This window comes from Paenibacillus sp. MER 180, from assembly GCF_023713665.1.
Classification (GTDB): domain Bacteria; phylum Bacillota; class Bacilli; order Paenibacillales; family Paenibacillaceae; genus Paenibacillus_B; species Paenibacillus_B suaedae.
Genome location: NZ_JAMAVT010000006.1, coordinates 230,687 through 288,357, shown reverse-complemented (window position 1 = coordinate 288,357; position 57,671 = coordinate 230,687). Strand labels below are relative to the sequence as shown.

Here is a 57,671-nt window from a genome sequence, read left to right as displayed (position 1 = left end):
TGTGCGAATAAACTGGTTCATTGGCTTTATGTCATCCTTAAAAGTAAAAAAACATTCCGTTCTGCTTAATCATTTCATGTTGGTATAACCTTCCAAAACAAAGGGATTGGAAGGTTATTTGTCATACTTATTTTTCACTATACCACATGACTAAGGTTCACTTTACTGGTAATCTTGACAAGCTATTAGCTGGTATAGTGCGTGCTGCCACGCCTTCGCTTGGGCTACATATTCCTCACTACGTTATAGATTACTTCCACCATTGGTCGAATGGTGTCACTGGCAGCTCCCGTTTGTGTTGTGTCACCGCGTAGCGGGTTTCAATATTCACCTTCGCGTCTGGAGCAACTTCGCTGCCGATTAGATATTCATCCAGTACGGTATATTCCAACCCAAGCTCAGCTTCATCAGCTTGTTGCGGCTTGTTGTCGAGAAGATCTGCAGTTGGCGTCTTCAGATATAATCGTTCTTGTGCATGCATCGCGATCAAGAGTTCACGTCCTTGACCTTTCGTAAGTCCAGCTAGCGGGAGAATATCAGCTCCTCCATCACCAAATTTGGTATAGAAGCCAGTGATTGCTTCTGCGGCATGATCGGTTCCCACAACAAGGCATTGATGCTCGCCTGCCACAGCATATTGTGCAATCATACGCATTCTTGCCTTCACGTTCCCTTTATGGTAATCCGAAAGGGCCCTTCCGTCAGCACCCTCATAAGCTTCTGCCATAGCATTTACAGGAGTCTCAATATTGAATGTCAGCGTATCATCAGGCTTAATAAACTGCAAAGCAAGCTGAGCATCGTCCTCATCTTGTTGTGTCCCATAAGGCAGACGGATCGCAATAAACTTGGCTTCATAACCTTCTGCACGAAGCTCTTCTGCCGCCAATTGGGTTAATCGTCCAGCAAGTGTCGAATCCTGCCCCCCGCTGATTCCTAACACAAATCCTTTCGCTCCCGTTGTACGGCAATACTCCTTAAGGAAATCCACCCGCATCCGAATTTCTTCCGCTGGCATAATCGTGCGTTTTACATGCAATACGTTGATGATTTCGATTTGCTTATTCATATCCCGCTTCCCCTTTCATTATTTGTATAGGTGATTGATTTGAATGTAATCGTAAACCTGATCAGGAACCAAGTAGCGCGGCTCTCCGCCCATTTTGAATTCGTCTCTGATATAACTAGAGCTAATCTCCATTGCCAGCCCTTTGTCGATCAAATGAAACGTGTGGCCATCATCTGCATTTCGAAGAATTGGAGATTTGCTAATGGCCGACAGCATATTGATGCCGTCTCTTGCCATGACAATGAACTTATTTTCACGAATTAGTTCCTCTGCCCGCTTCCATTTCCCTTCACCGATATCGACGAGCAGATCAGCACCCATGATGAAATACACATCGTCATTCGGATATTTCGCTCGAAAATGCTTCATTGTTTTGTACGTGGCAATTTCCCAAACAGGTTGATTCATCTCAAAATCGTCAACTTCAAATTTGTCGTTGCCCTCAATCGCAATCCGAACCATGTTCATTCGATGTTCATCCGACACATTCATTTGTTTATCTTGCCGCTTACTGGAACAAGGCAGGAAAATCACCTTGTCCAGCTTGCAACGATGCGCTACGGTGCTTGCTGTCCAAAGATGAACATTCGTGATCGGGTCAAAGGATGATCCATAAATCCCGATTTTCGCCATCTCATCCAGCCTCCTTCTAAGCTTCTAGAGCCGCTTGAACTCTATTTCGAACTTCTTCAATCAACCGCATCTTATTATTCCAGCATTCTTGACTGAGGTTAACAGGGTATTCTGCTGGATTGAGCGTCCGTTTATATTCATCCCATAATACATCGAGATTTTCTGTTACAAACTCCCTAATTTCGTTAAGCGTAGGAACATCGTACACCAAGTTCCCGCTTTCAAAGATGGTATGATGAAGTTCTCTCGCTTCAAATCCCGTTACGAATTTTGCAATATACGTGTGAACGGGGTGAAACATATGCAAGCGCTGTTCCGACTGCGGTTCTTCATGTTCCAGTGCAATGTAGTCGCCCTCTGATTTCCCATTCGCCTTGTTGACGATACGGAATACACGCTTGCGTCCAGGGGTCGTAATCTTCTCAGGATTCGAGCTGATTTTGATCGTATCAACCATAGTTCCGTTTTCGTCTTCAATCGAGATCAGCTTGTATACGGCACCCAAAGCGGGTTGATCATACGCTGTAATCAGCTTGGTGCCAATACCCCACACATCTATTCTAGCCCCCTGTGTTTTCAGGTTCATGATGGTTTGTTCGTCGAGATCGTTTGAGGCAAAGATTTTGGCATTCGGGAAGCCTGCTTCATCAAGCATTTTACGGGCTTCTTTCGATAAATACGCTAAGTCTCCACTATCAAGTCGGATACCCTTAAAGTTGATACGCTCACCGAACTCTTTCGCCACTTTGATTGCCGTAGGGACACCAGATCTCAGTGTGTCATAGGTATCAACAAGGAATACGCAGTCTTTATGCGTTTCTGCATACGCTTTAAATGCCTTATATTCATCTCGATAGGCTTGAACCATTGCATGAGCGTGTGTGCCCGAGACAGGGATGCCAAATAACTTCCCTGCCCTTACATTCGACGTTGCTTCGAATCCCGCAAGATACGCAGCTCTCGTACCCCAAATCGCGGCATCCAGTTCTTGTGCTCGCCGAGTTCCGAACTCCATGCAATGATCCTCACCTGCTACTTGCTTAATTCGAGATGCTTTTGTTGCAATAAGGGTTTGATAATTAACGATATTAAGTATCACAGTTTCAATTAGCTGTGCTTCCGCCAGTGGTGCTTCAATTCGCATAATCGGTTCATTCGCAAAAACCAGTTCCCCTTCTTTCATCGAACGAACGGTTCCTGTGAAACGAATGGCCTGAAGGTAATCTAGATATTCTTCGCTATACCCTTCTTCCTGAAGATAACTCAAATCGCTATCGGTAAAGCGGAAATCATACAAATAACGAACGACCCGCTCCAAGCCTGCAAAGATCGCATATCCGTTCTGGAAAGGAAGCTTGCGGAAATATACTTCGAACACCGCTTTACGGTTATGCATGCCATTTTGCCAGTAGACCTGCGCCATATTAATTTGATATTTATCGGTATGCAGCGCGAGACTGTCATCACCATGATTGAATATCGGAAGCTCAACCTTATTCATTATCGTTTTCCTCCTTTTTGACTACTGCAGCTCCGAGCGAACCCTTGAAATGTCTGAGTGCCCATACATGACCTTCGGCATCAAAGCTTGCAACGGCATCCTCATGAACGACAATATCGAGACCTTTATTGTAAGCATCTACTGCGGTGTGGAGTACGCAAATGTCCGTACAAACGCCTACTAGATGAAGTTCATTTATCCCTCTTGCTCGAAGTAAAAGCTCTAAGTCTGTACCAGCAAATGCACTGTATCTTGTTTTGTCCATCCAATAGACATTATTAGCGTCTTTATTTGCTTGATACAGATCCTCCAATTGACCGAAAAGCATCCGACCTTCGGTTCCCTCAATATTGTGCGGCGGGAACAGCTTCGTTTCCGGATGGAATGCGTCATTCTCCTTATGAATATCGATAGCGAAAACAACGAAATCACCGCTTTGAATAAACTCTTTCGTAATTTCAGTCATTCGCCCTTCAATTGCTTGCCCTGGTGCTCCGCAACTCAATGCCCCATCCGTAGCAACAAAGTCCTTTGTATAGTCGATATTAATGAGTGCTTTCTTTTTCATTGTGTACTCCTCCTCTAATTTAACTATTTCATAATTGTTAATTGTTATTGCAAAAAAGAGTAGTGACAATAAAGTTAGAATAGCACTTCACACCTCGACTTCGAAATGCTATTTCCTTTAGTCACCATCTTATTGTAATCAGCTAACATCCATCACATTCTGGCATGGTAAATGGATTTGTTTAGATCCATTTCGACAAATCGGTACAACTGTGTCGGTCGTTTCGATGTTCGGGTAGTCTTCTTCCCTACAACCTCTTGGATAAAGGGCAACGATTTGATCTTTCTTGCAAATGCCGGTTCCGACGCAATTGCGGAATCATCTGTGACCGTAAGGAGAACGGCTTGCAGCTCCGAGTACGTGAATTCTGCGGGTAGAAACTCCTTGGCGACAGTCGTTTCGAGAAGCTTCTGGCGAATCACATGAATCGCATCTGCGATGATTTGTGCGTGATCGAAAGCAAGATCGAGATTCATAACCTCTTTTACCGAGAACAATTGAACATCTGAAGCGTCATCGTTTGCCTGTCTTTGCGACAACTTGTGTTCGGGAACAATTGCAAAGTGTGCATTTGTAATCATCCAGCCCCGCGGATCACGTCCTGGTTTATCATAAACACCATAATGTTCAAGATGAATATCCTCTACACCTGTTTCTTCTTGCAGCTCGCGTTGTGCACTTTCATAGGCAGTCTCATTTGGATTGACGAAGCCACCCGGCAATGCCCACTTCCCTGCTTCGATATTCGGCTTTCCTTCGCTGTTTAGCATACTCCGCTGAATGAGCATAATTTTGAGCTCCATCTCGGGCGGTTTGAATTCTTTGATTGTAACAGGCAATATCGTAAATACTGCAATGTCTGATGTATATCCATCTGGCGTTCGATATTGTTTGACATCATATTGATCTAAGGCCTCTTTGTTTGACACGATAAGCACAACCTTTTCTCTCTTTTAACAATTACCAATGTGTTAATTGTATAATACGAGTAATTCAACCTTTTGTCAACCTATATATTCCATGTTTTTAAAGACTCTTATACTAACTAATTTTGCGCAAATAAAGAGCCTCCTTTTTGGGGAGGCATCTTTCAAAGTTTCATGTCTCAACACGGTTATATGTATGGTTAAACCATTGTTACAAACTAAAAAAGACACCATTTAATAAACCATAAACAATAACTTTGTCTCCATTGACGTTATAAAATGAGAACTTAGAGAAGAAAATATAATTATCTCTTTCCATCCCCAGTAGCTTAAAAGCAACAGATGCTACAAAGTGATTTGCGTCTGCTTTCTTACTCACATAATCAGTAAAGTCATCTTTATTCGGATTCGTAACGGCTAAAATGATCAGTAATACACCGATAATAACGTATTTTAGCGATGACTTCTTTTTTGTTTTTTCTTCCGTCATGATTGTACAATCCCCTATTTTCTATATATTTTCTCATCCAATACAAAAGACCAATAATATGTAATGAATCAGTATGATATTTTTATAGAATATGTATCCTGCAAATATCCATGATTGTTGCAGATTATTTCCGTTTTAATTCTTCCAGCCTCTTTGCTCGTTCACACGCTTTATGTAAAAACTCTTTAGCTGATAAATCCGCATAATCCCAATTCATGGCCTCTATTGCAATCGCGCCTGAATAATCCGTCTCCGCGATTTTTTTCATGGTTGTAGACCAATCAATCGTACCATCAAAAGGTAATCCATGTTGGGCATAACTTCCGTTATTATCATGTAAATGTAGTGCCATCAGCCGAGAACCGTACTCGGATAATAAATCATAGTCTGGATAATGGCGGTAGTGATGTCCGGAGTCATAACAGAATCCGATACGCTGCGAATCTACTTGCTCCAGCACATATGCCAAATTGGAAAGGTTCCATAAATTCTCCAGTGCAACATTGACACCAAGCTGTTCAGCTTTTTCAGTGATTCTCTTGATTCTATCCAATCCCAATGTGTTATATGGATTGTCTTCGTTAGGCAAATGCACAACCATTGTCGGAATCTCAAAATCAGCGCAATCTGCAACACATTGCAAATAGCAATCCGTTGCGGTTACACCGTCCAGATTGTCAAGCCAGAGGTTGTTTTCGTTTTGGATTGGTGTGTGGATATTTTCGATAAATAGACCCGCTTCTCGCGCTATTTGCGGCCCTTTGCGGTAATCGTTCCGACCAAAGCAGTCACGACCAAAGCCATCACTCCACCATATTAAAACGCCATCAAATCCAGCTTCTTTGATTAACTGAAAACGTTCCGTATTCGGCAATTTATAACCAAACCAATCATAAATGGTAAGCATAAGCCTCTTCCTTTCTTGCTTTCTTTATCATAGCTTTTACATAATTCATAGACTTTATCTCATTATAGTATACTTAATATTGGAAGTAGACAATAAATGATATCATTGCAAGAACGTGAGATGATATCACCCGCGAGCTCCTCTCCCTCTCCGTAATTTCGTTGTTCCAGCTGAATCCACCTTGATTGCTTCCGACACCCGTATTGGCTTGTAGTTATAACAAAGACTGCCCATAGCTAGGCAGTCTTGTGATCGGTCTATACTACTAAAGCGGTGCAAACTTTGCAATCTCATCAGAAGTATAGATGGTAACTTTCTGTTCTTTGCTTCGTAAAGCGATAACTTTCATTGCATATGCGACCTGTTCTCCTGAAATAGAACGATATTTTCTTGCAGACCCCACAAGCAGAGGGTTTACCATTTTCAAAAGTATTTCCCCAACCTTTTCCCCTCACCGAAATTCATCGCGGTTCCCTCCCTATGAAACCCGTTGCTCCTACCACTAATGCTAACCGTTTCGCTTCCATGTTCATCGATCCCATCCTTTCTACAATCCTAATGATACCTATATCGGTAAGAAGTAAAATTCTAACGTAAGAACTTTTTGACCAATCTCAGTTTCTTCTCATTGTAAGGAGGCAAAATAAAACTGGTATCGATTATTGTGGTCTTCTTAACAATGCTCTTATGATGTGAAAAAAGGTCGAAACTATATTTCCCATGATAGGCGCCTATTCCTGAATTCCCCACGCCACCGAAAGGCAAATGACTATTCGCAATGTGAAGAATCGTATCGTTTACACAACCGCCACCAAAGGAAACTCTACGCAACACCTCTTCCTCACAATTCTTATCCTCTGTGAACAAGTATAAGGCCAATGGCTTCGGATGCTCTTGAATGGTGTGAATGGCATGGTCTAACTGATCGTATTCCAAAATCGGTAGAAGCGGCCCAAAAATCTCGTCTAACATAACCGCATCAGACCATGATGCTGCCTCCAGTAATGTTGGTTCGATATACAACTTCTCTCTTACTGATTTACCGCCATAGATTACGTTATTTCGATCTTTTTCCAGAATTGAATTCAATCTATCGAATTGGCGCTCATTCACAATGCGGCCATAGTCCTTACTGTCCATCGGATCTTCTCCATAGTAATTCACGATGACCTCTTTCATTTTTGAAATGAGAGCGTCTTTGACTTCCGAATGTACCAACATGTAATCTGGCGCAATACAGGTTTGGCCTGTATTCATAAACTTGCCCCATACAATTCTTTTCGCTGCTGCATCTAAGTTCGCAGTCTTGTCTACAATGACAGGGCTTTTCCCTCCAAGTTCTAAGGTTACGGGGACTAGATTTTTGGCAGCAGCCTCCATCACGATCTTTCCAACCTGTACACTTCCCGTGAAAAAGATATAGTCAAAAGGGGCATGTATGAGTGCTGACGTTGCTTCCTTCTCCCCTTCTACGACTCGGACGTAACTCTTATCAAAGATCTCGTTAATCATTTCATGAACGACTCGCGTTGTATGAGGTGTATGTTCTGAAGGCTTAAGTACCGCACAATTTCCCGCAGCAATTGCTCCAATAAGAGGTTCAATCAGCAATTGGAACGGATAATTATAAGGCCCTATAATGAGTACTGTCCCATATGGCTCTTTAATAATTTGGCTTCTAGAAGGCCACAAAGCTAGAGGTGTTTTTACCTTCTGGGGCTTCATCCATTTCTTCACATGCTTCATTGTGTTCTTCATACTATCCAATACAAAGCCAATCTCCGTTGAATACGCCTCATATTCACTTTTCCCTAAATCCTGATTCAATGCTTGTGTAATTCGATCCTCATTACGCTTAATGCTCTCTGTTAATTTGCGCAGCTGTTCGAGGCGAAATTGTACAGTACTCGTTGAACCTTGTTGGAAAAATTCCTTATGTTCCGTAAGAATGCACTCAACGTCCAGCTTATCTATTTGATTCATTCCTTTACACCCCTTTTCTATTCTCACTGTATAAATTCCTTATGCTATTATCCATCCAACAATTCCCCGAACATCAAAATATCTAAGCGTTCAAACCCTTCGACGTATGCGAGATTACAAAGGCCTTTAGATTTGCTCTAAAGGCACTCATTTTCAAGTAACAATAGTAGTTTTTTTAACGAATCAACAGCAGTATCCAAGGTTACGGAATAATAACGCTCTGTACCGATCTTCTCCATCGTAACTAAGCCTTGATCCCGCAGCAATATTAAATGATGAGAAATCGCTGGACGCGATAATGTAGATTGGGCTGTTATTTCACCCACTGACATAGGCCCCTGTTCACTAAGCCACAGGATGATATCTTGGCGATGCGGATCTACTAACAGTTGAAAAAAAGGAATACATGTGCGAAATTGATCTAATGCCTGCTTTCCCATATTCTATCCTTTCTTCATGACGTTGTAACGAAAGGTTTACATACTTAAACGTTTTGTTGGAGTCATTCTAATCAATTCTCCAATGATAATCAAATTTATTGAAATGGAAATATGATGTCATGAAAACGGACTTGAGACCTGATGTTGAGATGCATCGCTAGTTCATTGGAGACGGGACTGACGGTGAAGTCTACAAGTTGTTCTGTACCAAGGATTAAACAAGATTACGCCCTTCTTGACTTTTTACGTTTACATGCGTAAACTGAGCATTAAAGTTTACAGTTGTAAACAATATCGTTAGAAAGAGAGTGAAGATATTGAACAACCTCCCTCACATTACCGAGGCCGAAAGTGAAGTGATGAAGCTGCTATGGCAGAAGGAGCCTTTAACATCGATCGAGATCATTTCCAACTTAAAGGATCAGATGGATTGGTCAGATCAAACCATCAAAACATTCCTGAATAGGCTCCACAAAAAAAAGGCGATCCGATTTGAAAAGTCCGGCAGGAACTACTTATATTACCCACTGGTTACCTACGACGAATATCTCAAAGCAGCGAACCGCTCCTTCCTGGATCGGGTTTATAACGGGGCTATTGGCATGCTGTTCACCAAATTTCTGGAAGAGGAAAAACTCTCGGATAGCCAAATTGATGAGCTCCAACAGCTATTAGAGAAAAAGAAAGGAGACGGCAGTTAAATCTCGCGATTAGCTTCTGCCATGAGGTTAAAAGAAGGAGAACGAATGTATGAAACTGATTGAAACCTTGTTTTATCTTGTGTTGACCGCATCCCTAGCGTCCACTGTCATCATCTTGCCGCTGCTCTTGACTCGGAAGCTATTATTTAACCGTCTAGGCCCGCGTATTTTTCATGTGCTGTGGATTCTTGTGTTAATCAAGCTGCTTATTCCTATAGCTCCACAAAGTCCTGTCAGCCTATTTAATTTCGTACCGCACGACATCAATTGGCCTACATGGACTGCAGAGCAGCCTGTTTCTTCAGAAGACACAATGGACCCGTCACTGACGGCAAAGAATAGCGATACAACAACAAACGTAAATCCTGCACCTATATCAAAGCAGACGGAAGAATCAAGTTCAATAGTGAATCCGCCCCTTCAACCCTATACCTATGAAGAAGAACGGGATCACCCCAATAAGATGCTCACGATCGGTTCAATTGTATGGGTTGCAGGAATATTAGCCTTGAGTACCTATTATCTGTTTGTTGTTCTAAGATTCAACAAAAGAGTTGGAGTTTCATGCAAATTAGAGAATCACGAGGTGCTCTCTATTCTGGAGGCGTGCAAGGCGAAACTGGGCATCACGAGACCGATTCCTATCTATGAGACCACTCGCCTCCACAGCCCATGCATCTATGGATTGACGAGGCCGAGAATTTATTTGCCGGCAGATATTGTAACGATTGCCGATTCCCGTCAGCTAATGCACATCATTCTGCACGAACTGACCCATTATAAACGAGCTGACTTATGGTTCAATTTCTTATGGACACTGGCTGCAGTGCTCCACTGGTTCAATCCATTTGTATGGCTGTCCATGAAAAAAATAAAAGCCGACCGGGAAGTCGCATGCGACGCGGGTGTGCTTGAGATGCTGGATGAGCATGAATCCTCAGCATACGGAATGACGCTCCTTATGCTGTCGCGATTATTTACCCGAACCTCTTCCCCTCAGGTTAATCTTTCGAATTTCGTTGAAAACAATAGGGAAATGAAACGGAGAATTACGATGATATCTAAATTTAGAAAAGGTACGTATAAACTGTCCGCTGCGACGATTATCCTGCTTCTCGGCTTAGGCGCCGTTATGCTTACGAACTCTTCGGAGCACGCGAATGGCGCCGAATCAGGTTCGAAACAGGAGAGCTCCCCTTCCACATTTAAAATTGAAGGTGTGTTTGATAGGCATAAATGGTTCAATAATTTGGAAAGAGCAAATGATTTTGCCGGTTTTCCATTTAAAGTCCCTGATTATCTACCTAAGGGGTATCAATTGATTAATGTTTATGTTTCCGAAAAATTTGTAAATCAGAAGGATAATGAGGTTACCATAAAATTTAGTTCAAATTACGGAAAAGCGGATGAGAAACAATTCGAAGTGATCGCCTCTACAGGAAATATAATGAATGGGACACTCTCTCAATTATTGGAGGGAGGGAAAATGACAAAAACCCCGGGACCATCATGGGGAAAAGCCCTACCCCAAACCTATATACAAGATGAGGTTACATATGCCGATATCCGAGGTATTTTAGTTACGACCGTACAGAAATACGAGCATCATGAGCCGGAAATCGCAAAAACCTTCTTTTGGCGTGATGAAGGAATATACTACGCCATTGATTTCTATAGCGAGGATCATACCTTGGAAGAAGGGATTCCTCGGAATCGGAGAACGATTTCGCAAGACGAACTGGAGAAAATCTTGAAATCTTTTACACACCCGCAGCATATCCAACATGTCAGTTACGACGGAGAGGGAAATTCGTTTCCGATCTATGATGAGAAGGATTTGCAGATGGCGGAAAAACTTCTGGGCTTTAAAGTGAAACTCCCGCTCACTCTCTCGAATAATAAACTGAAGCTTACAAGCTCGTTCATGCTCCAGGCAGGAGATCAAAACACCGGCTACTCCTTCAGACCTACCGTGGATACAGTATGGAGTATTTACCGTGAAGCAGTCGATTCCCAAGCAAGTTATCTTGCGGTTTATCAAAACAAGTTACCATTAATGAATGGTTCACAGTTGACTTTGATTAGGGAACTGGACATGGACGGCATTGGCATTTCCGCCTACAAGGACGACAATCATGTCTTTGGCGGCCCCTACTACAACAACGAGAAGCTCATCTCTGAAACCTATTACATATGGAAGCAGCATGATATTTATTACACTGCCTACTTAGACGATAATAAATTATCGAAAGAAAGACAGGAAGAACTGCTCAAAGCTTTCATACTCGCGCCTCAATGAGGCTGGGAGATCGTACGCCCCCCAAATCAATGGGGGGGTGTTTTATTCATCCATTACAATATTTCGATATACCCTTCTGTTCCATGCACGCGAATTCGTTGTCCATCTTTGATCAGCTTGGTAGCATCCTCCACTCCTACAACTGCAGGCAAGCCATATTCACGCGCGATAACGGCTCCATGAGTCATAAGTCCGCCAACTTCGGTGACGAGGCCTTTGATAGATAGAAACAAGGGTGTCCAGCTAGGATCCGTAAAGGCGGTGACTAAGATATCTCCATCTTCGAGATCAGCATCTTCCATATTCAAGATCACACGCGCACGCCCCTCTATAACGCCTGAAGAAACAGGCAGACCTACAATAGCATTCGAGGGAAGATTATCTCGTTTGTACTTCCCTACAATGATTTCGCCATCAGACGTGATAACACGTGGTGGGGTTAGTTTTGCATAATAGCTGTACTCGTCTTTTCGTTTGTTGATGATGTGGTAATCCAGTTTATTTGTGCGTACAACCCCATGAAGTTCCTCCAAAGTGAGATAGAAGATATCTTCCTTTTCATGAATGATGCCCGCTTGTACGAGTTGTTCCGCTTCTTTCAGTAAAGCCTGCTTATACACGAAGTAGCGATTAATCAAGCTGTACTTTGGATATTCGCGAAACCCGCTGAAATTCCGAATGAGATTGATCATTCGTTTAGTTTCTTTGGCTTTTTGTTCGCCATCCGGCAATTGCTTTAATCGCTCTAATAACTCTTGTTCTTTTTTCATAGCTTCTTGTTGCCCTTGCTCAAACTTCTGCTTGCTCGCATTAGGCTCAAAGTTTTTGATGTTGCCGAGAATCAGGGGGACAAGCGTAGTTGGTTTCTCACTCCAACGCGTTCTAGTTATATCGATTTCTCCGGCACAGCGCATTCCATATTTGACGAGATAAGCATCGATAGCGTCTCGGGTTTCCTGCCCACCTTCTAACTTAAGCAGTTCATCCAAGAAATGATCCTCTTTTACATGTTCTAAATACTCGATGACTTCTGGATAAGGACGGATCACATCTGCGACATCCAATAGCGCCAGACCCATTTCCGAAGTAATATTGCCCGGTACAGATTGAGAAAGGGTATCTGCAGCGTGTTTTTCACCTAACCACTCGTTCATGTTTTCATTGATCCATGCTGCAGCATCCATTGCAACCAGAATCACATCTATAATTTGCGCATCAAATACAATCTTCTTTAATTGCTCGAGATCTTCGTAAATAAAATCCAACAAATCTGATCCTGATTTCGTTTGGATATTTTGTTTCAACGCTTCGAGCGATTCTTGATTACGCTTAATTGACTCAGGAACGATTGACGGATTGTTTTCAATTTCACGCATTTTATCTGCGGTGCTTTTATACGGATTTGGTGCTGTGGTATCAACTGGCAGCATCTTTATAAAATCCCGTTCTAGAACGGTCATCAGTGCATCTTTAATAAGCGGATCGGATTTTCCCAGGTAATTTAATACATGGTCTCTGCTAGCGAGCATAGGTGTCACATCAACAAACAACCTGCCACCAGCTTTACTCATAGGTGCTGTAGTGGTTAACTGGAAAAAAGACAATCCCAGCGGTTTCATAGGATCGGTCATCATTTGTTGGTGGCCGACAGATACATAAACGCGATTTTCCTGATCATTCGCTTCTGGAATCGGGTATAACGTCGTGATTGGCCGACTCTGGACAATGTAAAAGGTATCATCAACCAGACACCATTCGATATCTTGTGGGCAACCAAAATAGGCTTCGATCTGCCTTCCGATGCGTGCTAGTCGTAAAATTTGTTGCTCAGTCAGGGTTTGAGTCTTTTGCAGGTCAGGATCGATCTGTTGTGTCTCTGTTCCACCTTCCTTTCGTCCATAGACCGCCAATTTTTTGGCCGCGATCCTCTTATCGATGATTTCCCCTTCCTGTACTTTATAACAATCGGCAGAGACCAAGCCAGAGACCAGTGCTTCTCCAAGTCCAAAACTAGCATCGATCGATATTACCTTTCGGTTGGAAGTAATCGGATCAGCGGTAAATAAAATTCCCGAAGCTTGTGGGAACACCATCCTTTGAATGATAACGGCTAAATAAACGTGACTATGGTCGAATCCATTTTGCATTCGGTAAATGACTGCGCGATCCGTAAAAAGGGAGGCCCAACATTTGCTGATATGCTGCAGGATGGCTTCTTTGCCGATAATATTTAAATAAGTGTCTTGTTGGCCAGCAAAAGAGGCATGTGGCAAATCTTCAGCAGTCGCACTGGAACGCACAGCATAAGCATGTTCCTCGCCAAACTGGGAGAGATATTGAGTTACTGCTTCCACAACATCAGAAGGAATTTCTACTTCCAAAATGATTTCTCGAATCTTCCTGCTGATTTCACCAATTTGATCTCGTTCCTCAATGTTTAGCATCGTCAGTCGATTGAGCAAAGCATGATACGTTTCGTTTTGCTCGATTGCTTTTTGATATCCCCGTGTTGTCACACAAAAGCCTTCTGGTACTTGGATTCCCTCAATTTTTGATAACTCCCCTACATTCAATCCTTTTCCGCCAACGAGCAGTAGCTGGTTATTTTTCATTTCCTGAAAACCGAGAACGAAAGAACTCATACCTATCTCTCCTATCCATTCATTTGAGAATCAGCTCGGTACAACTGACCACATGCCGCCTTAATTTCCGATCCGAATTGAGTTCGAACCGTAACGTTCACACCGTACATTTTCAACGTCCGCACGAACGTTTCGATCCTCTCTGGATCAGATGGCAAGTAGCTCTGAGGCGTCACTTCTGTTGAATTGTAGGGAATGAGGTTCACGTGGTAGAGGTGTTCCCAAGCTCCCCTTCCCCTCAACAGCGCAGCAACCGCTTTCGCATGCTCCGCCGAGTCGTTGAACCCTCGAAGTAAAATATATGCGATATACACCTTTCTTCCCGTATGTCGGATGTGGCGATCCAATGAATTGAGCACATCGCGGAGCGGAAACCGCTTATTGATCGGCATCAGTTCACTCCGTTGCTCGTCGAAAGGCGAATGCATCGAGAAGGTTAGATTGACCTGTGGAAACTCCCGCGTCAACCTATCGATTCCTGGCAACAGGCCAATGGTCGAAATCGTAATTCTTCGATGTCCTAGACCGAAGAGATTTGGATTGGTCAAAATCGCCAGCGCATCGAAAAGGTGCGGGTTGGCGAGCGCCTCCCCCATGCCCATGAAGGACACACTGTCCAAGGTGTGGCCGTTCAAGTGAAAGTGAAGCAATTGGTCGGTAATTTCGTCGGCGGTCAGATTTCGTTTCAGCCCGATGGTACCCGTGGCGCAAAAGCGACACCCGAACCCACAGCCGCACTGCGTGGAAATACAATACGATTTCCACCCCCGTTTATAGGAAAGTCGTACGGCCTCTATACGTTCATCCCCACCGATGGAAAATAGCACCTTGACGACCTGCTGCGATGTGAGTTCATTTACCGGAATAACACTGGAGACGTTCGGACCAAGCGTCCGGGCCAACTCTTGTCGCAAAAATGTAGGCAGTATGGTGATCCGTTCGTACTCAGCGATTTTTTGTTTGAAAATAGCGTCTATAATTTGCCCATACCGGTACGCAGGCTGCTTGAAGTCGGACAGGATCTGTCCTATCGTTTCATATTTGGAGGTTGGTTTCATTTGTTCTCCTTACCGCCGGAGAAAATGCAAAAAGGCAACCGTCATCCGCCGCTTTCATGCATCATTAACCAACTACACAGGCAAAAATACAATGCATTTGCTGATAGAATCGCTACGTGCATCTATCGATAGATTGGTATACCTCCGGCAACAGATTTATCTTTTTGTGAACCGAGTCAGCCGGTTGGAACCGGTTCACATAATCATCTACAACCTCAACCTCAATGCTCATTGTTTTCATCCTCCTAGGGTGTGTTATATGTTCAGTTCCACCATTTTAGTTGCGATATATTTGCAAAACTCGCTGTCGTGCTCCACAAATAGGATTGTTGGCGCATGCTCCAGCAGGAGTTCTTCAATTTGCATCCTGGAAATGACGTCGATAAAATTAAGCGGTTCGTCCCAAATATGCAAATGAGCCTGTTCGCAGAGGCTTTTCGCAATCAGTACCTTCTTCTTCTGACCCCCGCTATAAGAAGCAATGTCCTTTTCAAATTGCAAGCGCGAAAAATCGAGTTTTCTCAAAATCGCTTTGAACAAGCTTTCGTCAATTTCGCTGGATCTGGCGAATTCCGACAAATTGCCCTGCAACTGCGAGGTGTCTTGTGAAACGTAGGAAATTTTCAACTGGCTCCCTTTTCGAAGCACACCAGAATAAGGAATTTCTTCGCCGCAAATCAATTTGAGCAAACTGGATTTGCCTGAGCCGTTCGGACCGGAGAGCACGATTCTGTCCCCTTGCTCGATAGTAAAGCTGATATCGCTGCAAACGTTCTTTTCTCCAAAATGAATCGAAACGCGATCAAGCTCGACCAATTGGTGTTTATGATAAGTCATCTGCGATATTTTCAGGCTTTCCGAGCTATCGACGTTTCTCAGAAGCTGTGATCGTTCCTCGATCGCAGAGTGCTGTCTTTGCTCGATCGATTTGGATCGCTTCATCATTTTGGCGGCCTTGTGGCCGATGTATCCTTTGTCGACCTTGGAGCCGGAGTTGCGGGTGCCGTTTTTCGTTTTTTCTACTTCGTGTGACCAGTTGCTCGTTCGCTTGGCCGCTTCGGACAGCCTCTTAATGTCCTTCCTCAGCTTTTCGTTCTCAGCCAGTTCGAAATTATCCTGTCTTTGTTTGTTCTCCCACCAGTCTGTGAAATTTCCGTTCTGAATTTCGATATTAGTCTTATTGATCGAAATGATATGATCTACACAATTATCGAGAAACGCCCTATCGTGTGACACCAACATAAAGCCGCTCTTCCCGTTCAAATAATCACTTACCAGCTTCCGAGCATGCAGATCCAGATGGTTGGTCGGCTCGTCGATAAGCAAAAAACTGTTCTCCTTCAAAAACAGAACCGCCAGCATAACCTTCGTCTGTTCTCCGTTGGACAACGAGTCGAACGGTCGATACAACACATCCTCTGATAACTTCAGCAGCGAAAACTCGCGCATGAGCTGCCAGTGCTCGTAGTCGGGATAGATGTCAGCTACCACATCGAATGTATACTTTTCCTTGTGTTCGACATGGAACGGGAAATACTCGAAGCTGACGTTAGAGGAAATCGTTCCGCTGTATTCATACTTACCGAGCAACAGATTGAGAAACGTAGTCTTGCCCCGGCCGTTCCTCCCCGTAAAGCCTAATTTCCAGTTGGTATCGATTTGTAAACTTACATGCTCAAAAATGTTGTCGTAACTGCCGTCATAGGCAAACGTCAGATTCGTTACCTTGATCAATGACATTCCAGAAACCTCCTTGGTTCACAAATAAAAAAGAGCTGCAAGAAAGTTGACCTTTCTTACAGCTCAAAAAAATAAAACAAATCTAACCCTACGCAGAGTCAGATAAGGATCTATTTTGAGTGAAAAGAATAAGGTAACTTTCTTGCCAATAAAGAATAAAACAGCACAAATAGAACTTGTTTTATTCCTTAAACGTTAGCAAGAAATTCTACATTATCCTCTTCAACTCCTATCGTAAGTGTTAGCGCAATAGTAACATACCAGATATTTCATTGCAATAAGCAATGGCAACCATCACTACTTCATGAGTCATTAGCCCACCCACTCCGGTGTTACATATTCATTGGTAATTTTAATATTCACGTAAAAGGCGTCTTCGGATTATTTTAGTCTCTTTTTGGTCTTGAATGAAGCACATACCGATTAATTGGTCGCCCTACGCCTCCATAATTAACCTCTAGATAGACATATCCTGTCTTTGACAAATATTCGAGGTATCTTCTTGCTGTCACTCTCGCAATCCCAACCCCTTCGGCTGTTTCTTCTGCGGATAGCTTCCCACCTTTATCAGCCATTACCGCAAGCACTTGTTTAAGTGTTACTGGATTTAAACCCTTTGGCAGTTCTTCCATAGGTATAAACAATTCAGCAGGTGATGATGATTCGATAATGTTCTTGTCTCGTATTACACTCTGCCCTAGACTCTGCTCTAGTAGAGAAGATCCATCGTTCACAGTGCTATCCGTTCGGATCTCATCTCCCATTTGCAGAATACGATCAAGCTGCTCTTGGGTAACTGTATCATCGTCGGTTAACGTCTCGTATCGATCACGATAACGTTCCAATGTCCGTCTAACCCGCTCTAGTTTAAATGGCTTGATAATATAATCTACTGCACCATTTCGCATCATCGCTCGTAATGTTTCCGTCTCTTTGGCAGCCGTAACTACGATCACATCCACTGGTAGATTACGCGCTCTAATTTCCTGCAGCGTGCTAATTCCATCAAATAAAGGCATAAACACATCCAGAAAGATTAGATCCGGCTTCAGTTCTTCAATCATACGCAAGCCATCCTGACCGTTGCCTGCCGTACCAATGACTTTATAACCATTCACCCGTTCGATGAACATGCGGTTCACTTCCTGAACCATTGGATCATCTTCTATCAGCAATACTTGAACTATACGTTTACATTGCTCCTGCATCTCTTGTCGCCTCCTTCATCGGAAAAACGATTTCCATTGATGTTCCGAGTCCTGGGGAGGATTCACACCGAAGCAGCCCTTTACCTTTTGCAATAATCCCACTTATCAGAAATAGGCCTATCCCTCGATGCTCTCCATTTTTGGTCGAGAAGCTGCGTTCCAGCATTCTTGCTTTCGTGTCTTCTGTCATACCACAGCCATTATCCTCAACTAAGATCGATAAATAATCTTCATCTTGTCCAATGTACAGATACACTGTCTTCTGATCAACCTCGATATTGGAAAGTGCATCAAATGCATTTTCAATCAAATTGCCTACCAGAAGCACGATATCTCGTCGATCAAGCGAATCTGGAAATTGACGCAAGCCGCAATTCGGATCGATGATCACATCTATATCAAGCTCATGTCCTCGACTAATCTTACCGAGCAGTAAGCCTGCAACTCCATCATCCTCAAAATGCTCCTGCATAAATCTTGTTGTCTCTTCATGCTGATCAGATACCTCAAACAAATATCTTAATGCTTCTTCATGTTTTCCAAGCTGGAGAAGCCCCGCAACGGTATGCATTTTATTCATATGCTCATGATTTTGGGCTCGCAAGGCATTCACAAATTCTCGCACGCCTGTCAGTTCTTCTGCCATATGCGTAACCTCCGTGCGATCTTGAAAAATCGCTATGGCTCCCTGTGTAACACCCTGCTCGATTATGGGTATTCGATTGCTCCAAATGAGCGTATCGCCAACTAGCAATTCGTGGTTCAATAGCGGCATCTTTACCTTAAGTACTTCAGGCAAGCGAGAGTCTGGAATCACATCCCAAATGTTCACCCCAATAACATCCTTGGACACACCAAAAATGCGCTTAGCCCGTTCATTGAAAATCGTGATTCGCTCCTTGCTGTCGATGGCGATTACGCCTTCATGCATAGCTTGGAATGCTGCCGTATGTTCACGAAACATCGTGGCAATTTCATGCGGCTCTAGATTATACATCTCTTTCTTGATATGTTTCGCAAGCATCGCTGAACCCATCATTCCAAACGAAAGCGCTAATATAATCATTACCATAACCGATCTGAGTTGCTCGGGAAAAATATCCTTCATGGTAGGCAGCAGTCCTCCTGCCATTACAACGCCAACCTGCTCATGCTTCGCGTTCATGATTGGCACGAATGCCCGCAAGCCAACACCTGCTTCACCTTTTACTTTGGAAACATACATATGCTCAGCAAAAGCTGCATCCGCATCGTCGCCACTAAAATACGTTCCTATTCTGTCCGATAGAGGATGTGATAAGCGCTTACGATTCATATCCAGCACGACAATATAATCAGCCTCATTCAGCATGCGAATTTTGTCAGCAACGGGAGCAATATGCTCTGCTCCATTCTGCTCATTGATATATTCTGCCACTCCCGGTAGATTAGCAACGGTTTGGGCAGTCGTAATAAGCCGTTGACGTAAGCCCTCTTCTTTGACACTAGTCAAGCTTCCTAGCAAGACTTCTACAGCAATAAGGAGGGAGAACAGAACCAAACCGAATGAAAGTAAAATAATTTTCCAATAGATTCCTATTCGGTTCAAGTCTATTGCCCTCCTTTTCGAAATATTTACCTTTATCTGCTATTGTGCAATAATAAGTCTAATTTAGCAACTAGGAGGAGACAAATTTGAAAGCGATTGCAAGCATTGGAGCGTTCATTATTGTTGGATTGTTAGCTGCATATCTAGTCGGATATCAACCAAACTGGAATGAGCATCTCTATCAGGATGATGAACAAACGGGACTTAAGCAAAGGATCGTCATCAAATTCAGTCATGTAGTTGCTGAGAACACACCAAAGGGCCTCGCTGCAGCTGAATTCGCTGATCTAGTAAAGAAGAAATCAAAGGATCGCGTCGAGATACAAGTGTTCCCAAATGGCATGCTGTATGGTGAGAATAATGAAGTTGCTGCACTTCAGCGTGGTGATATTCAAATGATAGCCCCATCCTTCTCAACCATGAGCGAGATTGATCCAGCATGGCTAGTAATGGATCTGCCATTTGCTTTCAGAGATCAGAATGAGGTTGAAAGTAAGCTGAATGGTTCGCTTGGAGACAAGCTATTCCAAACGCTTAGCCCGTATGGCATGAAAGGAGTCGCCTTCTGGTCCAATGGCTTTAAACAAGTGACGAACAATGTACGGCCTATTCTGGAGCCTCAAGATTTCAAAGGTCTAAAGTTTCGCATACAGCCAAGTCCATTAATTGAACGGCACATTAAGAACTGGGGAGGGAGGACAAGTGTTATTCCTTTTAACGACGCCTATCGCAATCTAGCCGACGGCTCAGTAGATGGTCAGGAAAATACGATATCGAATATCGTAAGCAAACGCCTCTACCAAGTACAGAAATATATGACGATTAGCAATCATGGTTATTTGGGCTATGCCGTTATTTTCAACAAATCCTTCTGGGATAGCCTGCCTTCTGATGTACAACAGCTGCTCATGGAAGCAATGGATGATACAACAGAGCAGGCAAATAAGAAAGCAGCTAGAAATGAGTCTCATATGAACGAGATTAATACGAACCAGAATTTGCAGATTTCCATATTAACGAAAGAGCAAACAGCGGAATGGAGGATAGCCTCAAAGGAGCTTTATAAAGATTTCGCATTGAAAATCGGGGCCGATATAATGAGCGAAATCTCTGGGCCTTAAAGACCAAAAAGAACAATATGACCATATGCTTGTCACCTTCTCCCCTCTCTCTTACACTTAAGCACATCTAATAAAAGCGCTTACAATGGTGGAAGCGAGGGGTATGAACATGAAGTTAAAAAAAATCATGAAAAACATGACCGTTCAAGTATTATTCGCGATTCTTCTTGGGGTTCTCTTCGGACAATTTTTCCCTAAATATGCCGTTGAACTGAAGGTGCTCGGAGACATCTTTATCAAGCTTATTAAGATGGTAATTGCACCAATCATCTTCTTCACCGTAGTACATGGAATCGCAAGCATGGGCGATATGAAAAAGGTCGGACGCATCGGTGGTAAGGCATTATTGTACTTTGAGATTGTAACAACCATAGCACTTACAATTGGCCTACTCGTAGTAAATATAGTTAAGCCAGGCTCTGGAATCGATATTTCAAAGGCTACAGGTGACGTTGCACAATATGCGGAGAAAGCGCATGATAATAGTGTAATGGGCTTCATCATGAACATCGTGCCTGATAATGTTATCGGGGCTTTTGCTAGCGGTGAGCTTCTTCCGGTATTGTTATTTGCTGTCCTGTTTGGTTTTGCTCTAACCGCTATTGGTGAAAAGGGGCAAGCCATCATTTCTTTATTTGATAAGCTCTCACACGTATTTTTTGGTATCGTTAATATCATTATGAAGGTTTCACCAATTGCCGCTTTTGGTGCTATGTCATATACGGTTGGCAAATTTGGTCTTGGCTCGTTGTTCACACTTGGCAAGCTGATGGGTTCTGTTTATTTGACCATGTTCCTATTTATAATCGTCGTACTCGGATTCATCGCCAAAGTATTCGGGTTCAACATCTTCAAGTTTATCTCTTATATTAAAGAAGAAATCTTACTAGTGCTTGGTACCTCTTCATCCGAATCTGCTCTGCCGCGAATGATGTCAAAGCTCGAGGCATACGGTGCTTCCAAATCCGTCGTGGGACTCGTTATACCAACAGGATACTCCTTCAACCTAGACGGTACATCGATTTATCTGTCAATGGCTGCGCTGTTTGTCGCTCAGGTATCTGGTGTTGATCTAAGCATCTGGCAGCAAATTACCCTTCTGTTCGTATTGATGCTAACTTCCAAAGGTGCTGCTGGGGTTACAGGATCAGGATTCATTACACTTGCTGCAACTTTAGCTGCTTTCCCATCAATTCCAATCGCAGGCATGGCCCTACTGCTGGGTGTTGATCGTTTCATGTCCGAAGCTCGCGCAATTACGAATTTGATCGGTAATGGTGTAGCAACAGTTGTTATCGCCAAGATGGAGAACGAATTTGATCCGAATCGATTAGAAGCTGATGAGTCTACTGTAACGAGCAGCAACAACATTGCATATAATTAAGGCTTTCAGAAATAGAATTGTAATTATTTGTTATTATAAAAAGGATGAGTTTAGATCCATTAATAAATGTGGATCTTGCTTATCCTTTTTGTTAATGTGCTGCTGTTTTACAATAATTCGATTGCTGTTCCATGTACACGAATTCATTGTCTCCATCTTCTAGATCAGCATCCTCCATCGCTCTCTCCGGCACATCGTATATTGAGAAAAGCATAGATCGCGTCTTGGGTTACCTGTCAACCCTTCAACTGAATCAATCCACCATAAAAGTTAACGTTAATAATATTATGTAAACCATTAATGACTTCCGGATAAGGGCGAATCACATCTACGGCATCCAACAGCGCCACAACCATTTCCGAAGTAATATTGTTAGGTACTGAAACCCTGGTGATGCCTTCCATTCATTGCTTTTAACACTTCCACTTGTTTGATTCAACTTTACTTAGCAATTCTTCCCGAGCCCTGTCATGTCAGAAAGCGATTCGGAGTATTTTGGTAGTAGCTCCCACGATAGATATGATAAGGAGGTTCATTATGCAGAGGAAGAGTATACATTCAAGTAGAAGGTCTGCTGTAATGGTTGGGTTGTTATTCATAGTCGGATTGGTTGCAGGGATATGTAGTATTGTGCCTGTTGTTGATGGAGCAGACTACCTGGTCAACGCTTCTACAAATGAGGGTCAGGTACTGATAGGAGCGTTTTCTCAGTTGTTAATGGTTGCTGCCTATGTTGGGATTCCGATTTTGCTGTATCCGATATTAAGCAAGCATAATAAAGGTCTTGCTCTAGGCTCTGTGGCCTTTGGCATCATTTCAGGTGTGTTCATTCTGATCGGTGTTATCATTCTTCTGCTGTTATTGACAGTAAGTCAAGAATTTGCAAAAGTTGATGCTCTGAATGTATCCTATTTTCACACTCTGGGTGAATTGCTGCGGGATGGTCGGGATTTGGTGAACCATGTAGCAACAACACTGGCATTTGTTTTAGCTATGTTCTTGTTTACCTGCATATTTGTCCAAACCAAAATCGTTCCCCGTTGGTTGTCAGTTTCGGGTCTGATTGGCTCAACACTATCTATATTGGCAAGCCTGTTATTTATGATTCGCTTCATCGGTCTGGACACAACTTACATGTTATTGAACGTGCCGATCGCTGTTCAACAATTGGTATTGGCTATATGGCTGATCATGAAAGGATTCAATCGGGCGGAATAGTTTCTATATCCAATGAAGATAAAACGAGAATGACCCACAACAACAAAACAATTATGTACGTAGGTTGATCCAGCGAACGAAGCGCGGCTACCTCTCTGAATTTTTCTTCTACCTTTCAACTTCAGGAAAAAAGTTAAAAACACAGCCGGCCCCAAAGAGCCGGCTGTTCGCCATTTGCAATCCACACACAAGCTTAAATATTTCGTTCCTCATACTCAAAGGGTTCTTCAAATAAGTAAATATCATGGAAAAAGCCCTTATATGGGATATCGTCTTCCAAACATTTTATGATATACGACATTACCTCGTCACTCCTTGGCTCCTCACCGCTGTTCTGCATCACCTCGAAGTAGTCGACGATATTTTCCATGTCACACACCTGAATAAATAAAGGTAACTGACTGTTCGTATCCAATCCTTCTAAGGTATTAAGCAGTTCAACCAGCTTCTTCTTAATCAGAGAGAAGGAGTCGGGTATCAGTTTATTAATATATTCGGCATTGTATTTGTCAAAAAAACTATACCGACGATGGACAGGAGTATACTCTTTCGATATATGGTGCAGTTTCCCCAGGGTTTTACCGCAGTTATAAAAATATTCGGAAAGAGGAACCCCTTCCCGGTACCGATAATTGTTTTCCACAAGCAATTTACCCTTGGCCTTCTTAAACAGGCAGATATAAAAGGTATGATTTTGATAAGTGATCTCTTCCAGCAGATTCCCCTTTCGGGAGCAGACTACATCCGAGACACTTCCACCATGCTCAAATAAATATCGGATATACTCAACTTCGGCCAGAAAATCTTCCCGGTTCCTGTCAGGTAAGAAAGCAATTCTGAGAATTTTTGCGTCGGTACCCTCTTTCTCACAGGTGTACACGACATTCCGCCCTCCGTCATGTGCCGGAATAAGCTGAATTTCATACCCTTCTAATCCGAACAACTCCGTTACTACTGGGAGTAAATGAGCATCACCGAGTGAAACAACATCGTTATAAGTCATGATATTTTCTTTAGTCTGCAATCTCTCAGCGCACCTTCCCTCAAAAAATTCATCATTAATCTACAACGTGACCTAATTGATAACCACCTTGTTTAGCATTGACATATCGATACTTCAATGTGGATCTTATTTCATAGATTCGTTTAAACAAACGCCCTTTGGAGCTGATGGCTGTCGCTTTCAGAACCAAAGAGTGTTTTTTAAATTTTATAAATAAATATTTATATATAATACTTAACTTATTGTTTGTCCCCATTTACAATAAACATACTAAAATTAACCAAAAGGTGGTCTTTCCATGCTGCTGCGTCACAAAGCCTTCAGACAATTATTCGCCGGAAGAATCCTGAGCGTGTTTGCGGATTCCATACTCTTTTTTTCGTTGCTCAAATGGATTGAAATCAAATCGGGCGGAACAGAATCCTTTACGTTTTTCTATGTCGCACACTATCTCCCTATCGTTCTGCTAGCCCTGCCTGCCGGAGCCTGGATATCCGGAAAAACGCTGCAGCATGTGATGGCATGTTGGCTGGTAATTTTGCCTCTCTTTTTCGTGCAAGGAATTGCTCTGGGGTGCTTTAATATTACATTTGTGACCTACGTGCAGGATATCGTGGAGAAGGAAAACTACACCCCCGTATTCAGTATGTATCATATGATTTCAAGCAGTGCGGCTCTGCCGGGAATTTCGATGACCGGAGTGTTGCTTTCGATATGTGGAGTTCCAACAACGATTCTCGTGATTAGCGGCATTTTGCTTGCACTCGGGATTGCCGGAATTTTGGCTATTCCATCCCTTGGTAAAGGAAACTCCGCAGAGCAAACGAACATTGAAACAGTGGCGGTTTAATTTATGGAAATATCAGAAAGGAAGTATAAGAGATGTCGTTAAAATATGGTATTTTAGGTTTCCTTAGTAAATGGGAAGCGACAGGTTATGATCTCAAAAAGGAATTTGATGATTTTATGAGCATCTTCTGGCATTCTCATTTATCGCAAATCTATCCGGAACTTGGGCGTTTGGAGGAAGAGGAATACATTACAAGCCGCTTACTACCGCAAACGGGCAAACCTGACAAAAAGATCTATGCCATCACAGACAAAGGTAAGCAGGAGCTGATCACCTGGCTGCTTTTGCCTCCAGAAACGCCTAAGCTAAAGGACTCCTTTCTGATGCAAGTCTCCTTTATGGACAATATTCCCGCCTCAGAGGTCATTTTCCAGCTAAAGGCCTATCAAAAGGAACGGGAACAACGGTTAGCCAAGATGAAACACATTTTTCAAGAGCGATGGGAAAGCATTCGGGAGCGCAATGTCATGAAATCACGGATTTTAATGAGCTCAGCCGTTGTAAGAAGAGGATTGGAGCAAGAAAGTCAATATATCCGCTGGTGTAGAGACACGATCGAGCTGGTGGAATCCTGCTCTGCACTTTGGTCGCAGGATATCGACAAATCAGATTTACCTGACGGAGAATATATCCGATTTTCGGACGTCGAACCTTTATTCCGGAAATATTATGGTAATTTGATGGAAGATTAACCTTCAAATTGTGTATACATATTCCAATCAAAATCTAGGGGATTTTCTATATAACACAAATTTCAGTTAGGACTTACTCACTCCAATAGAAAACCAGCGGTAGCAGCGGTAGTCTGATGTGACCCCATAATGTTAGACGGATAAAATCGTAAACTACCGCTGGTTATTGAACTATCATTTCCCGTTAGCGAAGTGGTCTTACATTCCTCGTGACTGCTTTCAACGTGGATTCGCTATAGTTGACTTACCTATTCCTTGGAAGAAATCAGTTTTTGATTTTCAATCGCATATTGGCAATCCGCGACAGCTTCAACAAACTCTCGATCATGGGAGACGAGCAGGATAGTCCCTTCGTAAGCTTTAATGAACTCTTCCAATGCTTCAATGCAGAACACATCCAGAAAAATGGTGGGTTCGTCTAAAATCAGTATGTTGTAGCGTCCAGCGAAAAGATCGCACAAGACCAGCCGAATCGCCTCACCACCGCTTAAATCGAGAACATTTTTTTTAATGTCATTCCCCGTAAAATTCATGGAATGAAGGATTGCACGAATTTTGCTCTCGTCATACTCGCTTCTTTCCTTCATATAATCCAAAACGTTTTGATCTTTATCAAATCGATAATCCATTTGGTTATAATACCCGATGACCGCTTTTGGAGAAATGACAGTCCCCTCTCCCTTGTTAACAATATGACGAAGCAAAGTGGATTTCCCTGCTCCGTTATTCCCTTTGATCGCAATGGTAGCGCCTAATGGGAACTGGAAATATACCTCTTCGAACAGGATTTTATCTCCTGCTTTCAGGGTCAGTTGCTCGGCCATGATGGGAAACTTGTTGTGCAATTGAAGTGCCGTCGATTGACTGAAGCTTGGTTTCTTTTCATCTTTTGGCGCTTCGGTTGCTTCAAGCTGATTCATTCTTTGCTCCATGGCCTTGGCAGCGCGCTGAACTCCCTTTTGGCTTGTGTCTTTGGACTTTGTCATAAACATTTTATTGGCTTTTGACTTCGATTCCTTTTTTGAAATGTGTCCATTCGCTTGAGTGATTTTATCCGCCTTTTTCATTTTTTCTTCCGCGGCTTTTGCAAGACGGGACTTTTCTTTAATATATTTGTCATGCTGTTCTTGCTGCTGCTTTCGCTGAAGCGTTTTTTGCGCGACGTATTCTGAATAGTTTCCGGTATATTCGGTGACGGAACCATTCTCGATTTCCCATATTTTCGTAACAAGCTTGTCAAGAACATACCGATCATGGCTGACAAGTACAAGTGCCCCATAATAGTAAGTCAATTCATCGATAAAAAATTGAGTACCTGCTTCATCAAGGTGAGTTGTCGGCTCGTCGATCAGCAACCCTTCATGGTAATCGGACAATATTTTGGCCAACTTCAATCTTGTTTGTTCTCCACCGCTGAAATTTTCAATTTCGGTTTGCGGAATCGACAGCTTCCCCACCAACTCATATTTGACTTCCCGATCGTCCGGCTTGAGCAACTGGTCAAAATAGGCAAAGTCTACAAAGGACTTTATGTGACCTTGATCCGGCTTGATTTGACCGTGCATAAGCTTCAACAACGTACTTTTGCCCGCCCCGTTCTTTCCGACAATCCCAATACGATCGAACTGATATACCGCAAGCCGCGGAATATTTAACACGGTTTTATCCAAATAGGATAAATCAACATTTTCAAGCACTAGACATACTTTTTCCATGATATAACCTCACTTTTTATTTATTCAATCCGATTAAAATATCGATATCGATCGTAATATCAGCACTTCCCCGACCAACTAACGCTTCCCTACGCACTTGATCTGATGTCCATGCCAAGGGAGACATTTGAACCAAATATCCGAGCTCATCTTTCGTCAAGCTTTTGTTATAACAAAAGCTGATCACATCCGAGTGATGGAAGTGGTTTTTAAAAAGCGATACGGTATCCTCGTTGTTAAAGCTTTTCTTGTGAGCGTCATCGAAGAACGCTTCCCGCAGCTCTATCAAATAATTGGAGCGAGGAACAACTTTGATGACGAGGCCGTTTGGCTTCAAGGTTCTCCTAAACTCCTTGTAATTGGATGGCGAGAACAGATTAAGAATAACGTGAACAGATTGGCCCCCCAGCGGTGATTTAGCCAAATCGCCTACAAGCCAAATCGGATCCTTGTAATTCTTGGCGGCCATGACAATGCCTTCTTTTGAAATATCCAAACCGATCCCCGCCGCATCTCCGTTCATATCCAGAATGCTTTGCAAATGCGAGCCTTCTCCGCAACCTGCATCTAGAATCAGAAGCGGATTACCGGAAATCTCCCTGTGACTCTCAATTACTTTACTGATACTGTCATGCAGAGGCGCATATAAGCAGCTCCCCCTAATGATTTCCTGCCTTGCTTCAAAAAGCTCCTTAGCGTAATTGCTATTTAAAGATCGAGTCATCAAATTTACATAACCTTGTTTTGCTATATCAAACGTATGGTTTTTGGGACATTCCAGGCTTTTTAGATCAACGACCTTCAACGAACCTTCACAATACGGGCACCTAAAAGCCACGGCGTATTCGCTGAACATTCGAGCGCTTTTGATTTTTTGGCTTTTCGTCATGGCTGACACCTCTTTCACCCCTTTCAAAACAAAAAAAATCACAGGCAATTTGCCTGTGATCAGAGTAAACGGGTAGTGACCTATTATGGATCAGGAATGCTCGGAATGTCGTATGCAAATAAATCTCTCCTTATCCAAGGAAAAATTCATCATCAACATAAAAAAGAAAGGCATAGAGAATCCGCCTTTCTTCACGATATTCAAGCAAATGAAGATTATTAAAAATGGGCAGACTGATCCCGTTTACTCTGTTATGACAAACAGAGCCTTTGAACAGTATTTAATTACTGGTTCAAAGTAAGGGAACGTAGTCTGATAAAAAACATTGTTAATAATCCTCCTTCAATTTCAATATATTAACAATAATACCATGACTTTTGGAGGAATTCAAGAATTAATCCTTCTGGGTTCATTTGCATCACCAGTAGCCTCTAATTCCGCGTTGCAGGCGAACCAAAGCCTCAAGATAATAATAATCTCCCCAGATCATGTAATCATCCGGTCCACGATCTCCTCTTACGTGGTAAGAGCCATGCTGCAGTAAACCTTCTGCATCTGGCATATTCATGGTTGAATAGTTCGCAACAAGTGACTTCATCTGTTCATGCAGCGAATTGGTAAAATACTCATGATCAGGATCTTCCACATCAAGCATGCCGATTAGCTCAATCAAGCCGCAGGCAACGATTGCAGAAGCAGAGCTGTCACGAGGCGTTGACGCTTCAACAGGAACGTCAAAGTCCCAATAAGCAACACGATCCTCTGGCAGATGATCGATAAAATATTTCGCCATACGCTTAGAGGCGGCAAGGAAGTCTGGATCTTGCGTATATCGATAAGCAAGCGCAAAGCCGTAGACACCCCAAGCTTGGCCTCGTGTCCAGGTTGAGCCATCCTGATAGCCCTGATGCGTGCCTCCACGCAGAGCATTTCCATTTTCCTGGTCGAAATAAAAGGTATGGTAGGAAGAGGAATCACCTCTAACTAGGAAACGCAAGCTCTTGCGTGTATGTTTATACGCAATATCATAGTATTCCTGTTCACCTGTCTGCTCATATGCAAAGAACAATAACGGAAGATTCAGCATGCAATCGATGATGATTCTGCCGCCGTTCTCAGGATCTCCTTCTGTGCCCCATGCTTGAATAATCCCCATCTTCGGACGCCAGCGATTAGCAAGCACTCGTGCTGCCTGCAAGGCTACCTGCCTTGCTTCTTCACTCCTTGTTATGCGATATTGGGCAACGGCGGACAGAGAATAGAGAAAGCCGATGTCATGATGATCCAAATGCACATGATAATCTAAACGATACGTAAAGTTCTCCAGGAACTTTTCTGCTGCTTCCTTATAATAAGAATCTTGCGTATATTCATAAGCAAGCCATATCATACCGATATAGAAGCCCTCGATCCAATCGTTGTTCTCTCCCCATTCATAGCACTTGTCTCCTGTAATATGAGGAAGCAATCCTGGATGATTCCGTAGATTATTTGTTATTTTAGCCTGTGCATCTTCAATTGCTTTACGCCACATGAACTTTACTCTCCTATCAGAAAAAACTTTGTAGGTATGCTGATAATTGCATGTATGGTCAATCGACCAAATGAGGTGCTGTTTGGTTCTAAACTGTTTCCATCATCCTTTGTGATCTGTCCCAGGAGACAAACTCTCTTGGTGTTGTTCCTACATCACGCTTAAATAGTTTAATAAAATAGCTTTTGTTCGAATAACCGAGCAAATCTGAGATTTCCTCCACCGTTTTGTTCGATTGCAGCAGAAGCTCCTTGGCCTTCTGAAGTTTCACTCGATTTACATACTCAATAAAATTGATATTCAACTCTCGCTTAAACAGTCGACTGAAATAACTCGAATTGAGATTCAAATAGCTGGCCATTTCCTCCAGCGTTATCCGCTCCGACACATGCTGAATGACATATTGCTGCGCCTTAATCACTTCCGGACGCGAGGATATCGTAATCTCGCTCAACTTAGCAGCCATACGTGACAAGTAGTCTAGGAACCACTCCGATAAATGCGACAAGGTTACGATTTGGCTTATCGTGAAATAGAGCTTCTCATCGGAAAACTCGCTTTGAAAATGTAGCGTAACTTTTATTTTCATATGTAAATCCAAAAGTAATTGCAGTACCCATTCTTTCACATAATCAGGATGAAAATGAGAGGCTTTCACCCAATTTGACCAATTTTGTATCGTCACCACGAGTCCAGACTGATTCTTAGCTGCTATATGCTCACTAATCATGGAATAATACTTTGCATACTCTTGATACATATCAATTTTGCTGAATTCCTGCTTGGCCCATGTACTCACGCTGGATTCTGCACTGTAAAATCGATGCTCCAACTCCTGCAGCATAGGAAGCAGCGCATCTTGAATTTCTTTGGGTTTGCTTACCGTTCGACCAATGAAGCCGGATACATGGATTTTTAAGTACTGTTTGATGTTTGTAATGCAGGTCTGCATCATGTGATAAACATATGACTGCTCAACACTCGGATCATCCGTTAAATAGAGAACAACCAAGTCGCGACTATTGTAGTTAAAAATAACGAAATTCCCTTTGTCGCTCAAAATCTCCTGGAGCACATTCTCCACCGCAAAAATAATCGTATGATCATTCAATCTGTGCACACGAGTCATCTCATTCAATCGATCTACAGAGAGGATCATGGTGACGTATTGTTTTGATTGAAGATTAATACCGTTTATTCCTGCCTTTTCAATCCAAGCATGCTTCGACCAGGAATTTTGATACAGGGTATCCTTCAAAAACTTGTTTCTGACAGCAGTCTGATTCATTTTGCCAAGTTGCTTGTAATGTTGAAATTCAGCCAATTGATCCTGTTTGGAGCATAATCGATGGGTTATCTTCTTTAATATCTGCTCTAATTGCTCCACTTCCAAGCTTTCCTTCAAAATATAGTCCTGAACATTCAGCTTAAGTGCTTGTTGAGCGTAATGAAATTCATCATGGCAGGATATAATAATCGCCGCAAAGTCAGGGTTAATTGAGCTATACTCCGCAATCAGTTCAAGTCCATTCATTTTCGGCATGCCAATATCCGTAATCACGATATCTGGCAATCGCTCGCACATCCGAATCGCTTCCAACGCTTCTAATCCATTGGAATACGTACCGAGCAATTCAATGTGAAGCTGGTTCCATTTGACGGCTTGAGACAAATATTGAAGAACAGGGTAATCATCATCTACTACAATCGCTGTAAACATGTAGCTTCACTCCACTTCACGGTTTACTTGGGGTAATTGAAGCGTAATTGTAGTTCCTACATCAACTTCACTGTTAATCCGCATCAGAAACTTTTCGCCATATATTAATTTCAATCGCTGATAAACATTCGTCACGCCAATGCCAGAGAAGCCTGATTTGTTAGGCGCAGCATCTCCCTGCTCATTCTTAAGTTTGGTTATCAATTCTTGTAATCGTTCTGGTGTCATTCCGACACCATTATCATGAATCTTAATCAAGAGGCGGCTTTCTTCCTCCACCTTAACCGTATACGATTCGATTTCAATTTGGCCGCCATACTGATGAAATCCATGAATGATAGCGTTTTCGATAATCGGTTGGAGCATAAATCGAGGAACTAAGACGTGGTCACTACCCACGACAATTTTCACGATTAACTGAACCTGATTCGCATGCCTGAAGTTCATCAGACGTATATAATGCTGAATGGTCTCGACTTCGTCGCGAAGCGATATCCATTCATTATCCCGATTAATCGTCATTCGAAGCAATGATGATAACGAACCGATTAACCTCGCATTCTCTTCATCGCCGCGAATCAGAATGTTTAAGCGAATCGAATTCAACAGATTGAACATGAAATGCGGATTAATTTGTGCTTGAAGCATCTCAAGTTCTGCTTTGCGCTTCTGAGTCTGCTCAAGCGTAATCTGTTCGATCATCATCTCAGTCCGATCCAGCATTTGATCAATTGATTTGCCAAGTTGTCCTACCTCATGCTGTCCTCTAATCCCCGAACGAATATTTAGCTGCCCCATATTGACCTTGGTAACAAATTTACCTAGCTGCGTGATCGGATTGGTGATCGCCGAGATCAGAATCATCAGTAGAATGCAGAACCCTGTAAAGAATAGAAACTGCATAATGAAGCTGGTGACTAATATCTGATTGTTAGGACCCACTGCCGAAGAATAGGGAACTAGGCTGAGCAAGGACCATTTGGTTCCAGCTACAGGCTCTGACACATAGATATACTTTTCATTGTTGTAGACGAGCGTATTCTCGTTAATCGCATAATCATTGTATAAGAATTGTTGTCCGATGTTTATGGAGTCCGACTGAGATAAGATCGTTCCTTGATCATCCATCAGCATAATTTTCTGTTCCGAATAGCTGTTTAACTGACGTTGAATCTTACTTTCGTTCACGCTGACAATCACATAGCCCAGCGAATGACCACTCGAGTTTTTCATCGTACGAGCGATGGTCAGCACCTTCGGTGACTTCTGCTTCGCTTCGAAATTGCCGTAGTAATTATCTTGTAAACCAATCCATGCCGTTGAAAAAGCAGCGAGCTTATCCAGTTCCTTGAATTCAATTTTTCCATGAAAGAAATTTGGGTTAAAATCACTAAAAGAATAATTCGTATACGCAAACCCATTTATACCCAAAACAGTGATATACATATCTGAATTCTGGGCAAACAGATCATCCAGATTAGAAATCAAACGCATGAATTCTAACTGCTGACCTGAGTTATTACCTCTGGCAAACTGCTCTTTGCTCATTTTTACATGTTTATTGATTTCATTATTCATTAAAATGATATTCGACAAAGATAGCATCTGTTCAACAATACCGGATACATTGGAATCAACTAATATTAACGTATCCCGCGTGCTAGAAACCGCTTTTTGCAGCACAATATCTTTGGTTACATACGTAGTTAAGAAGTAATTCACAATAAGTGGAATCATAAAACACATCAAAGCCGCAATCACTAGTTTTGTACGAAGTGAATATCGATCTATTTTCATAAAAAGGGGCCCTCAAACGTCCATCACTTTTAGAATAGGAATAGGGAAACGATTGATCTCATTTCCCCTGTTACCTATTTATAATGATTCGAGCTAATTTCGGTCAAGCACCAACATCACATTTGCTATTTTTTGTTACTATTGATTACATCGGTGATTTTCTTGTCCATATTTTCAATTGTCTTATCGATATCTTGTTTATCTAACAAGTACAATTCAACCTCAGCAATGGCAGCTTTCTCGACCTCACCAACGTAAGGAACCGGAACTGGCGCTTGACCAGGCTTCGTGTTTTTCATTGTATATTTCAAGGATTCCATATCCACTTTGGAAGGATCCTTCGAAGTGCTGACGATTTTTTCTGTCAACTTGTCGGAATCTGATTTAGCCCAACCGGAGAATACGCGACCGCCGATCTCCAAGCCCTCAGTTGTATACCATCTAATGAATTTGTATGCTGCTTCTTTGTTTTTGGACTTCGCAGCAACCCCCATGTAAGTAGGTTGCATTGGGGAATAATGCTCCGCTGTACCTTCCAGCTTAGGAATTGGAGCAAACGCTGCATGGAACGTTGCAGGGATTGCATCCGTACCGCCCGATTCAGCAACCATCCAGTCGCCGATTGGCACCATAGCTGCTGCACCGTTAAAGAACTGTGTACGATAATGCAGCTTTTGAGAAATAATGTCTTCGTATGGATTTGCTGTTTTATCTGTGTACATCATCGTTTTCATCATTTTCAAGTTGGATGCAAAAAGTGGCTCCTTCGCATTGGAGGTTCCGTCTGCTTTCAAAAAACTGTTATCGATTTCTTTACTCTTTAGCTGCAAGTTGTAAAGGTCTGGCCAGTTATGGAGGTATGCACCATACACTTTGGAAGCGCCTTCACCTTTAGTGAGCTTTTTAGCATATGCTTCAAAATCAGCCCAAGTCCAATCTTGTGGGACCGGCAATTGTGCTGCGTCCAGCAAGTCTTTGTTTAATAGAATGAACCAACGCTGCAGGGAGGAAGGAAGCGCGAAAATTTTCCCATCCACTTGAGTATCTACAAGGTATTCGTCATCGTACTTATAGCCTTCCTTTTCAATGTAGCTATCAAGTGGTTCCAACAGACCAATAGAAGCACGCTGCGAGTAGTTTGTATACGGCATTTCGATAATATCCAACTGATCATCTGATGCAGCCATCAAATCAAGCTTTTGCATAGATGCAACCGAATCGCCTTTTTCGTTTAGGAGATCAAGCTCTACTTTGATGTCTGGATTCGCCTTCTCAAATTCTGGTATGATTTTGCTCCATTGCGCCTTCGCATCCGTTTGCCAAGTGCTCAGCTTCAATGTTACTTGCCCCGCAGAAGTGCCATCTTTCGCCGGAGTTGATGAAGAATCAGAGGAATTATTGCTGCCGCAAGCAGTTAGCGATAAAGCTAGTGATGCTGCTAATACAGTTTGAATTATCTTTTTCATGTAGACCCTCCTCATATGATGATGTCGAAAGTAAACTTCCTAATGTCGGTATAATCGTAACATGATTAAAATCCATTCAAAGCAGACAATTTTTACTGAGGTAAGATTATTTTTACTTCTTTCAGCCTATAAAAAAAGTAGAGCATGTTTTCGCTCATGCAGCGTTCTTTTGTCCAACCTTACCATTTGCAAGCAAATTCGTAGAAATCGTTGGTACTTGACCTTCTGTACGGATGTGTCTTCTAATCTCGTAATAATAACCGAAAAAACCTTCACCGACTTGTAGGGTATTTAAGATTGATTAAAAGCACTATTAAAGTATAATTTGCATATTTTTACCTTTGATGATAAGGTATTTACAGGTCTTTCCAATAAGGAGGTGATAATGGTGAAAAAGCTTCTTGCTGTCGCTTTAGCAACTGTTATGGTTTTATCAATATCAAGTACCGCTCTAGCATCTCCTGTTAAAGATTGCCCTTGGGGAACTCATGCACCGTGTTACGACCGAAACTAATGTTATGATTTGGCGGGAGAATTCCTCCCGTCTCTTCCTTTCTACCCTTATCGTTATGTTAATGAAGAGCATGTGACATTGTGACATCTTATCGATCAGACTCTGCACAGCCCCTTTGTATTTACCATGTGTCTCCGGATCGTCCACTTGGATTTAAGCCAGCGTAGCCAGCTTTCGAGATTACATTAATCACTTCCTATAACTCAATTCGTATTCAAACGATGCTAAATAACCAGTCGCCGATTGATTTTCGACGACTGGCTGCTTAAATTTGCAAGGTGTTTTGATCCCTGAGTAACGTCAATTAATTGCCAGTTGCCTCATCATACACAGAGGCCGTAACCGTTTTTTGATTCATCATTGCGCCTTTAGGGACTTCCAAACCCAAAAGATCTTCCTCTACAGTTAGTTCTTTATCTCCAAGCCATTTCGCATATAATACGATATCGCTTGTAACCATATCAGTAGCGAAATTCCACTCATTGGTTAATTCTGCATCTCGGTACCAGCCACCGAATTTACTTTTAGCTTTGGTTGGTGCTGTTGGCTTGGTAATTGTCCCCCCTATATCAGCGAACTTCTTCGTAACTTCACTGCCACCATTGGAATCAAAAGTTACCACATAAGGGTTGTGTACGCCGATCGAAGGCGTCCTGTCGCCAAGTGGATTACCGAAGAAGTCCGTTCTCTCTGTCATATGAGGCAGAGCGTTCGCACGATCAACATACGGGCTTATTACCTTGACACCTGAACCATAGGCTATGTTGTCGCCATCGGCAATTCGGAATCCATTCATCACGCTGTAATCAAGCTTAGCATCAACGGTTCCACTGCTGGCAATCCAATGTTCCGGTGCAATCTTATAATCTTTCAATATGGAATATAGTTCATTTTCCGTTACGTAGCGGTTGGCAGCTGTTGTTACACTTGCACCTAAATATCCGCCCCCGCCTGCGTTCATACTTCCAAAAAGATTAGCTGGATAGACAATGTTGTTCGTAAACCGTCCGGCTTTAAATGGAGCGGATGTTCCGCCGCCTTTTAGACCAACGCTTCTGTTAGCACCAGTATAAGCAAATATGTTATTTTGGAAGTAAATATGCAGGTTGGAGGCCGCTGGGTCAAACACTAACGAACTGTTATTCTTCAATGGAGAGATGATGATATTGTTATAGAATAATCCGCTTAATTCTTCGCTTGTTGAAGAACCTCCCGCAAGTAATACAAGACTGTTATAACTCTTGTTAAAATCCGGGCTACGACCGTCGTTCACGCTAATGTTATAGCGAACGATGTTGCCCTTGGCAGCATTCATCTGCAAGTACCAACCGCCATAGTTGTTCCGGCTGTAGTTATATTCATACACATTGTCCTGACAATAATTGTCGATATCCCAAGCCATACCGTCATTATTTGCATGATAAGGGTTATCTACAGCTTCATTGTAGCGGAAAATCGTGCCTTTACTTGCCATAATCCAAGCTGCGGCATAGTTCTGTGAACCAAGATATGTTGGTGTTGTATTATTTGAACCCCAGTTCGGTACCAGTTTACCGCTCTTATCGCTTAAATAGCTGTATCCACTGTCCGTAACGACATTTCGTTCTACAAGGGAATTGTTCCCGCCGGACAGAACAATGCCATCTCCAACCGAACTAGAAACCCAGTTGTTTCTAAATACAGCGTTTGATGCCCAAGGATAGCTTGAATTGCTCCAAGTGAGGCCCGTGTTGTTAGTCCCCGGGTTGTTTGGCCCATAAGCATTGTTGCGAATACCTTCATTATCGCAACGAAGGGTCTTATTGCCTTCAACCCGTACATCTACATAACCATTAATAATGATGCCGCCGGATATCTTACTCGCTCCATTCGCTTGATGCAGTCCATTTACATCATGAACATAGTTGTCTCGAATGACAATTCCTTGCATACGAGCATCAGCATAATCCTGAATGTTAAATTGACCTTGTCCCAACTTGGATATACGAGACATCACTGCAATACCGGAGCGGCCGTCACCTGCTGTAGTTCCGATGTTCGTGACTTCGATTCCACTGACTACCCAATAATTGACGTCGTACAACTCAATTGTACCGTTTAAGGAAATACCTGATGGGCTTGACGCAGTTCCTCCACCATTAATAATCGGTCGTTGGTTAGGATCGGTCGTATTATATTTAGTAAGTGTAATCGGATTTCTTTCTTCACCGTTGCCGCGCAGTCTGATTTGTTCATTCCATACGCTGTTTGCATCCAAATAGATGGTTGAGCCTGGAAGGAAAACGTTTTCATTTATTTTGGAAATTGATTTCCATGCTGTCTTCGGTGTGCGTCCATCGGCACTATCATCACCGTTATTGGAGAAATAATAATCACGGACTTCACGAGATGCAATGTTCAACTCGAAAGTAATTTCAGCAGGGTTCAGGTCGAGTCTAACGGTATATTTTCCTGGCATAATGTTGTTTCTTACAAATGCTTGTTTGTTAATCGTTAATACATTGCCGCTAACCGTATAATCCACAGCTTGTTCTAAGGTTGCATTCCCGATTTTCACGCCAGCTAGATCCGCTAAATCAGGATTCACGGTAATTTTATAATCTTCCAAACCAAGAACATAAGTGCTGTCTTCGGAGTGAGTATACACTTTAGGTAAGAGTTTTAATGTAACAGATGCTGTTGCTGTTTGGGCTGTTACTGCACTATCCATGACATATACGTCATCGATAAAATGCTTGTTCTGTATATCTCTCATCGTTCCGGCTTTATTGCCCCAGTTCGTAGCAAGTTGCAACGCATCAATCTTAAGAACATTGTTCGCTACATTAGTATTAAATGCGCTCCCATCTGCCATTTGTCTCTTTATTACTTGTCCATCAATTTTATAGGTTGTTCCCGTTGATGTAACGAACCATTGGAATTTATGCCAGCCTTTGCTGCGCTTCACGTCGACTGGATAGAACCTTCCCGTCGATCCGATTCTAACTGCGTAGTTGGTCTGGTTCGCCACCCAGTTGCCATCCGCATTCCCATAATTTATGGTGATATGTTCATTCGCGGACGGAGTAAAGCCAAATACCGCGTGATCACCGGATGATACCCCACCATCGTCGTAGTACCAGGCAGTGACGATTGTTGTCTTGCCGGCTTTAGGGGCGTAATTATAGGTTTCTGGGACAGTAGCAACCTGGCCAGCGCCACTCGTTGTCGCAGCCCTTGCTCCTGTGCGAGACATCACGTCACTTTGGACGTACCCGTTCTCACCAGTCGTAAACTTCTTATCCCCTTCAAATCCATCGTAGAACATCGTGTCCGCCTTATTGAAGTAATCAACGCTGACATTCACCGTTACGACTTCGTTCTCTGTTGGAACATAGCCTTTCTTAACTGTTACGAATCCATCAGCATCGACTTCGATCTTATCCTTGTCTTTCTCTGCTGGGGTGAAGCTAATGTTATCAGCTACGAACATATCGGCAGTATCAACGATTAGCCGCTGACGCTCTCCTGCCTGTAAAATTTCGTTCTGACGGATTAACGCAATCTTAGCTGAATATGCTGCACTCTCCCCTGATTCATCAGAATCTAAGAAACGTGTTGTTGCGCTTCCAATCGCTCTAACTTTAAACGTATCATCAAAGCTCGGGGACAGAGCTACATCAATACTAGTCGCTGCGACGGGACTTCCTTTTGCAATTCCGTTACTGAAGAGCTGAACCGAATACGCAGATGCATGAGCAACGCTTTCCCAAGTAGCATAGGAACCGTTCCATCTACCATTTGCCGGTGTAGATAAGTTCTCTATCGTTAATATTCCGTTAGCTGTAACTTCTTCACTTATGTTCTTTTCTGTATTCATGACAATAGCTGAAACGGTGTAATTACCCGCTCCCAATGCCCTCGCATATGGCAGAACATGATGTCTTTCATGATTGTTAAGCTGGTCGGGCCCCCCATTTTTAGATAAATAATAACCAACGGGTCCACCATCTTTGAACAGTGTTACAAGAGTATCCCCGTAATTGGAACTGCCTGTATAAATCCCTGTGTTCGGGTCAAGCGTCGGGTTAATTGGCGCATTTACCTGTGTATTTGTCTGAATCAACAACGGCGCAGCTTGAGATTTTACAACAGCTCCCTCTGCCGAAGTCACTAGGCAATAATAGAACTTTCCTTGCTGTGAAGCTGAGTCAACATTTGTCAGCATTAATACCGCATCTTTGGCTCCGACGACTTCCTCCCCGTTTAACCCTGTTTCGTCGTTAGATACATACCATTGGTATGATGCAGCAGCGGCTGATGTCGTAACGCTAAATGTTGCTGTCTCGCCTAGGTTAACTTTTGCCGCTACTGGTTGAGTGATAATTTCCAAATCTGACACTCCACCTGGAGGTGTTAACTTCAATGTTAATGTTCTAGTACCCGTTACTGTAGCAACGTCTTTAACAACATAAAAATCGTCAATAAGATGTTTGTTAGTAACGTAAGAAATGTTGCCTGATTGGTTATTCCACCCTCCAGCAATTTTAGGCTGAATGGTTGTACCGCTCTTCATCGCTTTGTAGATATCATACTTTGCTGAATCAGGAATTGGAATTCCGTCAATTTGCAAAGTTGCACCATTCGGTGTAATGAGCCACTCAAATTTATGCCAGCCTGTGGAGCGTTTAACCCCGCTGTCTTTCCAACGTTTCGCTGCTGGGCCGGCTGATGATGGTGCAAATGCCCAAGTATATTTTGTCGGGTTATGAATAACGTCGACCTGTGAACTTTGATAGAATGTCCCGGCGAAGGTCGCGTTTTTACCATCCAAAATCGCAAATTGGGTTCTGGCAGTCGCTGTCTTCTCCTCATCCGGATACGGGTCGTAATACCATGCCGTCATTTTAAAGTTGCTTCCGGCTGGCAGAGCCACGTCTTGGCTTACATTCTCCGTATTCGTTGAACTTGTTGCTGTAATCGCTTTCAAACCAGTTCGCGACTGAGCATCAGACAGTGTGAATGATGAACCAAGTTTGCTCGTTGCTGTCAGCGGACCATTGTTGTTCTCGAAGTCCTCCATGAATAACACATCTGAGTCATGATAATAACTCGTCGTGGCTGTGATCGTCACTGGGATGCCTGGATCACCCGGGGCCGCAAATGTATAACCATTTGCTAATGTAATGTTTCCGTTATCATCAACAGTCAGTAAATTCGAATTGCTTGAATCATAACTGAACGCATCGATAACCGGCCCTTTAATCAGATTGCTTAATGGTGCACCTTTGTAAGTAAGGTTCACTCTGCCTGCATGATCCGTCGCTTGTGTCAGTTCTAATACAACTGAGTCAAAAGATTCAACCACTCTCTCTGCAGCCGAAACGTCAGGTACAGGCACTAAACCAGTCAGACCTGAGAATGTCAATGTTGCTGCCGTAACAATCGATAAAGCTTTTTGCATCCATTTGGATCGTCTCATCTGGCAATCTCCTTTTCTATGAATTCATATTTATATAAATCTGAACCTATGAGAACCAAAATAGATTCAGATTTATATAAACGTAAGAATAGAATTTAACCTATTTCACTTCTAATTCATTGAATTGATTGCCGTTATACACAATCTTCGCCTTATCAGTTCTAGATGCAATCAACGCCCGCAAGTCAAGTTCAGCCCGCCCGTATATCATGGAATCTTTCACTTTTTCCAGTGTAAGGTTGGTTATTTCCGGCTTTGTCATTAATGTGGCGATGACATCCTCACCCATGTATTTACCGATTACCGTCTCACCTACAGAGGCGGCCGCCAATGACTCCCAAAAGTGTAGAGATTCAGTATCATCCTTGGATATATCCAATCGATTTAGTACTTTCTCTTCCATTGCTTGTCCAGTTCCTGCGAGCATGACCGTTAATTCATCAGCAGTGCGAACATATTCTGCGCTCCTTGAAGCATATTCATCTTGTAACTCAGCATCGCCCATTTTCGTTTTTTGGACCTGGGTCTCAACCAACTCCGGCCAACGGGCGCCACTTACATATTGCATGTATTGGTATAAATCTAACTCAGGTAAACCGTAGTAAGTATCCCCTATATCCTCCATCTCAGCCCGCTTCTTGTTTTCGTCCTCCATGTCGGATTTCAGCTCGTCAAAACTTTTGTATGGTGCAATATCCCGCTCGTCAGCAATAATTTGCTCCTGTTTAACTCTTAGCAATGCAGTCATCGCAGATTTTTTGGCATACTCAGATGGTGTTTCCTGATTTTTTCCGTATTGACGTGTCCAGAAACCTTCATCTACTTGCGCACCATAGGTTCTGTAGAAATAATCTACTGTTACCGCTCTCTGGTCGTTGATATAAAATAGAAATTCTTCATCTGTCACAGCGTATCCATCCACTGTAAACAACCAATTCTCAGGCAATGCAGCTTTTTTGTTAGTTAAAATTATCATGTATACAGCAAGTACAATTAGTATTATGGCTGTAAACCATATGATCACTGTTGGTTTTCGTCTTGTAAAACCCATATCAACCCACCTTTCTAATATGCAACTAGCTCAGGACAGGTAATGGTCATAGATGATAAGAATAAAACATTCGTTGAAAACGCTTTTATTAATAAATATATCTATTTTCATATGACCGACCAATTTCATATTTTGACCTTTCTCAGACGATTTTGACCGGATACTCCCCCCATAAGACAAAAGAAATGAACGCAATGGTTCATTTCTTCTAATTAACTATCTATCTAATTGTAGTGCTTCTATCCTTTTAAACATTTCTATCCCTTAACGCCTCCGAGCGCAATCCCCTCAATAACTTGCTTCTGCCCGATGATAAAGATAATGACCAGCGGCAAGATTGCTGACACAGCACCAGCCATCATCAAGGAATACGTATCTCCATATTGGTCACCGAACAATCTGATTCCAAGCTGAATGGTAAACAACTCTTTGCTTTTCAAGAAAATCAGCGGATACTGATAGTCGTTCCAGGTCCAAATAAATCTGAGGATCGCATAGGTTGCGATGGCTGGACGAATAAGCGGCAACGCGATTTGGAAGAAGCTTCGCGCATGTCCGGCCCCGTCTATTTTGGCTGATTCGATATATTCGTTGCTGACACTCATAAAGAATTGTCTAAGCATGAAAGCACCAATAACGCTAAATCCGTTCAGCAAGATAAGACCAAGATGAGAATCAAATAAATGTAAGGAACGGAAGAGCAGGAACTGCGGAACTAATGAAGCTTGAGGTGGAACCATATAAAGCGCGAGGACGAGAAGAAACATCGTATCTCTTCCTCTGAACTGGATTTTGGAAAACCCATAAGCCGCAAGTGCGCACACCGATACATTGAGCACAGTGGTTGCCACTGTTACATAAATCGAGTTTGCATAATATTTGACGAAGCTCCCTGTCCACACTTCCGCATAGTTCTCAAGTGCATTCCAGTTTCTCGGAATCCATTCAATTGGGAATGTAAAGACATCCGCCTCAGGCTTGAATGATGTCGATAACATCCATATGAAAGGAAGCAGGAATAGAAGTCCTATAGCAGCCATAATCATTGTGAAAATGATCTTTGAAACCGAAATTTTTTTCATGGATATTGTTCCTCCGTTCTAGATCTCTTCTAGTAGTTAACCCATTTCTTCTGGGCAATCCATTGTCCGGCTGTTATGAATAAACAAATGAGGAACAATATGAGCGCCATCGAAGAGGCATAGCCTGTTTTCAACTGATTGAATGCAGTGTCATACAAATCGTAAACGATTACATTTGTTGAATTCGCAGGTCCGCCTTGCGTTAATACTTGAATAAGATCGAACACCTTGAAGGAACCGATGATTCCTGTTACTAGCAAGAAGAAGGTCGTTGGTGAAACATTTGGCACTGTGATTTGACGAAATTTCACCCATGTTCCTGCGCCATCGATATCCGCCGCTTCATACAGATCCTTCGGAATGGACTGCAGCGCAGCAATGTAAATAATAATGTTATAGCCAAGCATAATCCAAACTTGAATCATCATGAGGGAAGGCAATGCATAATCGATATCTGCCAACCACTTAGGTGGATTCTCAATGCCAAATGACATTAGCAGCTGATTTACCGGACCTAATGATGGATGGAAAAGAACCTGCCATACCATTGCGACGGCAACGACACTGGAGATATAAGGCAAAAAATAAACAACCTTAAATCCATCTTTGAAATATACATGTTTGTCAATGAGAATCGACAGCAACAGCGATAAGATCAAGGTTATCGGAACCGTTATGATAAAGACCAAGTTGTTCAATAAGCTTTGTATAAACACATCGTCTTGGAACAAACGAATAAAATTATCAAAGCCGACGAATTTAATAGCACCATATCCCGCTACGAAATTCCACTCCGTAAAGCTCAGCAATAGAGAACACACAACAGGAATAAGTGTTAGGACCATTAATCCGATCATTAAGGGGGCTACAAACATATAGCCAGCTAGTGTCTCTCTAGCGCTAATTCCTAGTGATTTCTTACCTTTCATTTCTTATTCCTCCTCTGAGAAAATACGTCTTGTTCTATAGTGTCATTGTAATAAGAACGAAAGTCGCAAATAAGAACTAAAAACGTTCATTTTGAAACGAATTTTACTTTTGTCAGCTCATGCATTTGATAAAAAACAAGCGTTCTCTGAGTCTATCAAGAGAACGCTTCATATAATTATTTTATTTGCGCGTGTTTAAATGCCTTCACATACTGATCAGCCTTGGCACGAACGAGTGTATAATCGCTTGTTTCAATGGCTTCCTTCGTAAGATCCGAACCAACTCCTACCGCAAATGCACCTGCTCTGATCCAGTCGCCCAAGTTCTCTACATTCACTCCGCCGGTCGGCATTACATTCGCGTGAGGCAATGGGCCTTTGATATCCTTGATCATCCCAGGTCGGAATTGACTTCCTGGGAACAGCTTTACAACATCCACTCCTAAATCTAGAGCGCTTTGGATATCGTGAATGGTCATAACGCCCGGGATGATTGGAACGCGATAACGATTGCACAGCATAATCGTATCTGGATTCAACGTAGGGCTCACTACAAATTCAGCGCCGCTTAGCATTGCTTGGCGTGCCGTTTCAGGATCGAGCACCGTACCGACGCCAATTATCGCATTCTGAGATGAATCAGGATGATTCCATGAATAACGGTTGGCAAGCTCTTCGATCGCCTTAAGCGCATGCGGAACCGTCATCGTAATCTCAATCACCTTAATGCCGCCAGCAATGGCTTCCTCGGATAGTCGAACCACCTGCTGCCAATCTTCTCCCCGTAATACCGCTACAACCCCTTCTTCATGAATCCGTTTAATGATGCTCATTTTCTTCAATTTGCTTCCCTGCCTTTCATTTATGTACTAAATTCATTAGACTTAACGTTCAACATGCGCTTTTCTATTAAGCCTCGCTTCTACCTGTTCCCTTGTCGGGAGACCTTGCCAATCGCCTTCCGTCTGGATCACCACAGATCCAAGCAGGTTTCCGATGCGAACAGATTCCTCAAGGGATTTATTTCTTAGTAAACCGCTTAGGAAGCCGGCACAGAAGGCATCGCCAGCACCGACGGTGTCTACTACGTGATCAGCAGCAAAATAAGGAATTCTAGCTTCCTTTCCGCCCTGTAATAAAACGTTTTCATGATCTCCGCCCTTGACGACGCATACGTTGCCAAGCTCATGCAGCTTCGCGAACAAAGCACTTTCGTCGTCAATACCATAGAGAAGCTTCAATTCATCAAGCCCTGGCAGGAAATAGTCTGCTTCCGACGCTAGAGGCAGAATGAATTGCCGAGCCTTCTCCACGCTCCAGAGCTTCAGGCGTAGATTTGGATCAAAGCTGACTTTAACGCCATGCTTGCGTGCAAGACGCACAGCCTCAATAACTGCTTGACATGCCGTATCGCTTATTGCCATCGTAATGCCGGTTACATGCAAAATGCGAGCACCTGCTATGTACGCCTCATCCAGCATATCAGGCGACATTAGACTCGCAGCCGAATTTCGCCGAAAATAATAAACGGAGGATTGTCCGGCTATTAGTTCACGCATCATGAGACCCGTTGAAGCAGCAGCTGTGCTCTTCACGCGTGAGACATCAATGCCTTCGCCCCGCAATGCTTTGATCATCATCGTCGCCAGCGGATCTTCGCCTAGTTGAGAGAACCATCCGACACGAATGCCAAGCCTAGCCAAACCGATGGCTACGTTGGTTTCGGCCCCACCGAAGGTGCATTCCAACGTATGGCTGTATTCGATTCCTTTATTTCCCGTCGGCAGCATGAGTGCCATCGATTCCCCAAAGGTAACTACCTCAGGGCTTGCTTGCATATGGGACATACTTTGATCCTTCATCGACTTCCCTCCCCTTAGCTAATGAAAAGACTGTCATGGGTAATCCATAACAGTCCCCATTTTATGGGTTAATTCTATTGAATCGTTCATTCTAATCCAAAGCTCATAAATATGATTGTCTTAACTATACACAGTCGAAATTTGCGGTACAGGACATATATTCGTGCATTCTCAAACGAATTTGACATGTTTACAAAAAAAACGATCCAAATGCTTGGATCGAAATGTGTAAGCTATTTCTATATTTGCTCCATGAAACGAAAAAAAGCTTTTTATAGTTACCCTTGTGGGAACATAAAAAGCTTTACTCTCCAATCGCTCAATGAGTACATGACCCAATACAATTCTGATCGCCACCAATGGAAATGGAAATTAAAGAAGCTGACTCCACTTGCAATAAGCGTAAGTGTATCCATTCTACATAGGACATGTAGAATGGGGTATTCTGCTCTGGCAGAATGGCAACTAAGGGAGAATGCCTGTCCAGTTGACTACTCCACACTTGGACTATGTTAATGGATTGAATGGATTCGTTGTGCTTAAGCATAGAGCGTATGGTACAGGATGGAATACTGCGAGGTGATGAGACGCTAATTAGCGGTTAATTTCCAGTTTCTTTACCCATTCATTATTGTTCCAAATATCGGGGTTATCAATGGTCTGATTCTCTCCACGCACCATAGAATCATAACTATCCTTTCCACTAGAAAACCAATCCGAAATTACTAACCTTCCATTCAAGTTCTGTACAAGAAATTCAGTCGGTTCTGCAAAGCTGCCTACATCCTTTTTCACGCGCGTGTCTAGTTTGAAGTAGAAATAAGGGTTATCTTCACCAACAAGCTCCACTTTTCTAGCACCAACATCGATATCTGTCACCAAATTATCGGTTAGTTTGTTCTTACGGAATAATTCATGCTGGGAAGTAACTTTCTTTTGCATATATTGTTTCAGGCTTTTATTATCAAAGAAAGCATCCAAGTTGATATCTGTGCCGTTCCAAATCGCCTTGTAATATGCAGACAGAGCACCCTCACACATTTCATAAGCGGTTTTATAATCCCAAACAGACAGACCATTTTTATCTTCAGCTAAAAATTCGAGAGAACTCTTCAAAGTATTCTCTTTCGTGATGGTTGAATTTTCTGTGTTTTTGGCTACCTTCACGTTGACTTCCATAGGAGTATTTTTTTCGTCGGTATTCCCAGCAGCATTATTACACGCGCTTAGAGCGAATATAAGCACTAATAACAGGCAAACACGTTTCATTCTTTTCCCTCCCGTAAAAAATAATGATTATGGAGCAGCCATTAGGATTGATGCACACCACTTCTATAAGAAGAGTTTGAAGTGATGTGCATCCTTCTTCAAATTTTACTTATAATAGCCAGACAATTTGATAACTCTTTTGCTATCACCTGGATAGACTTCTTCTGCCTTCTGGTTATTATTATATGAACCTTTTCCACTACGACCGGTTACCAATGCTCCTAAAACTAAAGCCGTATTAGTCTCGTAGTATTCCGTGATTATAGTTGAATGCCTCCAATTGTTATATGAACCACTCAGATAGAATTGCAGGATATCTCCAATAGCATATGGGTAACCTGAATTAGGATTATATTTGAATGTTGAGTAAGTAGTTGCGGATCCAGCCGGTCCTTTTGTAGTATTGTTCACCAGAAAATCATGTAAGTTAGGGACACCTGACCAGGATGAAGAACGATTGCTCAGACTTCTGTAGTACCAACCCTTAGAGGAAATACCTGATCCATTTGTGTCATAGGGAATTGCGCCGCCAGCAAGCAAAGCATGAGATACAAAGTTAGTACAATCCCAATTTCCGGATATCTGAGAAAAATCGTAATAAGATACATTAGATCCGCCACTTGAAGGTGAATCTTTAGCCTTGTTGTTTTTTGCATAGTTGGCTATGGCTGTCTTATTTAACGAAGCAAGGGTAGCCAATGGTGTTATCACTTGATTGCTTGCCTCCACCCCGTCTGTACTAGTCATTTCTACTGGAAGTTCTCGATTAACCGAGAAATAATCAGTAATTTTTTGCTCAAGTTCCGTTTGTTTTTCGGCAATATTGGAGCTTTCTAAAATAGAGTTCATTGTAAGGTTACTTGAATGATCCAATGATCCTCTGAGAAATTCATCATAATAGTCATCTGGCATATACCAATCGGACATCGTTAATCCCGTATCAGTATAGGTAAATACCACATTCGATACCTCGCCAAACCCAGACTGTACCTCCATTCCGACATAATTAAATGAAGCTTCTGTACTGATTGTTAGGAGAATACCTTCTTTGGTCACTGCTGAAGATAGCAAGTTGAATGTTAAGACATAATTTTCTTTTTGTGCATTTGCAGCTTCTACGACAAAGTGTTTTGTATTCATTTTCTTTTCTACATATTCAGAGAGGTTATGAGCAAGCAATTTGGTATCATCAGTGAATGTTCCTTTAACTGATTGCTCTGTGCCAAGATCAATACGTTCATAATAATTTTTCAAAATATCTTTTGCCATAGAAAAACAAGATTCAACCGCTGACAAATCTAAGACATTCGATGAAGACTTATCGTTCAAATCATTAAGCTTATCAGATAATAGCAAAGTATCTTCAACAGGGCTCAAAGGCGAGTTGCTCTCAGCTAGAACAGTAGAACTACCCAAACTACTGACAAGTGCTGCAATGAGTGCAACAGTTAATAGCTTTTTCAATGATACGTCATTCCTTTCCTTTAATTTGTACCACATTAGTTCGCGGACAATCTGCTCTCAGTCGTAGCTATCAGGTAATGATAAACAAAAACAATGAATAACTTGCCTAGCATCGACTCCTCACTTTTAATATTAGTAAGTAGTCTAATCTAAGAGTATAAAATCGCTTGTATGTAACTCCTTACCTTAAAAAAGACGCTCCTACGCTTATATGTGCAACACAATTATTCAGATTTTATTTCAACAAAACTGTTGGTACCTATGATTGATCGGACGGGAAAAGTTTGTATTTTGTTGCATAAATTAGTAAAATATTTTCTGCGACAATCGAATGTCGCGATAGTGAGTTCAAAGCGAGGGTACCGGGACGAGAAAGGAGGTGAAACTGCGGAACATCTGGATTTTATCAAAAGGACACTACAATGAATTGAACAGCATCAACCAGCCCATCTGCTTCTGGCAGGTTTATGCCGCCGTCCTTTGAGAGTAAGAAGGAATCCGAAGTGGAATGACTGGGTTGTGGTCGCGTAACAAGTAAATTCAGAAATAGAACTCTAACAGCTTTCACTGACACAATGGATAAAAGAATGGAAATTAAACATATAGATAATCCCAGTGCAGCCTTTAATACCGAAACAATATTAAAAAAACTGAAGATTCTACAAAGAAAAATCCCCCGCTTTATTCGTTTCTCAAAATCCCTACTAACTGATTTAGATGGTTGAAAAAACGGATCCTCTTTCAATACTCGATTTTCAGCTTCAAGTTGTTCTCCATCTACGGCAGCAAAATTCGACAAAGCCATTTTGAGCAGTAATTCATCATACTCATCCTTTAGAGCTTGATGACTCCCTGAAATTTTTTTAGTCACTCCCCCTCACCTCTTTTTTCAGGAGATTCAATGCTCTACGCCTGGCTCGAGTTAAATACTGTCTAACGTTATTCACAGGGATACCCAATTTCCGGGAAATTTCACTATCTTTCAAATCCATATTGTACTTGTAATAGAGCAAAGTTATATCGCGATCCGTCAGCTTAGACAGCTTACTAAACATCTCCTGTCTGTCTTCTCTCCTGAATATCAATTCTTCTACGCTCAGTTGGGAGTCGGGAAGACGGTTAATCATATCTTCGGTTTGTGCTGTACTGACCAATAATTTCTGCCGCTCCTTTGCTCTAATATAATCGACACCCATGTTTCTAATGGAATAAATGATGTAAGAAGTCCTTTTGCAATATTCCATGGTTCGTAAAAGGGGAGTTTTGGGTATCAGTTTTAGGAAAACGTCTTGAATTAAATCATCTACTACATTGTAATCATTGGTTACTTCGTAAGCTTTCTTCCTCATAAGAGGGTAATACTGGTAAAATAAATCAATTAAAAAATCCTGATCTTTTTCTTCCTCAATGACTGAAAAAAGAATTAATAGCATCTCTCAAACCGCCATTCTGAAATAGGTTCATTACTTTCTATATTAGTCCATTTGGAACTATATGTAAATAAAGTTCATTAATATGTAGAGTTACTTCATTACAAAATTTTTAAGCTTTAGATCCATAGCTACATTAACGATTCATTAAACGAAAAAAAGCTTTTTATAGTTACCCTTTCGGGTGAACATAAAAAGCTTTACTCTGCAATCACTAATGCAATTCGTTTAAAATTTTTCGGGAAACTGTTTGACAATGCCTTCTGTCAGGATGTCGGCTAAATGAATCATATGGATCTCCTTTGAGACAGCTCAGCACGATTTCCGTAATCAATTGAAGGTGCGTATACAGCATATCCTGAAGCTCTTTAAACTGCCAGTTCGGATTCGCATCGCTCAAAAATTTTGCGATCTCGTCAGCGTTTTTATGCCAGTCTTCCTCTAGCTTCTTCACATCTGCCTGGTTGCCCGCTTTGGCCGCCTCTACGATTTTAGCTGCGATTAAAATATGTTCTCTTAGAATTTCAGCCAGCTTATTGCCTGCGGCTTCCCCGTAATAAGGTTTGATTACATTTCCAATATCCTGTTGGTTCCGTAAAAGCCGATCCAGTACGTCCTTCTGGTCAGGACGATTCGAGATAGCGCTGACAATATAGCTTCTCGTCCATATCGTATGGTCGATCCAAACCTTCTGCATATCGGTTTTCAGTGCACCATTTTGGGACTTAGGCAAACCGAATCCTTCTTCTCGTTCACCATTGCACTTGCCTGTACGGATGTTGTTACTAAGTTAAGCGAGGACTCTGCACATATGACGAAACCCGGCCTAAGGCCGGGTTTCGTGGTTCGTCTAAAAAATCCTTTTCATTAATCCGATAGAGATTGTCCTTATTTTTGCGTCCATTTTTTAGGCAAGTATTTATTGATCGTATGAATTCCCTCATCGTTGATTGCATAGTACATACATAATTCCCCGTTAGCATCCAGCTCGTAATGAACTTCGTCAATCAGTCCGTTAGCCTGCAAGGACAGCATATGATCCAGAAAGTTTGCTCTTGTAAATTGACGCTCTCCACCATACTCGTTTTTCAAAGCGTCCATTGCATCATCAATATTTGCTTGCTGCACTGTGGACATGAAAAGCAGCACCCGGGAGCGAATCGGCAACAATGGCATTTGCTTACGCCTCCTTCTTCTTGAACAGATCCATTGGATTCATCGAAACTAAAAGTGCTCCAAGTGTAATAATAACTGCGCCGGCAATTATTGTTGGAGTCAATGAACTACCGAGGAAGATAGCAGCAAAGACAACCCCCCACAGTACGTAGGTAATATTGAGCGACATTCCGACGGCAACACCAACCATACTATTGGCCATATACCATGTCAGGAAAGAGATTGCCGTAAACAGGGCTGCGGCCGCAATAATGAGCATAGGCGATACGGAGCCAAGTACGGAAGTAAAGAGATCTGTTGCGCTAAAGATAGGTATCAGCACAGCAATATATACGAGTCCGGAAACGCCCTCGCGAATGGTAATGGCGATATTGGAATCAAGCATAGACATCCCGAAAGTAGCAAACACGCCTTCCAATCCCCAGCCAAGCGCGGCCACCAGAGCAAAAATAATGCCTAGTGTGAAATTATCCACGCCACCTTCAGGCTTGACATAAGAAATGAGCGCAGCTCCGATAACACAGATGAACATGCCAACGGCCACCCGTTTATCAATTTTCTGCTTAAGGAACATTCGCGCGAAAATAGCACCAAACATCGGACAAAGCGCCGAAATAGGAATAGCCGCCGCTCCAGCCATATCAATTCCAACCAGATAGGCCCCGTTGGCGATTGGACCGCCAAACACCGCGGCAATTGCGACCATCAACCCTGGTATTGTTACCAGACTGCGGCCAATTTCTTTGATCATCCCATTCTTGAAGTTCCAAATCAGAAGCCAGATCGCCGCCAAAGCATCGTTGATCGCCGATGCCACTATAGGCGCAGCAAACGCTCCTACGACCCCCAGAAAAGGCTCCTTCATCATAGCCAGGGCAACGACGGTACTGTAAAGGCCGAACGTTAGCCCGGAAATCAGTCCGTAAGCGATTCCATTTCTTCGGAAACGACTGTTCATCTTTTGTTTCAGCATGCCGGCCGAAGCCACTGCTTCCTTCATCATCCATACACCTCTGTTAAGTAGATTTGTCTTCGTAGATGTATCTTCATTGTATAGCAATGCGGCCATTTCACCTGTCACTAACCGTACCTCTTATTTGGACTTCCTGAATCACTTTTTTCTTCAATCTGGTACTTTTCGTACTTTTAGGACGACATCTTTAAATAAAAAAACTCCCGCTCGACATTTAGTCGGACGGGAGTTTCCTTGATTCTATCTATTAAAGCGTCTTCACACTCGAGCTAGAACACTTTTTTTGTATTCCTTCGGTGTCATTTTCATTTGCTTATAGAAAACCCGGTTGAAATAAGACGGATCGGTAAAGCCGCATTCTGTGGAGATGCGATAGGCGGGATACCCGGTAGTCTCAAGCAGCTTGCAGGCATGTGCAATCTTGAGCTTGTTCACATAATCCGTATATGTAACGCCAAGCTCCCTTTTGAATATGCGGCTAAAATATTGAGCATTCATGTACACATGACTCGCCACCATTTGCAGGGTCAGCTTATCTTTGTAATTCTGCTGAATATAATCGACGGCTTCTTGAATAAAGCGCTGACATTCTTGAGCGGATTCTATCATATAAGTTTCTGTTACACCATCTTCTTCTGATTGAGCGGCCCTCTCCAGCCCCTTACGAATCAATTGCCGCAATTTGTCCGGCTTGACAGGCTTAAGCAGATATTCGTGTACCTGCAGACTGATTGCCGCCTGTGCATAGGAGAAATCCGAGCTGGCCGACAAAATCGTCACGGAGGCATTGGGGAGAAAGCGGCGAATTTCCTGCAATGAGGATATTCCGTCCATTTCAGGCAGCATGATATCCATAAAAATAATATCCGGCCGATATTGTTTGGCGAGCTTAATCGCTTGCATACCCGTATCGCAAATAAGCAGCTTATCTTCAGCACCCAGAATTTCCTGCGCGATGGATTGAAGAAACTCCAGTTCTATCGGTTCATCTTCAACAAACATAACTACGCTCATTGCATCACCTCGCAATTGGTTGGGTGGGGATGCGGATGTTAACCGTGCTCCCGCTGTAATCGGATTTCACGATCGATAACCCATACTCTTCTCCGAAATAACGCTTCAAACGGCTATCGGTACTCCGGAAGCCCACGCCGATCTTGCTGTCCGGCTGATGAATGAGCTTTAATACCTCCGGCGAGAACCCGTTACCGTTGTCTATAACAGAAATGGTGATATCATTTCTGTACTTTTCGGCAATCAGACGAATGGTTCCCCCGTCACGCTTAGGGGTAATCCCATGTATGACTGCGTTTTCCACAATAGGCTGAATCACCAAATTCGGAATGCGATAAGCCTTTAATTCATTCGGAACAATGATTTCATACTGCAGGCGATTTTTGAAGCGCGCCTTTTGTATATACAAATACTTCTCAATGTTATCCAATTCGGATGCGATGGTATGAAGCTGATCATCCTGCTTCACATTGTATCGCAGCAAGTCGGACAGGCAATAGATCAATTCCTCCGTCGTATGGGAGTGTTCGAAATAAGCGATGCGGGCAATGGAATTCAAAGTATTGAACAGAAAATGTGGATTGATGACGAGAGACATATTTTTGGCTTCTAAGTCAATCACTTTCTTCTCCAGTATTTCCTTTTCCGCAGACAGACGATTGATAATCCCTGTGTTGTCCTGCGCGCTTTCGGCGATGTCGAGCGCAATATTCCTTGCAATATGATGGCACAGCTGCTCGTGAATATCTGCTTTATCCTTGTCAATGGTTGGAAAAGCTGATATCGCCTTCGCGACAACTTCCAAATCCAGCCCCTTCATTTCAGCCAATTCCGCCGTGTTAATCAGATACTTCTGATATTCCCTCTCCTGGGAATACGCTTGCATCCCCGATATGAAGCCAACAACTTCATCTTTGACCATAATAGGCAGCAAAATATTCTCCAGGCCGTAACAGCAAACAAATCGCCCCTGCTCGCCGGTATTAAAGCGCTTCAAATAATCTGCACAAGGTCGCGTAGGATTCTCCCAACAAAAATGCCTGCAGAAATCAGGGGACGGATTGAACTCTAGCAAAACGTCTCCATTGTGATCGTGCAGCAGCAGCGAGAACTTGGAAAGAGACAGGATGCCGCTGTATCGTGCGTATACTTTGGTTGCGATCGGACTATCGGTTTTCAGCATAATCTCGTTGCACCCTTTCACCGAAAATGAACGGGAAAATAGACGTTACATGCTAAATTTTTCACAATATAATATCTCTATTATAGCAATTTACAAACTGTTTGGAAATAGTTCATCCTCTTTCCTCAAACTCTATTTATAGAAATACACCACTTCGACAAGCTTTCGACAAGCGGATTGTTACAGACAAATATAAAAAGACCAAAACCCGTTTTACCGAGTTTTGGCCCTTTGCAGAACATCGATATAAATTATTGCTTAGCAGCGGGAAGAATAATTTCCACTTCACTGTGAGGACGAGGAATTACATGTACGGATATCAGTTCCCCTACACGCTGTGCGGCTGCGGCACCAGCGTCCGTTGCCGCTTTTACTGCTCCTACATCGCCTCGTACCATTACGGTGACAAGGCCGCCGCCTACCATCTCTTTGCCAATCAGGGTAACATTGGCTGCTTTGACCATAGCGTCCGCTGCTTCGATAGAACCTACCAAACCTTTTGTTTCAATTAAACCCAATGCTTCCGATTTCATGTTACATTCCTCCTACGAGTTTTGTGAGAATAAAGCGCTAGCTCCGAACAAAACTTGCTTCGGAAACATAGCATTATATAAATGATTTATTGAATTATGCCTTAGTAGACGGAAGGATGTTCTCCACTTCACTGTGGGGACGAGGAATTACATGCACTGACACGAGTTCCCCAACATTCTTCGCAGCGGCGGCTCCAGCATCCGTTGCTGCCTTCACAGCGCCTACATCGCCCCGTACCATTACGGTAACAAGGCCTCCACCTGCCATCTCTTTGCCAATCAAGGTAACATTGGCCGCTTTGACCATAGCGTCCGCTGCTTCGATAGAACCTACCAAACCTTTTGTTTCAACCAAACCAAGAGCTTCCGATCTCATATTCATTTCCTCCTAGCGATTTTTTATGATTTTAACCACAGACGCCGATGTCAGATCCATCGCGTTGGCCTCTTCAACGTCAATATGACAGTCGAGAGCAGCGTCACTGCTAACTCGGATTGCGACTTGATTGTATCCTCCGCCCCGGAGACCATCAAATTGAATGCTGACCATTTCTCCGTCGGTTACGCCGAAGAAAAGGGCATCATAAGGCGTCATATGAATGTGGCGCTGTGCAACCATCAAGCCGCAGGTAATATATACGCTTCCCTTGGAACCGACCAATGTGACGCCAGGTGTGCCTTCAAGCTCCCCGGATAAGCACACTGGAGCTTTCACGCCCAGCTTAAAGCAGTCTCCCCGCATAATTTCTACCTGAGTCTGTTTCCGCACTGGACCGAGAACCCTCACTTTTTCAATCGCACCCTTGGGACCACAAACCGTAACAGTCTCATTACACGCATACTGTCCAGGTTGGGACAAATCACGCATTTTGGATAGCGTATATCCGGATCCGAAGAGCGTCTCCACATCAGCCTGAGAAAGATGCACATGGCGATTCGAAATCCCTAAAGGGATGGAGCGCGGCTCCTCCCCCGCCTTGCCAGCACCGGATACCACCTCCATTAACAATGAAAGTACTTGGTCATAGTTCCCCACTAGCAGTCACCGCTTTTCTGCAAAATAGACATCAGCTCATCGACCAGATTCAACAGCATTGCATCCTCCTGTTGCTTCGGCTGTTGCGGAGAGGGAGCAGAATAAGGGCTTTGTGCTGTGCAGTCCTTAATGCCATAAGCCACACGCTTGATATTAATCAAGTGCTGTGGCCCCACATTATCTGAAGTGGCGCTGCCCCCCCAGGTACCACATCCCAAAGTGAAGGCCGGGGCAAGCCCGGTGCTTGCGCCCACGCCGCCCTGAGTGGAGCCCGTATTCACCAAAACGCGGAATACAGGTTTTTGTGCAAATTCCATGACCATATCGTGATTTTGTGTATGGATGGAGAAGCTATGGCCTATTCCTCCATTACGCAGCAGCCCAACACTTAGATCGCAAGCCTCATGCCAGTCCTGTACGGTGTAAAACGCCAATACGGTAGTAAGCTTTTCATAGGACAGCGGGAATTTCTCTCCCACGCCCTGCTGTTCACCTAACAGCACCTTGACCCCTGGAGGAATTTGAATGCCGGCCGCTTCTGCAATCACCTGAGGCGAACGTCCCACCAGTCTTGAATTCATGGCATGGCCTTTTACAAACAGCTTGGACGCGACTTTGGCAGTCTCCTCCTGATTCATAAAGTAACCGCCCTGACGCTCAAACTCCGCGATCACCTGAGGACGGATGCATTCCTCCACGATAACAGCCTGTTCAGAGGCACAGATTGTGCCATAATCGAAGGTTTTGCTGGCAATGATATTAGCTACTGCTTTTGGAATATCAGCGGTGCGCTCAATATAGGCCGGTACATTACCCGGTCCCACACCCAGCGCCGGTTTACCCGCGCTATAGGCAGATTTCACCATCGCCGAGCCGCCTGTGGCGATAATCATGGCGATTTCCTCACACTTCATCAGTTCCTGTGTCGCCGGCATAGAAGGCATGGCAACGCAGCCAATGATTCCTTCGGGAGCCCCTGCCTCAACAGCGGCTGCATGCATGAGTTCGGCGGCCCGCATAATGGATTTCTTTGCCGATGGATGCGGCGAAAAGATGATTCCATTACGAGCCTTTATCGCAATAATCGATTTGAAAATCGTAGTGGATGTCGGATTTGTTGATGGAATAATACCCATGAGCAGTCCGACAGGCTCGGCAATCTCTATTAATTGATTTGTCTTGTCCTCGCGGATAACCCCAATCGTTTTTGTATCCCGAATGGATTCATACAGCTCCGTGGAAGCCAGACGGTTTTTGAAGATCTTATCCTCAATCTTGCCAAATCCGGTTTCCTCCACTGCTAGCGCAGCCAGTTCGGCGGCGTTAACCTCCGCTATCCGCACCATGTTTTGTACAATTCTGTCAATCTGTTCAGCATCGTACCCGGCAAGGATATCGGCGGCCGCTTTTCCTATACGAGCCAAATCCCGCGTTTCCTGAATCGATTGCAAATCATAATCATAATTTTCCAAGTGAAACATCCTCCTCTCGCTTCCTGCTTACTGCTGATAATAATGGCGGAACCGCTTGAGCAGTTTCACCTTGTTTGCCT

General features: G+C 42.9%; 48 protein-coding genes and 3 pseudogenes (2 of these 51 running past the window's edge). 8 read left to right on the top strand and 43 right to left on the bottom strand.

Going from position 1 to position 57,671, the window contains the following annotated elements; genetic code table 11:
• Positions 1–69: pseudogene (locus M3661_RS12640) on the top strand (IS110 family RNA-guided transposase) (it extends 1,114 nt beyond the left edge of the window).
• A 181-nt stretch (positions 70–250) separates the two neighbouring features.
• Here the strand turns inward: M3661_RS12640 and nadE are convergent.
• The 10 genes from nadE to M3661_RS12590 form a co-directional block, all read right to left on the bottom strand.
• Complete coding sequence (gene nadE / locus M3661_RS12635; RefSeq protein ID WP_251485489.1) at positions 251–1,069, bottom strand: ammonia-dependent NAD(+) synthetase; 819 nt, start codon at positions 1,067–1,069, stop codon at positions 251–253.
• An 18-nt stretch (positions 1,070–1,087) separates the two neighbouring features.
• The gene (nadD, locus tag M3661_RS12630; RefSeq protein WP_251485481.1) at positions 1,088–1,702 is read right to left on the bottom strand and encodes a nicotinate (nicotinamide) nucleotide adenylyltransferase; all 615 of its coding nucleotides are present in this window, start codon (positions 1,700–1,702) and stop codon (positions 1,088–1,090) included.
• A gap of 16 nt (positions 1,703–1,718) precedes the next feature.
• Complete coding sequence (locus M3661_RS12625) at positions 1,719–3,203, bottom strand: nicotinate phosphoribosyltransferase (RefSeq protein WP_251485478.1); 1,485 nt, start codon at positions 3,201–3,203, stop codon at positions 1,719–1,721.
• The gene (locus M3661_RS12620; protein ID WP_251485475.1) at positions 3,196–3,771 is read right to left on the bottom strand and encodes a cysteine hydrolase family protein; all 576 of its coding nucleotides are present in this window, start codon (positions 3,769–3,771) and stop codon (positions 3,196–3,198) included. Before M3661_RS12620 ends, M3661_RS12625 begins: the two co-directional genes overlap by 8 nt.
• 152 nt (positions 3,772–3,923) lie before the next feature.
• The gene (locus M3661_RS12615; protein WP_251485472.1) at positions 3,924–4,700 is read right to left on the bottom strand and encodes an NUDIX hydrolase; all 777 of its coding nucleotides are present in this window, start codon (positions 4,698–4,700) and stop codon (positions 3,924–3,926) included.
• 208 nt (positions 4,701–4,908) lie between these two features.
• Positions 4,909–5,187 (bottom strand): hypothetical protein, encoded by a 279-nt coding sequence (locus M3661_RS12610; RefSeq protein ID WP_251485470.1) that lies wholly within the window; start codon positions 5,185–5,187, stop codon positions 4,909–4,911.
• Positions 5,188–5,311: 124 nt separating this feature from the next.
• Positions 5,312–6,094 (bottom strand): sugar phosphate isomerase/epimerase family protein, encoded by a 783-nt coding sequence (locus M3661_RS12605; RefSeq protein ID WP_065294144.1) that lies wholly within the window; start codon positions 6,092–6,094, stop codon positions 5,312–5,314.
• Between the two features lie 265 nt (positions 6,095–6,359).
• Positions 6,360–6,521: a Rossmann-fold NAD(P)-binding domain-containing protein gene (locus M3661_RS12600; RefSeq protein WP_251485467.1), complete on the bottom strand. Its 162-nt coding sequence runs from the start codon at positions 6,519–6,521 to the stop codon at positions 6,360–6,362.
• 161 nt (positions 6,522–6,682) lie between these two features.
• Positions 6,683–8,077, bottom strand: a complete 1,395-nt coding sequence (locus M3661_RS12595; RefSeq protein ID WP_251485465.1) for an aldehyde dehydrogenase — start codon at positions 8,075–8,077, stop codon at positions 6,683–6,685.
• A gap of 137 nt (positions 8,078–8,214) precedes the next feature.
• A complete protein-coding gene (locus M3661_RS12590) occupies positions 8,215–8,517 on the bottom strand; it encodes an ArsR/SmtB family transcription factor (protein WP_251485462.1) in 303 nt (100 codons plus the stop codon).
• A 317-nt stretch (positions 8,518–8,834) separates the two neighbouring features.
• On the opposite strand from M3661_RS12590, the gene M3661_RS12585 reads away from it, so the two are divergent.
• Both M3661_RS12585 and M3661_RS12580 read left to right on the top strand, forming a co-directional pair.
• Complete coding sequence (locus M3661_RS12585; RefSeq protein WP_065294141.1) at positions 8,835–9,218, top strand: BlaI/MecI/CopY family transcriptional regulator; 384 nt, start codon at positions 8,835–8,837, stop codon at positions 9,216–9,218.
• Positions 9,219–9,267: 49 nt separating this feature from the next.
• Positions 9,268–11,517: a M56 family metallopeptidase gene (locus tag M3661_RS12580; RefSeq protein ID WP_251485449.1), complete on the top strand. Its 2,250-nt coding sequence runs from the start codon at positions 9,268–9,270 to the stop codon at positions 11,515–11,517.
• A 53-nt stretch (positions 11,518–11,570) separates the two neighbouring features.
• Here M3661_RS12580 and ppsA read toward each other — a convergent pair whose 3' ends face one another.
• From ppsA to M3661_RS12555, 5 genes are all read right to left on the bottom strand, one after another.
• Positions 11,571–14,159, bottom strand: a complete 2,589-nt coding sequence (gene ppsA / locus M3661_RS12575) for a phosphoenolpyruvate synthase (RefSeq protein WP_251485446.1) — start codon at positions 14,157–14,159, stop codon at positions 11,571–11,573.
• An 11-nt stretch (positions 14,160–14,170) separates the two neighbouring features.
• Positions 14,171–15,217: a Cfr family 23S rRNA (adenine(2503)-C(8))-methyltransferase gene (locus M3661_RS12570; protein WP_251485443.1), complete on the bottom strand. Its 1,047-nt coding sequence runs from the start codon at positions 15,215–15,217 to the stop codon at positions 14,171–14,173.
• 255 nt (positions 15,218–15,472) lie between these two features.
• Complete coding sequence (locus M3661_RS12565; protein WP_251485440.1) at positions 15,473–16,957, bottom strand: Lsa family ABC-F type ribosomal protection protein; 1,485 nt, start codon at positions 16,955–16,957, stop codon at positions 15,473–15,475.
• 386 nt (positions 16,958–17,343) lie between these two features.
• The gene (locus M3661_RS12560) at positions 17,344–18,165 is read right to left on the bottom strand and encodes a response regulator (RefSeq protein WP_083189593.1); all 822 of its coding nucleotides are present in this window, start codon (positions 18,163–18,165) and stop codon (positions 17,344–17,346) included.
• Entirely contained in the window at positions 18,149–19,753 is a 1,605-nt protein-coding gene (locus M3661_RS12555; RefSeq protein ID WP_065293976.1) for an ATP-binding protein, read from the bottom strand. The genes M3661_RS12560 and M3661_RS12555 overlap by 17 nt, the downstream gene beginning before the upstream one ends.
• Before the next feature lie 86 nt (positions 19,754–19,839).
• Between M3661_RS12555 and M3661_RS12550 the strand changes: the two genes are divergently transcribed.
• On the top strand, positions 19,840–20,874 hold the full coding sequence (locus M3661_RS12550) for a DctP family TRAP transporter solute-binding subunit (protein ID WP_251485437.1): 1,035 nt from the start codon (positions 19,840–19,842) through the stop codon (positions 20,872–20,874).
• Positions 20,875–20,983: 109 nt separating this feature from the next.
• Complete coding sequence (locus tag M3661_RS12545; protein WP_065293974.1) at positions 20,984–22,258, top strand: dicarboxylate/amino acid:cation symporter; 1,275 nt, start codon at positions 20,984–20,986, stop codon at positions 22,256–22,258.
• A 176-nt stretch (positions 22,259–22,434) separates the two neighbouring features.
• Here M3661_RS12545 and M3661_RS30750 read toward each other — a convergent pair.
• A pseudogene (locus M3661_RS30750) lies at positions 22,435–22,641 on the bottom strand (hypothetical protein); the annotation flags it as partial.
• A gap of 154 nt (positions 22,642–22,795) precedes the next feature.
• Between M3661_RS30750 and M3661_RS12540 the strand changes: the two are divergent.
• Positions 22,796–23,476 carry a DUF4386 domain-containing protein gene (locus M3661_RS12540; RefSeq protein WP_251485434.1) on the top strand — a complete coding sequence of 227 codons (681 nt, stop codon included), beginning with the start codon at positions 22,796–22,798 and terminating at the stop codon, positions 23,474–23,476.
• Between the two features lie 193 nt (positions 23,477–23,669).
• Here M3661_RS12540 and M3661_RS12535 read toward each other — a convergent pair whose 3' ends face one another.
• On the bottom strand, positions 23,670–24,479 hold the full coding sequence (locus M3661_RS12535) for an aminoglycoside phosphotransferase/kinase family protein (protein ID WP_311279567.1): 810 nt from the start codon (positions 24,477–24,479) through the stop codon (positions 23,670–23,672).
• Between the two features lie 298 nt (positions 24,480–24,777).
• On the opposite strand from M3661_RS12535, the gene M3661_RS12530 reads away from it, so the two are divergent.
• Both M3661_RS12530 and M3661_RS12525 read left to right on the top strand, forming a co-directional pair.
• On the top strand, positions 24,778–25,329 hold the full coding sequence (locus M3661_RS12530) for an MFS transporter (protein WP_251485428.1): 552 nt from the start codon (positions 24,778–24,780) through the stop codon (positions 25,327–25,329).
• A gap of 32 nt (positions 25,330–25,361) precedes the next feature.
• On the top strand, positions 25,362–26,021 hold the full coding sequence (locus M3661_RS12525) for a PadR family transcriptional regulator (RefSeq protein ID WP_251485425.1): 660 nt from the start codon (positions 25,362–25,364) through the stop codon (positions 26,019–26,021).
• 248 nt (positions 26,022–26,269) lie between these two features.
• On the opposite strand, the gene M3661_RS12520 is transcribed toward M3661_RS12525, so the two are convergent.
• The 26 genes and pseudogenes from M3661_RS12520 to M3661_RS30515 form a co-directional block, all read right to left on the bottom strand.
• Complete coding sequence (locus M3661_RS12520) at positions 26,270–27,736, bottom strand: Msr family ABC-F type ribosomal protection protein (protein WP_251485422.1); 1,467 nt, start codon at positions 27,734–27,736, stop codon at positions 26,270–26,272.
• 16 nt (positions 27,737–27,752) lie between these two features.
• Entirely contained in the window at positions 27,753–28,592 is an 840-nt protein-coding gene (locus M3661_RS12515) for a putative RNA methyltransferase (RefSeq protein WP_397376519.1), read from the bottom strand.
• A 451-nt stretch (positions 28,593–29,043) separates the two neighbouring features.
• The gene (locus M3661_RS12510) at positions 29,044–30,159 is read right to left on the bottom strand and encodes a glycoside hydrolase family 88 protein (protein WP_251485407.1); all 1,116 of its coding nucleotides are present in this window, start codon (positions 30,157–30,159) and stop codon (positions 29,044–29,046) included.
• Between the two features lie 88 nt (positions 30,160–30,247).
• Positions 30,248–31,879 (bottom strand): response regulator transcription factor, encoded by a 1,632-nt coding sequence (locus M3661_RS12505; RefSeq protein WP_251485404.1) that lies wholly within the window; start codon positions 31,877–31,879, stop codon positions 30,248–30,250.
• Between the two features lie 6 nt (positions 31,880–31,885).
• Positions 31,886–33,676, bottom strand: a complete 1,791-nt coding sequence (locus tag M3661_RS12500) for a sensor histidine kinase (protein WP_251485402.1) — start codon at positions 33,674–33,676, stop codon at positions 31,886–31,888.
• Between the two features lie 125 nt (positions 33,677–33,801).
• Complete coding sequence (locus M3661_RS12495) at positions 33,802–35,142, bottom strand: ABC transporter substrate-binding protein (RefSeq protein ID WP_251485400.1); 1,341 nt, start codon at positions 35,140–35,142, stop codon at positions 33,802–33,804.
• Positions 35,143–35,960: 818 nt separating this feature from the next.
• Positions 35,961–41,117, bottom strand: coding sequence for an InlB B-repeat-containing protein (locus M3661_RS12490; protein WP_251485397.1), 5,157 nt, complete (start codon positions 41,115–41,117; stop codon positions 35,961–35,963).
• A gap of 100 nt (positions 41,118–41,217) precedes the next feature.
• Positions 41,218–42,168 carry a hypothetical protein gene (locus M3661_RS12485; protein ID WP_251485379.1) on the bottom strand — a complete coding sequence of 317 codons (951 nt, stop codon included), beginning with the start codon at positions 42,166–42,168 and terminating at the stop codon, positions 41,218–41,220.
• Positions 42,169–42,425: 257 nt separating this feature from the next.
• Positions 42,426–43,250, bottom strand: a complete 825-nt coding sequence (locus M3661_RS12480; RefSeq protein ID WP_021255544.1) for a carbohydrate ABC transporter permease — start codon at positions 43,248–43,250, stop codon at positions 42,426–42,428.
• A gap of 29 nt (positions 43,251–43,279) precedes the next feature.
• On the bottom strand, positions 43,280–44,179 hold the full coding sequence (locus M3661_RS12475; protein WP_021255543.1) for a carbohydrate ABC transporter permease: 900 nt from the start codon (positions 44,177–44,179) through the stop codon (positions 43,280–43,282).
• A 176-nt stretch (positions 44,180–44,355) separates the two neighbouring features.
• A complete protein-coding gene (locus M3661_RS12470; protein ID WP_251485376.1) occupies positions 44,356–45,021 on the bottom strand; it encodes a bifunctional 2-keto-4-hydroxyglutarate aldolase/2-keto-3-deoxy-6-phosphogluconate aldolase in 666 nt (221 codons plus the stop codon).
• Between the two features lie 42 nt (positions 45,022–45,063).
• Entirely contained in the window at positions 45,064–46,041 is a 978-nt protein-coding gene (locus M3661_RS12465) for a sugar kinase (RefSeq protein WP_251485373.1), read from the bottom strand.
• Positions 46,042–46,635: 594 nt separating this feature from the next.
• A complete protein-coding gene (locus M3661_RS12460) occupies positions 46,636–47,310 on the bottom strand; it encodes a hypothetical protein (RefSeq protein WP_251485371.1) in 675 nt (224 codons plus the stop codon).
• 105 nt (positions 47,311–47,415) lie between these two features.
• On the bottom strand, positions 47,416–48,774 hold the full coding sequence (locus M3661_RS12455; RefSeq protein ID WP_251485369.1) for an amidase domain-containing protein: 1,359 nt from the start codon (positions 48,772–48,774) through the stop codon (positions 47,416–47,418).
• Positions 48,775–49,180: 406 nt separating this feature from the next.
• Positions 49,181–49,645, bottom strand: coding sequence for a hypothetical protein (locus M3661_RS12450; protein WP_251485367.1), 465 nt, complete (start codon positions 49,643–49,645; stop codon positions 49,181–49,183).
• Entirely contained in the window at positions 49,638–50,207 is a 570-nt protein-coding gene (locus M3661_RS12445; RefSeq protein ID WP_251485365.1) for an RNA polymerase sigma factor, read from the bottom strand. Before M3661_RS12445 ends, M3661_RS12450 begins: the two co-directional genes overlap by 8 nt.
• Positions 50,208–50,432: 225 nt before the next feature.
• A pseudogene (locus M3661_RS12440) lies at positions 50,433–50,963 on the bottom strand (glycosyltransferase).
• 129 nt (positions 50,964–51,092) lie between these two features.
• On the bottom strand, positions 51,093–51,380 hold the full coding sequence (locus M3661_RS12435) for a hypothetical protein (RefSeq protein ID WP_251485363.1): 288 nt from the start codon (positions 51,378–51,380) through the stop codon (positions 51,093–51,095).
• Between the two features lie 4 nt (positions 51,381–51,384).
• A complete protein-coding gene (locus M3661_RS12430; RefSeq protein WP_021255538.1) occupies positions 51,385–52,461 on the bottom strand; it encodes a DMT family transporter in 1,077 nt (358 codons plus the stop codon).
• A 150-nt stretch (positions 52,462–52,611) separates the two neighbouring features.
• Positions 52,612–53,367: a response regulator transcription factor gene (locus tag M3661_RS12425; RefSeq protein ID WP_251485361.1), complete on the bottom strand. Its 756-nt coding sequence runs from the start codon at positions 53,365–53,367 to the stop codon at positions 52,612–52,614.
• A 4-nt stretch (positions 53,368–53,371) separates the two neighbouring features.
• Complete coding sequence (locus M3661_RS12420) at positions 53,372–54,550, bottom strand: histidine kinase (RefSeq protein WP_021255536.1); 1,179 nt, start codon at positions 54,548–54,550, stop codon at positions 53,372–53,374.
• Positions 54,551–54,801: 251 nt separating this feature from the next.
• Entirely contained in the window at positions 54,802–55,083 is a 282-nt protein-coding gene (locus M3661_RS12415) for a BMC domain-containing protein (RefSeq protein WP_090510678.1), read from the bottom strand.
• A gap of 94 nt (positions 55,084–55,177) precedes the next feature.
• Complete coding sequence (locus M3661_RS12410; RefSeq protein WP_019419483.1) at positions 55,178–55,459, bottom strand: BMC domain-containing protein; 282 nt, start codon at positions 55,457–55,459, stop codon at positions 55,178–55,180.
• A gap of 12 nt (positions 55,460–55,471) precedes the next feature.
• Positions 55,472–56,119: a phosphate propanoyltransferase gene (locus M3661_RS12405; protein WP_251485352.1), complete on the bottom strand. Its 648-nt coding sequence runs from the start codon at positions 56,117–56,119 to the stop codon at positions 55,472–55,474.
• Complete coding sequence (locus M3661_RS12400) at positions 56,119–57,591, bottom strand: acetaldehyde dehydrogenase (acetylating) (RefSeq protein ID WP_397376517.1); 1,473 nt, start codon at positions 57,589–57,591, stop codon at positions 56,119–56,121. Before M3661_RS12400 ends, M3661_RS12405 begins: the two co-directional genes overlap by 1 nt.
• Before the next feature lie 27 nt (positions 57,592–57,618).
• A protein-coding gene (locus M3661_RS30515) for a BMC domain-containing protein (protein ID WP_311279562.1) crosses the window boundary here: on the bottom strand, positions 57,619–57,671 show its 3' portion. It continues 766 nt past the right edge of the window; only the last 53 of its 819 coding nucleotides appear in the window; its start codon lies off the right edge, out of view; its stop codon occupies positions 57,619–57,621.

Excerpts from the sequence above, each read along its gene's own strand:
- nadE (WP_251485489.1), bottom strand. The coding sequence starts at position 1,069 with ATGAATAAGCAAATCGAAATCATCAACGTATTGCATGTAAAACGCACG.
- nadD (WP_251485481.1), bottom strand. The coding sequence starts at position 1,702 with ATGGCGAAAATCGGGATTTATGGATCATCCTTTGACCCGATCACGAAT.
- M3661_RS12625 (WP_251485478.1), bottom strand. The coding sequence starts at position 3,203 with ATGAATAAGGTTGAGCTTCCGATATTCAATCATGGTGATGACAGTCTC.
- M3661_RS12620 (WP_251485475.1), bottom strand. The coding sequence starts at position 3,771 with ATGAAAAAGAAAGCACTCATTAATATCGACTATACAAAGGACTTTGTT.
- M3661_RS12610 (WP_251485470.1), bottom strand. The coding sequence starts at position 5,187 with ATGACGGAAGAAAAAACAAAAAAGAAGTCATCGCTAAAATACGTTATT.
- M3661_RS12605 (WP_065294144.1), bottom strand. The coding sequence starts at position 6,094 with ATGCTTACCATTTATGATTGGTTTGGTTATAAATTGCCGAATACGGAA.
- M3661_RS12595 (WP_251485465.1), bottom strand. The coding sequence starts at position 8,077 with ATGAATCAAATAGATAAGCTGGACGTTGAGTGCATTCTTACGGAACAT.
- M3661_RS12590 (WP_251485462.1), bottom strand. The coding sequence starts at position 8,517 with ATGGGAAAGCAGGCATTAGATCAATTTCGCACATGTATTCCTTTTTTT.
- M3661_RS12580 (WP_251485449.1), top strand. The coding sequence starts at position 9,268 with ATGAAACTGATTGAAACCTTGTTTTATCTTGTGTTGACCGCATCCCTA.
- ppsA (WP_251485446.1), bottom strand. The coding sequence starts at position 14,159 with ATGAGTTCTTTCGTTCTCGGTTTTCAGGAAATGAAAAATAACCAGCTA.
- M3661_RS12570 (WP_251485443.1), bottom strand. The coding sequence starts at position 15,217 with ATGAAACCAACCTCCAAATATGAAACGATAGGACAGATCCTGTCCGAC.
- M3661_RS12565 (WP_251485440.1), bottom strand. The coding sequence starts at position 16,957 with ATGTCATTGATCAAGGTAACGAATCTGACGTTTGCCTATGACGGCAGT.
- M3661_RS12560 (WP_083189593.1), bottom strand. The coding sequence starts at position 18,165 with ATGCAGGAGCAATGTAAACGTATAGTTCAAGTATTGCTGATAGAAGAT.
- M3661_RS12545 (WP_065293974.1), top strand. The coding sequence starts at position 20,984 with ATGAAGTTAAAAAAAATCATGAAAAACATGACCGTTCAAGTATTATTC.
- M3661_RS12540 (WP_251485434.1), top strand. The coding sequence starts at position 22,796 with ATGCAGAGGAAGAGTATACATTCAAGTAGAAGGTCTGCTGTAATGGTT.
- M3661_RS12535 (WP_311279567.1), bottom strand. The coding sequence starts at position 24,479 with ATGACTTATAACGATGTTGTTTCACTCGGTGATGCTCATTTACTCCCA.
- M3661_RS12530 (WP_251485428.1), top strand. The coding sequence starts at position 24,778 with ATGCTGCTGCGTCACAAAGCCTTCAGACAATTATTCGCCGGAAGAATC.
- M3661_RS12525 (WP_251485425.1), top strand. The coding sequence starts at position 25,362 with ATGTCGTTAAAATATGGTATTTTAGGTTTCCTTAGTAAATGGGAAGCG.
- M3661_RS12520 (WP_251485422.1), bottom strand. The coding sequence starts at position 27,736 with ATGGAAAAAGTATGTCTAGTGCTTGAAAATGTTGATTTATCCTATTTG.
- M3661_RS12515 (WP_397376519.1), bottom strand. The coding sequence starts at position 28,592 with ATGTTCAGCGAATACGCCGTGGCTTTTAGGTGCCCGTATTGTGAAGGT.
- M3661_RS12510 (WP_251485407.1), bottom strand. The coding sequence starts at position 30,159 with ATGTGGCGTAAAGCAATTGAAGATGCACAGGCTAAAATAACAAATAAT.
- M3661_RS12505 (WP_251485404.1), bottom strand. The coding sequence starts at position 31,879 with ATGTTTACAGCGATTGTAGTAGATGATGATTACCCTGTTCTTCAATAT.
- M3661_RS12500 (WP_251485402.1), bottom strand. The coding sequence starts at position 33,676 with ATGAAAATAGATCGATATTCACTTCGTACAAAACTAGTGATTGCGGCT.
- M3661_RS12495 (WP_251485400.1), bottom strand. The coding sequence starts at position 35,142 with ATGAAAAAGATAATTCAAACTGTATTAGCAGCATCACTAGCTTTATCG.
- M3661_RS12490 (WP_251485397.1), bottom strand. The coding sequence starts at position 41,117 with ATGAGACGATCCAAATGGATGCAAAAAGCTTTATCGATTGTTACGGCA.
- M3661_RS12485 (WP_251485379.1), bottom strand. The coding sequence starts at position 42,168 with ATGGGTTTTACAAGACGAAAACCAACAGTGATCATATGGTTTACAGCC.
- M3661_RS12480 (WP_021255544.1), bottom strand. The coding sequence starts at position 43,250 with ATGAAAAAAATTTCGGTTTCAAAGATCATTTTCACAATGATTATGGCT.
- M3661_RS12475 (WP_021255543.1), bottom strand. The coding sequence starts at position 44,179 with ATGAAAGGTAAGAAATCACTAGGAATTAGCGCTAGAGAGACACTAGCT.
- M3661_RS12465 (WP_251485373.1), bottom strand. The coding sequence starts at position 46,041 with ATGAAGGATCAAAGTATGTCCCATATGCAAGCAAGCCCTGAGGTAGTT.
- M3661_RS12460 (WP_251485371.1), bottom strand. The coding sequence starts at position 47,310 with ATGAAACGTGTTTGCCTGTTATTAGTGCTTATATTCGCTCTAAGCGCG.
- M3661_RS12445 (WP_251485365.1), bottom strand. The coding sequence starts at position 50,207 with ATGCTATTAATTCTTTTTTCAGTCATTGAGGAAGAAAAAGATCAGGAT.
- M3661_RS12435 (WP_251485363.1), bottom strand. The coding sequence starts at position 51,380 with ATGCCATTGTTGCCGATTCGCTCCCGGGTGCTGCTTTTCATGTCCACA.
- M3661_RS12425 (WP_251485361.1), bottom strand. The coding sequence starts at position 53,367 with ATGAGCGTAGTTATGTTTGTTGAAGATGAACCGATAGAACTGGAGTTT.
- M3661_RS12420 (WP_021255536.1), bottom strand. The coding sequence starts at position 54,550 with ATGCTGAAAACCGATAGTCCGATCGCAACCAAAGTATACGCACGATAC.
- M3661_RS12415 (WP_090510678.1), bottom strand. The coding sequence starts at position 55,083 with ATGAAATCGGAAGCATTGGGTTTAATTGAAACAAAAGGTTTGGTAGGT.
- M3661_RS12410 (WP_019419483.1), bottom strand. The coding sequence starts at position 55,459 with ATGAGATCGGAAGCTCTTGGTTTGGTTGAAACAAAAGGTTTGGTAGGT.